We start from the raw sequence: 56,221 nt of genomic DNA on the forward strand, positions 1-56,221 counted from the left end.
CACGGACACCGCCCCGGAGATGAAGGCCCCCAGATAGGGGATGTACGCGCCCACGAAGACCAGCGCGCCCAGCCCCAGCGCGCCCGGCACGTCCAGCAGGACCAGGCCGAGGGTGATGCACACGGCGTCGATGAACGCGATCAGGGTGGTGCCGCGCATGAAGCCCTCGACGGCGGCGAAGGCGCGGCGCGCCATGGCCTCCGCCGTGTCGGCGCTCTGCCCGGGGGACAGCGAGCGCAGCGCGCGCAGCGCCCGGCCCGAGTCGCGCAGGAAGAAGAAGACGAGCAGCAGCGCCAGCACCGCCATCGCCAGGTACTCGGCGATCATGCTGACCCCGCTGATGACGTTGGAGACGGCGGTCCCGCCGAACTTCGACAGCAGGTCGCGGCCGTGCGCGGCGAGGTCCTTGAGGGAGGTGCCGGCCGCCCCGAAGTGGTCGGCGAGCGACCGGGCCGCGTTCTCCAGCGAGGAGGCGATCTGCGGTCCGCTGTCGATCAGGGCGAGGGTCACGATGTAGCCGACGCCGCCGACGACCACCAGCACGGCGGCGCAGGTGATCCCGGCCGCGAACGAGCGGTTCAGCCCGGCCCGCACCAGCCGCCGGAACAGGGGCCGCAGCAGCGCGGTCCCGAGCAGCGCGAGGAGGACCGGCGTGACCGTCGTACGGAAGGTCACGCACAGCCGCACCACGACCCACACCACGCCGGAGACGAGCAGCGCGACGGCGCACCAGGCGGCAAGGCGCCTCACGGGTTCGGGCAGCAGTCGCACCCCACCAGCGGATCACGCCCCGGGCGCGCTGTCCTGCACGGACGGCCCGCCCGGGTGACCGGTGCGGCGGGACGGCGGGACGGCGGGACGGCGGGACGGTCCGCGGGGCGGGCAGCGCGCCCCGGGGGCACCCCGCCCGTACCGCGGACCGTCCGTGCCGGTCCCGCGGACCGTGCGCGTCAGTCCTGCGGACCGTCCGCGGTCATGCCGTGCACGGCCGGGACGGTGCCGAGGCGGCCCTTCTGGAAGTCCTCGAAGGCCTGCTTCAGCTCGTCCTGGGTGTTCATGACGAACGGGCCGTAGTGGACCATGGGCTCGCGGATCGGCCGGCCGCCCAGCAGGACGACCTCCAGGTCCGGGGTGCGGGAGTCCTGCTGCTCGTCCGCGCGGACGGTCAGCGAGGAGCCCGCGCCGAAGACCGCCGTCTGCCCGGTGCGGACCGGGCGCCGGTCGGTGCCGGCGAAGCCCTGGCCCGCGAGGACGTAGGCGAGGCCGTTGAAGTCCTCGCGCCAGGGGAGCGTGACCTCGGCGCCCGGGGCGAGCGTCGCGTGGATCATGGTGATCGGGGTGTGGGTGATGCCGGGCCCGGCGTGCCCGTCCAGCTCACCGGCGATGACCCGCAGCAGCGCGCCGCCGTCGGGAGAGGTGAGCAGCTGGACCTGGCCGCCGCGGATGTCCTGGTAGCGCGGGGCCATCATCTTGTCCTCGGCGGGCAGGTTCACCCACAGCTGGAGGCCGTGGAAGAGGCCGCCGGACAGGACGAGGGACTCCGGCGGCGCCTCGATGTGCAGCAGGCCCGAGCCCGCCGTCATCCACTGGGTGTCGCCGTTGGTGATGGTGCCGCCACCGCCGTGGGAGTCCTGGTGGTCGAAGGTCCCGTCGATGATGTAGGTGACGGTCTCGAAGCCGCGGTGCGGGTGCCAGGGGGTGCCCTTGGGCTCACCGGGCGCGTACTCCACCTCGCCCATCTGGTCCATCATGATGAACGGGTCGAGATGGCGGTAGTTGATCCCGGCGAACGCCCGGCGCACCGGGAAGCCCTCGCCCTCGAAACCGCTCGGCGCGGTCGTGACGGCGAGCACGGGCCGTGCCACGGCGTCGGCGGGAGCGGTCACGCGGGGCAGCGTCAGCGGGTTCTCGACGGTCACTGCAGGCATGTCGGTACCTCCTTGTGCGCTCACTCTAGTTGAGCATTCAACTTTCTGCCAGCCACAACGGAGCCGGGCCGGGAGACATTCCCGCGGAGCGGTTCGAGGAGGCCGGGGCGATGGAGCGACAGGACGGGGGGCATGGGGGCACGTGAAGGCACGGGGGCGGACACGACGAGGCCCGGGGGCGCCCCTGGCGCACTCCCGGGCCGTGTACCGGAAGGAACGTGCTCAGCCGTACATGCGGCGCATGGCGAAGTCGACCATCTGTTCGACCGCCTTGGCGTCGAAGACCATCCGGTGCTCGCCCTCCATGTCGAGCACGAAGCCGTACCCCGTGGGCAGCAGGTCGATGACCTCGGCGCCGGTGATCACGAAGTACTTCGACTCCTTGCCCGCGTACCGGCGCAGCTCCTTGAGGGAGGTGAACATCGGGATCACCGGCTGCTGTGTGTTGTGCAGCGCCAGGAAGCCCGGGGTGTCGCCGCGCGGGCAGTACACCTTGGAGGTGGCGAAGACCTGCTGGAAGTCCTCGGCGGCCAGCTGCCCGGTGGTGAAGGCGCGCACCGCGTCGGCCAGCGACGGCGGCGACGGCTCCGGGTACAGCGGCGGCTGCTGCCCGTATCCGCCCCCGGGCATCTGCTGCTGCGGCGGAACGTAACCCTGCTGTGCGCCCGCGCCCGCGCTCTGGTCGTAGCCGTACATGGACCAAAGACTACTGAGTCACAGATGGCCCGCTCGGGGTTGCTTCTTATTACCGACGGGTAGCATCATCGGAGTTACTAGTTGGTACGTGAATGCGAGGAGTCAGTGCCTCGCCGAGTCCTCAACGGGAGCCGTCGCCATGGGGCACTACAAGTCGAATCTCCGTGACATCGAGTTCAACCTCTTCGAAGTGCTCGGGCGCGACAAGCTCTACGGCACCGGGCCGTTCGAGGAGATGGACAGCGAGACCGCGCGCAGCGTCCTGGAGGAGCTGACCCGCCTCGCCGAGAACGATCTGGCGGAGTCCTTCGCGGACGCCGACCGCAACCCGCCGGTGTTCGACCCGGAGACCAGCACCGCGCCGGTCCCGGCGAGCTTCAGGAAGAGCTACAAGGCCTTCATGGACTCGGAGTACTGGCGGCTCGGCCTGCCCGAGGAGATCGGCGGCACCACCGCCCCGCCGTCCCTGATCTGGGCGTACGCGGAGCTGATCCTCGGCGCCAACCCGGCCATCTGGATGTACTCCTCCGGCCCGGCGTTCGCCCGCATCCTCTTCGAGGAGGGCACCGAGGAGCAGAAGAAGTGGGCCCGGATCGCGGTCGAGAAGACCTGGGGCTCCACCATGGTGCTCACCGAGCCCGACGCGGGCTCCGACGTGGGCGCCGGCCGCACCAGGGCCGTCCGGCAGGAGGACGGCTCCTGGCACATCGAGGGCGTGAAGCGCTTCATCACCTCCGGTGAGCACGACATGGAGGAGAACATCCTCCACTACGTCCTCGCCCGCCCCGAGGGCGCCGGTCCGGGCACCAAGGGCCTGTCCCTCTTCCTGGTGCCGAAGTACCTGTTCGACTTCGAGACCGGCGAGCTGGGCGAGCGCAACGGCGTCTACGCCACCAACGTCGAGCACAAGATGGGCCTCAAGGCGTCCAACACCTGCGAGATGACCTTCGGCGACCGCCACCCCGCCAAGGGCTGGCTGATCGGCGACAAGCACGACGGCATCCGCCAGATGTTCCGCATCATCGAGTTCGCCCGCATGATGGTCGGCACGAAGGCGATCTCCACCCTCTCCACCGGCTACCTCAACGCGCTGGAGTACGCCAAGGAGCGCGTCCAGGGTCCCGACCTGGCGAACTTCATGGACAAGACCGCGCCCAAGGTCACCATCACGCACCACCCCGACGTGCGCCGCTCGCTGATGACGCAGAAGGCGTACGCGGAGGGCATGCGCGCCCTGGTGCTGTACACCGCCTCCGTCCAGGACACCATCGCGGTCAAGGAGGCGAACGGCGAGGACGCCAAGGCCGAGCACGCGCTGAACGACCTGCTGCTGCCCATCGTCAAGGGCTACGGCTCCGAGAAGGGCTACGAGCAGCTCGCCCAGTCCCTCCAGATCTTCGGCGGCTCGGGCTTCCTCCAGGAGTACCCGATCGAGCAGTACATCCGCGACGCCAAGATCGACACCCTCTACGAGGGCACGACCGCGATCCAGGGCCAGGACTTCTTCTTCCGGAAGATCGTCCGCAACCAGGGCGCCGCGCTGAACTCGCTCGCCGAGGACATCAAGAAGTTCCTGGCGCTGGCCACCGGCGGCGAGGAGCTGTCCGGGGCCCGCGAGCACCTGGCCAAGGCCGCCGTCGAGCTGGAAGCCGTCGTCGGTCTGCTGCTGACCGACCTGGCCGCCACCGAGCAGGACGTCAAGAACATCTACAAGGTGGGCCTGAACACCACCCGTCTGCTGCTGGCCTGCGGTGACGTGGTCGTCGGCTATCTGCTGCTCAAGGGCGCGGCGATCGCGGCGGAGAAGCTCCAGACCGCCTCCGCCAAGGACCGCGCCTTCTACACCGGCAAGATCGCGGCGGCGAAGTTCTTCGCGGCCAACGTCCTGCCCGGCGTCACGCTGGCCCGCAAGCTGGCCCAGAACGTCGACCTGGACCTGATGGAGCTGGACGAGGCCGCGTTCTAGCCCCGGCGGCACCGCACAGCACAGCACCGCACGAGGGTCCGCTCCCGCCACCGGGGGCGGACCCTCGGCGTCGTTAAGGTGAGGGCATGAGTACGAACCGGCCCTTCGACCGTGGCCACACCGACGACCTGATGTCCTTCCTCGCGGCCGCCCCGTCGCCGTACCACGCCGTGGCGAGCGCCGCGCAGCGGCTGGAGAAGGCCGGCTTCCGGCAGGTCGCCGAGACGGACGAGTGGGACGGCACCAGCGGCGGGAAGTTCGTGCTGCGCGGCGGCGCGATCGTCGCCTGGTACGTCCCCGAGGGCGCCGCCGCGCACACCCCCTTCCGCATCGTCGGCGCGCACACCGACTCGCCGAACCTGCGCGTCAAGCCGCTGCCCGACTCCGGGGCGCACGGCTGGCGCCAGATCGCCGTGGAGATCTACGGCGGCCCGCTGATGAACTCCTGGCTCGACCGCGACCTGGGCCTGGCCGGGCGGCTGACGCTGCGCGACGGCTCCACCCGCCTGGTGAACGTCGCCCGGCCGCTGCTGCGCGTCCCCCAGCTCGCCATCCACCTGGACCGCACGGTCTCCACCGAGGGACTGAAGCTGGACAAGCAGCGCCACCTCCAGCCGGTGTGGGGCCTCGGCGACGACGTCCGCGACGGCGACCTCGTCGCCTTCCTGGAGCAGGAGGCGGGCCTGGCGGCCGGCGAGGTCACCGGCTGGGACCTGATGACGCACTCCGTGGAGGCGCCCGCCTACCTGGGCCGCGACCGCGAGCTGGTGGCGGGCCCGCGCATGGACAACCTGCTCTCCGTGCACGCCGGGACGGCCGCGCTGGCCGCCGTGGCGACCGGTTCCGGCGCCGCGGACCTGCCGTACATCCCGGTGCTGGCCGCCTTCGACCACGAGGAGAACGGCTCCCAGTCCGACACCGGCGCGGACGGCCCGCTGCTCGGCGGCGTCCTGGAGCGTTCGGTGTTCGCGCGCGGCGGTGCGTACGAGGACCGGGCGCGCGCCTTCGCGGGCACCGTCTGCCTGTCCTCCGACACCGGCCACGCGGTGCACCCCAACTACGCCGAGCGGCACGACCCGACGCACCACCCGCGCGCGGGCGGCGGCCCCCTCCTCAAGGTGAACGTCAACAACCGCTACGCCACGGACGGTTCGGGCCGGGCGCTGTTCGCCGCGGCCTGCGAGAAGGCGGGCGTGCCGTTCCAGTCGTTCGTCTCCAACAACTCCATGCCGTGCGGCACCACGATCGGCCCGATCACCGCGGCCCGGCACGGCATCAGGACCGTCGACATCGGTGTCGCGATCCTCTCCATGCACAGCGCCCGCGAACTGTGCGCGGCCGACGACCCGTTCCTGCTGGCCAACGCGCTGGTGGCGTTCCTGGAGGGCTGAGGGCGCGGCCCAGGGGCGCCGCCCCCGCATGTCCATCCGGCCCCGGGGTACCCGGAGTTGACCGGAGGGGACCGGAACGGCCGGAACCACCGGATCCGAACCGGACCTGGAACCGGGCTAGGAGGCGACACTCATGGGCCTCGGCGGGTGCATCATCCTCATCGCCGTGGGAGCCATCCTCACGTTCGCGACCGACTGGCACATGCAGGGGGTCAACCTGCACCTGGTCGGCGTCATCCTGATGATCGTCGGACTGATCGGCGTCACGACGTTCAGCAGCATCGCGCGGCGCCGCCGCGTCATGGTGCCGCCCGCGACGACCGTCGTCGAGGAGGAGCGGCACCACACCACGCGTGACGGTTACAGCGACGGCTACGGTCTCTGACCGCGCCGCCGCGGGCCGGAGCCCGCACGGGCTCCGGCCGGTGTCCGGGCCGGGCAGAGGCCCGGCCCGTCAGGCGTCCAGACCGGCCAGCACGAGCGGCAGCCGGTCGGCGCCGTCCCCGGCCAGCCGGACCGGGACGCCCCAGTCCTGCTGGTGCACATGGCAGGCCGGATACGGGTTGTCCGGATCGTCGTCGCAGGAGGCGGCCATCGCGGAGACGTGCAGGACGCCCTCCTCCACGGCGGGGTTCAGCTCCAGCGTGCGGGCCAGGCCGGTGCCCGCGCCCTCGCCGTCGAGCAGCAGCTCGGGCGGGGTGGCGGAGACCAGCAGACGGGTGGAGGGACCGTAACGGGTGTCCAGCTTCTGGCCCTTCGGCGCCTGGAAGATCACGTCCAGCCGGAGGCGGCCGGGAGCGACCTCGGTGGCGGCGCGGCGGGTGCGGTGGGCGACGGCCTGCACCCGCACCGCCTCCTCGGGCAGGCGCAGCCGGGTCAGCCGGTGCCGGGCCGACTCCACCACCACGATGTCGTCGCCGTCGAGCACCGCGTCGCTGGGCTCGCGCAGATCCGTGGCGAGCGTGGTGACCTCGCCGGTGGCGGGGTCGTAGCGGCGCAGGGCGTGGTTGTAGGTGTCGGCGACGGCGACCGAGCCGTCCGGCAGGGCGGTGACCCCGAGCGGGTGCTGGAACAGCGCCTGTCCGGCGGCGCCGTCGCGGTGGCCGAAGTCGAACAGGCCGGTGCCGACGGCCGTGTGCACCGAGCCGTCGGCCTCCACCCAGCGCAGCGCGGAGGTCTCGGCGTCGGCCAGCCACAGCCGCTCGGGCGTGGCCGCGAGGCCGGACGGCTGCGCGAACCACGCCTGGTCGGCGGGTCCGTCGACCAGGCCCTCGTTGGTCGTGCCGGCGGCGACGGACACGGTGTGTCCGGCCGGGTCGTACGCCCACAGCTGGTGCACGCCCGACATGGCGATCCACACCCGCCCCTGCCACCAGGCCACGTCCCAGGGCGAGGAGAGGTCGGTCTCGCGGGCCGGTCCGGAGGTCGGTGAGCCCTGCCACCACTGGCGGCCGGTCCCGGCGAGGGTGGTGACCTCGCCGGTGGCCGGGTCCAGGCGGCGCAGCGCGTGGTTGACGGTGTCGGCGACGACGACCGAGCCGTCGTCGAGCAGGGCCAGGCCCTGCGGCTCGCTGAAGCAGGCCGTGGCGGCGTCGCCGTCGGTGAATCCGCGCGTCCCGGAGCCGATCCGGCGCAGCTCGCTCTCGCCGTCCCCGGCCAGCTCCACGATCTGGTGCCGGGTGGTGTCGCTGACCAGGAAGGTCCCGCCGGGCAGGCGCAGCGCCTTGCCGGGGAAGCGCAGGGTGGTGGGCTCGGGCTCCGGCGGTACGTAGGGTCCGTCGCCGCGCCGCAGGGTGCCCTTGGCGGTGTGCTCGGCCTCCAGCTCCTCGACCAGCCGTTCGATGGCGTGCGCATGACCCTCGCCCGCGTGCTGGGCGACGACGTAGCCCTCCGGGTCGATCACGACCAGCGTCGGCCAGGCCCGTACCGCGTACTGCTTCCAGGTGGCCAGCTGCGGGTCGTCGAGCACGGGGTGCTCCACGCCGTACCGCTCCACGGCGTCGACGACCGCCCGGTGCTCGGCCTCGTGCGCGAACTTCGGGGAGTGCACGCCGACCACGACCACCGTGTCGCGGTGTTTCTCCTCCAGCTCGCGCAGCTCGTCCAGGACGTGCAGGCAGTTGATGCAGCAGAAGGTCCAGAAGTCCAGCAGGACGATGCGTCCGCGCAGGTCGGCGAGGCTGTACTGCCGTCCGCCGGTGTTCAGCCAGCCGCCCTCGCCGGTCAGCTCGGGGGCGCGGACACGGGCGCGGCGCGGGGTCGGGGTCGGGGCCGGTTCGCTCATGCGTCAAGGGTGCCACCGGCCGGCCGCTCTCAGTCCGTCGGCCTACCGGCGGCGTCGGGCGGCCCCCGCCGGGGAAGCCGTGAGGCATGAGATTCCTCGTACGCGACCGGATCCTCGGCATCGGTGACGACTACTGGATCGAGGACGAGCACGGAGACAAGGTCTTCCTCGTCGACGGCAAGGCGATGCGGCTGCGGGACACCTTCGAGCTGAAGGACGCCCGCGGCCGGGTCCTGATCGACATCCACCAGAAGATGTTCGCGCTGCGGGACACGATGGTGATCGAGCGGGACGGGGAGGCGCTGGCGAAGATCCGCCGCAAGCGGCTGTCGCTGCTGCGCAACCACTACCGGGTGTCCCTGGCCGACGGCACCGAGCTGGACGTCAGCGGCAAGATCCTCGACCGGGAGTTCGCCGTCGAGTACGACGGGGAGCTGCTGGCCGTGATCTCCCGGCGGTGGCTGAGCGTCGTCGAGACCTACGGCGTCGACATCGTCCGCGACGACGCGGACCCGGCGCTGCTGATCTCGGTGGCGGTGTGCGTGATCCACCTGGCGGAGAAGGAACGGGACGAGGGCTGATCCGGCAGGCGGGTCCGGCGGACGGGCAGGGTGCGCGGGGTACGCGGCTCGCTCACCGGGTGCCCGCGCAGGGCGGTTCCGGGTGCGCGGGGTGCGGGGGTGCCCGGGGCACGTGGGCTCCGGCCCGGGTGCACGGCCGGGGCGCCGGGCTGGGTGCGCGGGGGTGAGTCGGCCGGACCGGGTGCGGGGCGGCAGGCGCGCGAGCCCGGGCACAGGGCGAGCCGGCGGGGCCGGTGCCCTCCGACGCTGCCGGCCCGCACGCCGGGTCGGCTCACCGCGCCGGGTGCAGGGCCGGGTCACCGGGCCGGGCCATCGGGCCGGGGTGCCCGGCGGTGAGTCCGCCGGACCGGTGCGCGGGGGACGGACCACTGGTCCAGGGGCACGGCGGACGCACCACCGGCCCGGTCACGCCGATACCGCGCCACGGGCCCCTGCCCAGGCACACCGGGGCCGGATCACCGGGCCCGGAACACGGCGGACGGGCCGCCGACCCGGGTGCGCCGAGGGCGGACCACCGCACCGGTACGCCGGAGCCGGACCGCCGGACCGGGCACGCCGGATCCGGGCCCCGGACGGGTACGCCGGAGCCGGAGCGCCGGGTGCGGGAGCCGGACCGGGGCACGTGCCCGGTCGCCGGGTCAGAGGACCCGGTCCTTGAGGGCGGGGAACTGCTCGCGGGTCCGTGCCACCTTCGCCGGGTCGAACTCGGCGCGCAGGACCTCCTCGTCCGCTCCCGCCTCCGCCAGCACCTCGCCCCAGGGATCCACCACGATCGAGTGACCGGCCTGGGGAACCCCGGCGTGGGTCCCGGCCGTTCCGCAGGCGAGTACGAACGCCTGGTTCTCCACCGCCCGCGCGCGGGCCAGCAGCGTCCAGTGCGCCCGGCGGCGCTCCGGCCAGCCCGCCGGGACGACCAGGGTCTCGGCGCCCGCGTCGACGAGGCCGCGGAACAGCTCGGGGAAACGGAGGTCGTAGCAGGTCGCCACACCGACGACCGTCTCCGGCAGCCGGACCGCCACCAGGTCCCGGCCGGCCCCCATCAGCACCGCCTCGCCCTGGTCGAAGCCGAAGCGGTGGATCTTGCGGTAGGAGGCGGCCAGGTCTCCGGACGGAGCGAAGACGAGGGAGGTGTTGTAGAGGGTGCCGTCGATGTCCCGTTCCGGCACCGAGCCGGCGTGCAGCCACACCCCCGCGTCGGCCGCGGCCGCGCCCATCGCCTCGTACGTCGGCCCCCGCAGCTGCTCCGCCGCGCCGTCGAACTCGTCGAAGGCGAAGGCCCCCGTGGTCCACAGCTCCGGCAGCACGACCAGGTCGGCCGCGGACTCCGCGCGTACCAGCGAGGCCGCGCGCCGCCGTCGTACGGCGACCGATTCGCCCTCGTCCACGGCGATCTGGATCAGAGAGGCGCGCACACTACCACCGTCCTGGCAATCGAGTTGTCCCGACGGGCCTACGATCGTCACACGAAAGCACTGCCGGGGTGCCTCACAGCAGCGTAACTTGGGGATCCCCCCTGTCTCGAAGCGGAGCGAGAGCCCGGGGGATGCCCAAGCCGCCCGCCGACCGCCACCACTCCCCACTGGCAATGCCGCCACAAACTGACCGTGTACCGACCGCCGAGGGGTCCCGTTCCGTGAGTCTGCATCCCACCCTCCAGCCCTACGCCGATGCCTGGACCCACTCCGTCGAGGCGATATCCGAGCTGGTGCAGCCGCTCGTGGAGGGCGAGTGGAACCGGCGGACCCCCTGCCCGGGATGGTCCGTCCGCGACATCGTCTCGCACGTCATCGGCATGGACTGCGAGGCGCTGGGCGACCCGCGCCCCATCCACGCGCTGCCGCGCGACCTGTTCCACGTCACCAACGAGCACCAGCGCTACATGGAGATGCAGGTCGACGTCCGCCGCCACCACACGGCGCCGGAGATGACCTCCGAGCTGGAGTACACGGTCATCCGCCGCAACCGGCAGCTGCGCAACGAGTCCCGCGACCCGGGCACCAAGGTGCGCGGCCCGCTCGGCGCGGAGATCACCCTGGAGGAGTCGATGCGCTACCGCGCCTTCGACATCTGGGTGCACGAACAGGACCTGCGCGCCGCCCTCGGCCGCCCCGGCGACCTCGACTCGCCCGGCGCGTACGTCGCCCGGGACCACCTGCTCGACGCGCTGCCGGAGGTCGTGGCGGTGCGGGCGGACGCGCCGCGCAGTTCGGCGATCGTCTTCGACGTGCACGGCCCGGTGGAGTTCCTGCGCACGATCCGCGTCGACATCCAGGGCCGCGGCACCCTGGAGACGGCGCCCGCGCTGGGCCCGGCGGCGGCCCTCTCCCTGGACTGGGAGACGTACGTCCGGCTGGCCTGCGGCCGGACCACCCCGGAGGCGGTGGCGGACCGGGTGAAGACGGAGGGCGACCCGGAGCTGACGGCGGCGATCCTGCGGAACTTCACGGTCACGCAGTAGGAACCGGCGCTCGGGCAGCACGGCGTGACGCCGGTCCCCGCCGCGGACCGGACCGGACCGGCGTCCGGTGGGCTCAGGCGGGGACGTGCACCGACTCCACCCGGCTCGCCACCAGCCGCTCCCGCTCCCGGCGGGCCGCCCGCCCGCGCAGCCGGAGGATCTGGCTGACCCCGAGCGCCTGGAGGACGAACACGGCGCAGAAGGCGACCGTGTAGTCGTCGTCCGTCGCGTCCAGCAGCACACCGATCGCGAACAGCGTCGTCATCGAGGCGATGAAACCGCCCATGTTGGTGATGCCGGAGGCGGTGCCCTGCCGCTCCGCCGGATTGGCGGGCCGGGCGAAGTCGAACCCGATCATCGAGGCGGGGCCGCACGCCCCGAGCACCGCGCAGAGCGTCACCAGCAGCCACATCGGCGCCCGTTCGCCCGGGTAGAGCAGGGTCGCCGCCCACATCGCGGCGGTCACCGCGACCGTGCCGAGCGCCAGCGGCAGCCGGGCCGCGTGGTGCCGGGCGACGATCTGGCCGTAGACCAGGCCGACGGCCATGTTCGACAGGACGACGAGCGTGAGCAGTTCACCGGCCGTGCCGCGGGACAGGCCCTGCGCCTCCACCAGGAACGGCAGGCCCCACAGCAGCAGGAACACCATCGCCGGGAACTGCGTGGTGAAGTGCACCCACATGCCCAGCCGGGTCCCCGGCTCGCGCCAGGACGCGGCGATCTGCCGGCGCACATAGGCGGCGCCCTGATGCGGCACCGGCTCCGGCTCGTGGCCCTCGGGGTGGTCCTTCAGGAAGAGGACCAGCAGCACCAGCACCACCGCACCGGCCAGCGAGCTGCCCGCGAAGGCCGCCGTCCAGCCCACCCCGTGCAGCAGCCGGGCCAGCACCAGGGTGGAGACGAGGTTGCCCGCCATGCCGACGAGCCCGGCGAGCTGCGCCACCATCGGCCCGCGCCGCGCGGGGAACCACCGGGTGCCCAGCCGCAGCACGCTGATGAAGGTCATGGCGTCGCCGCAGCCGAGCAGCGCCCGGGAGGCGAGCGCGGTGCCGTACGACGCCGAGAAGGCGAAGCCGAGCTGGCCGGCCGTGAACAGCACCACGCCGATGCCCAGCACCTTCTTGGTGCCGAGCCGGTCGACGAGCAGGCCGACGGGTATCTGCATGCCCGCGTAGACGAGCAGTTGGAGGATGGAGAAGGTGGACAGCGCGGAGGCGCCCACGTGGAAGCGGTCGGCGGCGTCCAGTCCGGCGACGCCCAGCGAGGTGCGGAAGATGACCGCGACGAAGTAGACGGCGACGCCTATGCACCACACGGCGACGGCCCGCCGGCCGCCCGGCGGATCGCCGGGGAGGGTGACGGAGGCCGTCGTACCGGCCGTGGAGCTCATCGGACCTCACCCCGCGCCAGGTGCGAGAACCAGCTGACGTGCCGGTGGACGACATCGACGGCCGCCTCGGCGTCGCCGTCGCGCAGCGCCCGCAGGATCTCCTCGTGCTCGGTGAGCGTCTTGGCGATCCGGTCGGGATGGGAGTGCATGACGGCCACCCCCATGCGCAACTGCCGGTCGCGGAGCTGGTCGTAGAGGCGGGAGAGGATCTCGTTGCCGCCGCTGCGGACGATCTCCGCGTGGAAGCAGCGGTCGGTGACGGAGGCCGCCGCGAGGTCGCCCGCCGCCGCCTGCTCCTTCTGCTGCTCCAGCAGCTCCTCCAGCCGGGCGATGAGGGCGGGCGGGGCGGGGACGGCCTTGCGCGCGGCGTGCTCCTCGACCAGCTGCCGGGTCTCGACGACGTCCGCGATCTCCTGGGCGGACACCGGCAGGACCAGCGCTCCCTTCTTCGGGTACAGCTTGAGCAGCCCCTCGACCTCCAGGCGCAGCAGCGCCTCGCGCACCGGGGTGCGGGACACCCCGACCGCCTCGGCCAGTTCGCCCTCGGTCAGGAGGGTGCCGCCCTCGTAGCTGCGGTCCAGCACCGCTTGCTTGACATGGGTGTACACGCGGTCGGCGGCGGGGGGCTGCTTCACTGCCAGGCTCATGCCGACAGCATAGATACAACACGTACGCATAAGGGATGCCGTCCAGCATGCGGACCGGCCGCCGCGATCCGCACGCTTCCCCTCGTTTTCCCCTCGTCCCGTGAACAACCAACTGTGCTACTTACGTGTCCTACAGACGCGGCCCTTCTTTTGTTGTCCCACAACTCGGCCGCACCATAGGGTTTTTCGACATAATCGGGGTATCTCACTTGAAAACCGGCATCCAGGCCACCCGACTCCGCAGAGCCGCAGCCGTCGCCCTGACCTCCGGCGCGGTGCTCGCCGCGGCAGCGCTGACCGCGGCCCCCGCGCAGGCCGTCGCCACGCCCTCCATCGCGGCCAAGGGCGGCTACGCGATGAACAACGCGAACGGCTCCTCGCTGTACACGAAGAACGCGGACACCCGGCTGTCCACCGGCTCCACCACGAAGATCATGACCGCCAAGGTCGTGCTGTCGCAGCGGGGTCTCGACCTCAACTCCAAGGTCACCATCCAGAAGGCGTACAGCGACTACGTCGTGCGCAACAACGCCTCCCAGGCCCACCTGATCGTGGGCGACAAGGTGACCGTGCGCCAGCTCCTGTACGGGCTGATGCTGCCCTCGGGCTGCGACGCCGCCTACGCGCTGGCCGACAAGTTCGGCTCGGGCAAGACCCGTGACGCCCGGGTCAAGTCCTTCATCGGCAAGATGAACAGCGCCGCCAAGGACCTGAAGCTGAAGAACACGCACTTCGACTCGTTCGACGGCATCGGCAACGGCAAGAACTACTCGACGCCGCGCGACCTGACGAAGATCGCGAGCAGCGCCATGAAGAGCTCCACGTTCCGCTCGGTCGTGGCGACCAAGTCGTACCGTGCCAAGACCGTCACCAAGACGGGCTCCACGCGCACGATGGCGACCTGGACCAACACGAACACCCTGCTCAGCAGCTACAAGGGCGCCATCGGCGTGAAGACCGGCTCCGGCCCCGAGGCCAAGTACTGCCTCGTCTTCGCCGCCACCAAGGGCAAGAAGACCGTCATCGGCACGGTCCTGGCCTCCACCTCCGTCAACCAGCGCGGAACCGACGCCACCAAGATCCTCAACTACGGCTTCGCCCGCCTGGGCTGACCCGGCCGACGAAGCGAAGGGCCCCCGCCGGCATCCGGCGGGGGCCCTTCCCCGTCCCGTCGGCCGCTCGCGTCCCGGCCCGCCCGTCATACACCTCCGGCCGCCCCACCGCGGCCGTATCGCCCATCTTCCCTCGCAATCGTGAAGATCCCGCTCCTGGCTGGCATATGCGGTTTTACCCGCTCTACCTTCCGCAGCGGAGGTGGTTCGCATGAACGAACCCAGCAGGAAGCCCCACCCGGTCCAGCGCCACGGGGCGATCGACATCAATGACTTCGTGTACGCGGCGACCGGCGACCGTGTCCGGCGTCTGACCATGCCGGACGGAAGCCACTGGTTCCCGGCGGTGGACGTGTGCAAGCGACTGGGCTACACGACGCCCCGCAAGGCGCTGCTCGACCATGTTCCGGAGGATCACCGAGACAATCTCGAGACAGTGACTGGAAGTCACTGTCTCAGCATTCCCGCAGGCAGGAGCTGGCGCCGAGACTTGCAGCTCATCGATCTCCAGGGCCTCATCCTCCTCGTCAACGCCTGCACCAAGCCGGCCTGCGCCCCCTTCAAGCAGTGGGTCGCGGAAGTGATCGAGACCGTGCAGCGCGAGGGCTCCTACACCCTGGAGGAGGCCGAGGTGCAGCCCGCGGCACCGGGATCGCCGATCGCCTACGCCATGCCGGAACAGGTCGCCGACGCCATCGTCCGGCTGGAGTCGCACAACCTCCAGGTGGACGAGGAGATTGCGAACGCACAGCGTGAATCGCTCGCCGTGCAGAAGCAGATGCTGGCCGCGCAGCAGGCGACGCTCGCCGCCCAGCAGGTCATCGCCCAGGCCATGCAGCGCATCGCGGACCGGCTGGACACCCCGGCCCTGGAGCGGCCCGCGCGGGTGACGGCCGCCGCCGGGGGGACCACGACGGAGGCCGTACTGGCCGACTGGCGGCGGCGGCTGTCCGTCACCGAGGACGTGTGGGCGGTGGCCGTGGTGATCGCTCCCGTGCTCGTCGAGGAGGGGGAGCTGCGCCGGCCGCTCGAATCGATCGCGGCGCGCACCGGGCTGCCGGTGCGGCGGGTCAACGAGTGCCTGCGGATGCTGCGCAAGCACGCCTGCATCCGGTCGCGGGGCGCGGCGAAGGACGGGGCCCCGGTGTACGTGCTGAACCGCACCTGAGTGCGGGCAGAGCGGAGGGGCCGGTCGCAAACCAGAGTTGCGGCCGACCCCTCCAGGTCGCCGAGGCTAGCGGATCAGAGCCGTCAGGCCCAACTGATCAGCCGCTTGGGGTGTTCCAGGATCGCGGCGACATCGGCCAGCACCTTGGAGCCCAGCTCGCCGTCGACCAGGCGGTGGTCGAAGGAGAGGGCGAGGGTGGTGACCTGACGGGGCTTGACCTTGCCCTTGTGGACCCAGGGCTGGAGCTTGATCGCGCCGACCGCGAGGATCGCGGACTCGCCGGGGTTGAGGATCGGCGTGCCCGTGTCGACGCCGAAGACGCCGACGTTGGTGATGGTGACCGTGCCGCCCTGCATGGCCGCCGGGGACGTCCGGCCCTCGCGGGCGGTGGCGACCAGCTCGCCCAGGGACTCGGCGAGCTGCGGGAGCGTCTTGGCGTGGGCGTCCTTGATGTTCGGCACGATCAGCCCCCGGGGGGTGGCCGCGGCGATGCCCAGGTTGACGTAGTGCTTGAGGACGATCTCCTGGGCGGCCTCGTCCCAGGACGCGTTGATGTCCGGGTGGCGCTTGATCGCGACGAGCAGCGCCTTGCTGATCAGCAGGAGGGGGTTCACCCGCAGTCCGGTGAACTCCTTGTCCTGCTTCAGCTCCTCGACGAGCTTCATGGTGCGCGTCACGTCCACGGTCACGAACTCCGTGACGTGCGGGGCGGTGAACGCGGAGCCGATCATCGCCGCCGCCGTGGCCTTGCGGACGCCCTTGACCGGGATGCGGGTCTCGCGGCCGGTGTCGTAGGAGGCGGCCGGGGCCGGGGCGGTGGCCGGGACAGCGGCCGGGGCCTGCGCCGCCGGTTCCGCCGTCGCCGCCGTCACCGGGGCCGCCGCCGCGGCGGTGGTCGTCGTGGCCGCCGCGTGCACGTCCTCGCGCGTGATGATGCCGTCCGGCCCGGAGGGGACCACGGTCGTGAGGTCCACGCCGAGGTCCTTGGCCAGCTTGCGCACCGGAGGCTTGGCCAGCGGGCGTTCCCGCACCTCGGGGGCGGGCCCGGCGCCGTGGCCGTTCAGCTCGGCCTGGACCGCCGTCGCCGCCGGGTTCGCCCCGGCGGTCTCGGCGCCCTTGCGCGGGCGGCGCTTGCTGGCGGAGGTGGAGACGCCGTAGCCGACCAGGACCGGCTGGCGGCCCTCCGGCTTCGGCTCCTGGGCGGCCGGCCGGTCCTCGGCGGCCGGGGCCGCCTGGGCGGGCACCTCGGCCTGGGGCTCGGCCGGAGCCGCGCCCGCGACGGCCACCGCGATGATGGCCGTGCCCACGTCCACCGTGGTGCCCTCGGGGAAGCGCAGCTCGCGGACCACGCCGTCGTAGGGGATGGGCAGTTCGACGGCCGCCTTGGCGGTCTCGACCTCGCACACCACCTGGCCGTCGGTGACCGTGTCGCCGGGCTGGACGTACCACTTGAGGATCTCGGCCTCGGTCAGCCCCTCGCCGACGTCCGGCATCTTGAACTCGCGTACGGACGCCACATCCGTCATCGTCGTCACGACCCTCTCCCTCAGTACGCCAGCGAGCGGTCGACGGCGTCGAGCACGCGGTCGAGGTCCGGCAGATAGGACTCCTCCAGGCGCGCCGGCGGGTACGGCGCGTGGTAGCCGCCGACCCGCAGGACGGGGGCCTCCAGGTGGTAGAAGCAGCGCTCGGTGATCCGGGCGGCGATCTCCGCGCCGGAGCCGAAGAAGACCGGGGCCTCGTGGACGACGACCAGGCGGCGGGTCTTCTCCACCGACGCCTGCACGGAGTCGAAGTCCAGCGGGGAGACCGAACGCAGGTCCAGGACCTCCAGGGACTTGCCCTCCTCGGCGGCCGCGGCGGCGGCCTCCTGGCAGAGCTTGACCATCGGGCCGTAGGCGGCCAGCGTGAGGTCGGTGCCCTCGCGGACGACCTGCGCCCTGTGCAGCGGGGCGGGGATGGCCTCGGTGTCGACCTCGGCCTTGTCCCAGTAGCGCCGCTTGGGCTCGAAGTAGATCACCGGGTCGTCGCTCTGGATGGCCTGCTGCATCATCCAGTACGCGTCCGACGCGTTGGACGGGGAGACGATCTTCAGGCCCGCCACGTGCGCGAAGAGCGCCTCGGGGGACTCCGAGTGGTGCTCGACCGCGCCGATGCCGCCGCCGTAGGGGATGCGGACCACGACCGGCATCTTGACCTTGCCCAGCGAGCGGGCGTGCATCTTCGCCAGCTGGGTGACGATCTGGTCGTAGGCCGGGAAGACGAAGCCGTCGAACTGGATCTCCACCACCGGGCGGTAGCCGCGCAGGGCCAGGCCGATCGCCGTGCCGACGATGCCGGACTCGGCCAGCGGGGTGTCGATCACGCGGCTGTCGCCGAAGTCCTTCTGGAGGCCGTCGGTCACCCGGAACACACCGCCGAGCTTGCCGACGTCCTCGCCCATGACGAGGACCTTGGGATCCGCTTCCAGGGCGCGGCGCAGCGACTCGTTGATCGCCTTGGCCAGGGCCATCTTCTCCGCCATCTCAGACCCCCTCGGCGTCCGCGAACGACGCCTGGTAGGCGGCGAACTGGGCGCGCTCCTCGTCGACGAGCGCGTGCCCGTCCGCGTACACGTTCTCGAAGATGGCGAAGTGGTCCGGGTCCGGCATGGCACGGACCGCCTCGCGCACTCGCTTGCCCAACGTCTCGCTCTCGGCGTCGAGTTCCGCGAAGAATCCCTCGTCCGCGTGGTGTGACGCCTCCAGATGGCGGCGCAGGCGCAGGATCGGGTCCTTGGCCTCCCAGGCGGCCCGCTCGTCGTCGTGGCGGTAGCGGGTGGGGTCGTCGGAGGTGGTGTGGGCGCCCATGCGGTACGTGTACGCCTCGACCAGGGTGGGGCCCTCGCCCGCGCGGGCGCGCTCCAGCGCCCACCGGGTGACCGCGAGCGTGGCCAGCACGTCGTTGCCGTCGACCCGGACGCCGGGGAAGCCGTAGCCCTGCGCGCGCTGGTAGAGCGGCACGCGGGTCTGCTTCTCGGTCGGCTCGGAGATGGCCCACTGGTTGTTCTGGCAGAAGAACACCACGGGGGCGTTGTAGACGGCGGAGAAGGTGAAGGACTCCGCCACGTCGCCCTGGCTGGAGGCGCCGTCGCCGAAGTAGGCGATCACCGCGCTGTCGGCGCCGTCCTTGGCGATACCCATGGCGTAGCCGGTGGCGTGCAGCGTCTGCGAGCCGATGACGATCGTGTACAGGTGGAAGTTGTTGCCGTTCGGGTCCCAGCCGCCGTTGTTCACGCCGCGGAACATGCCGAGCAGGTTGGTCGGGTCGACCCCGCGGCACCAGGCGACGCCGTGCTCGCGATAGGTCGGGAAGACGTAGTCGTCGTCGCGCAGGGCGCGGCCGGAGCCGATCTGGGCGGCCTCCTGGCCGAGCAGCGAGGCCCACAGACCCAGCTCGCCCTGGCGCTGGAGGGCGGTGGCCTCGGCGTCGAAGCGACGGGTGAGCACCATGTCGCGGTACAGGCCGCGCAGGTCGTCGGCGGTGATGCCGGAGACGTACTTGTCGTACTCGGCGTTCTTGACGCGCTTGCCCTCGGGCGTGAGCAGCTGCACGAGGCCGGGCTCGGCACCCTTCGCGGCTGCGGCCTTCCTGGCGGTCGTGCGGGTGGTGCCCTTGGTGCCGGTGGTGCCGGCCGCCTTGGTGCCGGACGTGCCGGCCTTGCTTCCGGCGCTGCGTCGCGATGTGCGCGCGGCAGTGCTCTCCACGGTCACGTGTGCTCCTCCGTCGGTCCGGCCCCCGGGGTTGCCGGTAGGCCAGTGCGGCTCACCTGTTTCGACCACGGGGCACGGGGTGGGTGCCACTCGGCCGGGAACAGGCGTGACAGGTGCCCCGGCGAGCGCCCTGCAACAGCCACGTTACCCAGTGCTCCACATTTCTGGGAAACCCCTCCTGACCTGCGCGTTTCCTTGGATTTCCAAGTATTTTCGCTTGGACGTCCAAGTACCTCGCCGGGCACGGGGGGCAGCCGCTGGTCACAGCCTTGCAGGGGGCCGGAACACCGGCACGTTATCCCGGTCACCCCGTAGTCGGGAAGAGTTCACGAGTGGCCGGAACCGCTCTTGACCGTCCACGCCGCCACACGGCCGAGGTGCCCAGAAATCGGGACGAAGGGAGGACGAAGGGAGAACGGCCCGGTGATCTCATGTGACCGAAAGCGACTTGCGATGACTGTCTGTGACAAGCCCCAGCTCACCGGCCCGGTCGTTGCCCTAGCATCTGCCGCGTGCAGCGCCCATGTGTACCACCCTCTGTGCCCCTCGCGCCCCCTCTGAACGCTCTGCTGCGCCGGTACGCCGCCGGTTCCGCCGTCGCCTGCGAGCCGGTCGACCAGGGGCTGCTCAACCGCGGATACCGGCTGTGCACGACCCGCGGACGGTACTTCCTCAAGCATCACTTCGACCCCGACACCGCCGACCCCGCCTCGATCGCCCGCCGGCACCGCGCCACCCAGCGCCTGGCCGACCTGGGCGTCCCGGTGGCGCCCGCGCTGGCGGGCCGGGACGGACGCACGGTCGCCGTGGTCGGCGGCCACGCCTACGCCCTGTACCCGTGGATCGACGGCAGGCACCGGCACGGCGGCCAGCTCACCACCGGCCAGTGCACCCGCCTGGGCGCGCTGCTGGGCGCCGTGCACGCCTGTCTGGAGCGCGTGATGCCCCCCAAGGCGCGCACCCGGCCCGCGCGGGGACCGCACCCGGTCGAGAGCGCCGACCCGGCCGACACCCTCAGCCTGATCGACGACCTGCTCGGCCACGTCCGCCGCCACCGGCCGCCGGACGCCTTCGACGAGCTGGCCCGGCACCGGCTCCTGGAGCGCCGCACCCTGCTGGAGCAGCACGCCGCCCGGCGCCCGCCGCCCGGCGGCCCGGTGGGCTGGGTGCACGGCGACTTCCACCCCTTCAACGTGCTCTACCGGGGGGACGCGCCCGCCGCGATCGTCGACTGGGACCGGCTCGGGGTGCAGCCGCGCGCGGAGGAGGCGGTCCGCGCCGCCGCGATCTTCTTCGTCCGGCCGGGCGGCACCCTGGACCTGTCCAAGATCACGGCCTACGCGCGCGCGTACCGGCGCGCGGCCGGGGCCACGGCCGCGGAGCTGGCCGCCGCCGTGCACCGGGTGTGGTGGGAGCGCCTCAACGACTTCTGGATGCTGCGCTGGCACTACGAGCGCGGCGACACCCGCGCCGATCCCCAGTTCCCGGCCGCCTCGGCGCTGGTGGTGTGGTGGACGAAGGAGTACGACGCGGTGTGCGGGGCGTTCGCGCAGTAGGACGGGCCCGGAGGCCGTACGGGGGCCCGGGACGGCGGGCGGACACACGTGCGCGCGTGGAGCCCCGTCGGGGTTCCACGCGCGCGTGCGGGTGCGCTCAGTCGCCCGTGTCGTCGTCCGGCGGGCCGGGAGTGCTGCCACCGTCACCGGTGCCCGGCCCGCTGGACGTCGGCGGCGAGTTGCTGCCGCCGCCGGGCGGCGTCGTCTGCACCGGCGGGCTGGAGGCCTCGTGGGAGGGCTCCTTCGAGGGCTCCTCGGTCGTGTCGTCCGTGGGCTTCTGGGACGGCGACCACGACGGCCGCTGCGAGGGCTTGTGGTTCCAGCCGGTGCCCGCCGAGCCCGACCCGGTGTCCGTGGACGAGTCCGAGGGCTGCCCGGTCGAGTCGTCGGTCGGGCTGGAGCTGGGCTGCTCGTCCTGGGTGGACTGGGTGGCCGAGGGCGAGGTGGTGGTGCCGGAGGTGCCGCCGTCGCCGCCCTTGCCGCCGGTGCTGTGCAGCGCCAGCGCCACGCCCGCCGCGATGGCGACCACCGCGAGCACGGCAAGGATCCACAGCTTGCCCCGGCCGCCCTCGCGCCGGTTGCCGTGCCCCTCGAAGCCGCCGTCGTCGCGGTTGCCGTACCCGGAGGGCAGGATCGGCTGCGGGATCTGCGTGGTCCCGGCGTGGGCCTCGCCGTGGTGCGGCATCACCGTCGTCCCGGCGAAGCCGGACGCCGGGGTGTGCCGGGCGTCGGGGGCCGCCACCGGACCGGTGTTCCAGGTGCCGGTGTGGCCGCCCTGCTCGTAGAGCATCTGGAGGGAGTACTGGACCAGGCCGCGCATCTCCTCGGCGGTCTGGAACCGGTCGTCGGGCTCCTTGGCGAGGGAGCGCATGACCAGGCCGTCGAGTTCGGGCGGGCAGGCGCCGCCCGAGGTCGAGGACGGCGGCACCGGCATGTCCTGGACGTGCTGGTAGACCACCGACAGCGGGGTCTCGCCGGTGAACGGGGGCCGCAGCGCGAGGAGTTCGTACAGCAGGCAGCCGGTGGCGTACAGGTCGGAGCGGTGGTCGACGGCCTTGCCGAGGGCCTGCTCCGGGGAGAGGTACTGCGGGGTGCCCATCACCATGCCGGTCTGCGTCATCGTCGTGGACGCCCCGTGCAGGGCGCGGGCGATGCCGAAGTCCATCACCTTCACGGCGCCGTGGTCGGTGATGATGACGTTGGCGGGCTTGATGTCGCGGTGCACGATGCCGTGCTGGTGCGAGTAGGCCAGCGCCTCCAGGACTCCGGAGACGATGATCAGCGCCTGCTCGGGGCCCGGCGCCTCGGCGTTGAGCAGCAGGTCGCGGATGGTGCGGCCCTCGACCAGCTCCATCACGATGTACGGCACGGACTGGCCGCCCACGACGTCCTCGCCGGAGTCGTACACGGCGACGATCGCGTGGTGGTTGAGGCCGGCCACGGACTGCGCCTCGCGCGTGAAGCGGGCCTTGGAGACGGGGTCCTCGGCCAGGTCCGCGCGGAGCAGCTTGACGGCGACGGTACGGCCCAGCCGTACGTCCTCGGCCGCGAACACCTCGGCCATGCCGCCCCGGCCGAGCCGGTGCGTCAGCCGGTACCGGCCGTCGCCGACCAGACCGCCGTTGCCCCACATCTCCGGCATGTCCGACATACCGCCGCCGCCAGACGCCTCGGGGTCGGACGGGCCCTGGGCGCGTTGCGTCTGGTCCATCAGTCCTCGCCGTCGTTTCTGCCCGCGGGTGCGCGGTGTTGTCACGGTCTCCGTCGGCCACGCTACAGGCTCGGCGCAAGCCGCCGGTCCGGGTTCACCGCGGGGACCGGTCCGGGACGGACCGGTCATCAAACCGCGAGCGGCCGCCGTCGTGCAAATCCCGTGTACCGGTCGTACGACCGCTGTAACGCTTGCGCGACGCTTCTTTCGCGTACGGTCACGGAACGGGCACCGAGCTTGACGTGTCGGTGCCCTGGGGCAGACTTGGCCGGGAATAACACTTTCGATCATCGAGATCCGGACATGAGGTCAGGTCACGTCCGGTCCCGGGGACCGTCGACGGACAGCCGATCGCGCGCGAGGCAGCCGCTGCCGCCGCGCGCTACATGGGGGACGCAGAAGATGAGCCAGGACGGCGCACAGGGCCGGTTCGCGGGGCGGGCGCTGGCCGGCGGCCGGTACCAGCTGCGCGACTTGCTCGGCGAGGGCGGCATGGCCTCGGTCCACCTCGCCTACGACTCCGTGCTCGACCGCCAGGTCGCGATCAAGACGCTCCACACCGAACTGGGCCGGGAACCGGCGTTCCGCGAGCGGTTCCGCCGCGAGGCCCAGGCGGTGGCCAAGCTCACGCACACCAACATCGTCTCGGTGTTCGACACCGGCGAGGACACGCTGGACTCCATGACGACGCCGTACATCGTCATGGAGTACGTCGAGGGCCGGCCGCTGGGCTCGGTGCTCGACGAGGACGTGCGCCGCCAGGGCGCGATGCCCGCCGACCAGGCGCTGAAGGTCACCGCCGATGTGCTGGCCGCCCTGGAGATCAGCCACGAGATGGGCCTGGTCCACCGGGACATCAAGCCGGGCAACGTGATGGTGACCAAGCGCGGCGTCGTCAAGGTCATGGACTTCGGCATCGCCCGCGCCATGCAGTCCGGCGTCACCTCGATGACCCAGACCGGCATGGTCGTCGGCACCCCGCAGTACCTCTCTCCCGAACAGGCCCTGGGCCGGGGCGTGGACGCGCGCTCCGACCTGTACTCGGTCGGCATCATGCTGTTCCAGCTGGTCACCGGGCGGCTGCCGTTCGACGCCGACTCGCCGCTGGCCATCGCCTACGCGCATGTGCAGGAGGAGCCGGTGGCGCCCTCCTCGGTCAACCGCGCGCTGCCCCCGGCGGTGGACGCGCTGGTCGCCCGCGCGCTGAAGAAGAATCCCAACGAGCGCTTCCCGAGCGCCGAGTCGATGCGCGACGAGTGCCTGCGCGTGGCGGCCTCCTTCCAGGCGGCCCCGCCCAGCATCGTCCCGGGTTCCCATGCGCCGAGCGGCGCGGGCGTCGGCTCCGCGGTGTTCCCACCGGTCGACACCGCGCCGCCGGTCGCCGGCCAGGTGCAGACGCCGTACCAGCCCGCCCCGGCGCCGCACCCGTACGGCACCCCGGCCCCGGGCCCCGCCCCCACGCCGTCGTACGGCTATCCGCAGCAGACGGCCGGGTACCAGACCCCGCCCGCCGCCTCGCCCTACGCCCCGCAGCAGGCGTCGACGCCCCCGCCGTACAACCTCTCCCCGCAGTCCCCGGCCTCCTCCGGCGGCTCGCCGGGCGGCCGGGGGAACAACAAGGTGGTCATCCTCGCCTCGGCGGCCGTCGCCGTGATCGCCGTCGCCGGTCTGATCGCCGCGCTGCTGCTGAACGGCGGCGGTGACGACGACAAGGCCAAGGGCGACGACACCGGCACGAGCGCGAGCCCCGGCTCCTCCTCGGCCCCCGTCGAGGGACACCGCGGCCCCGACACCTCCAAGACGATCGACGTGAGCTCCTGCAAGGAGCCGCAGGAGTCGTACAACGACCCCAAGCTGATCAAGGTGCCGAACTTCCAGTTCAAGTACATCGGCTCGGTCAAGGAGTGCCTCCAGGCGGCCGGCTGGCACCTGAAGGAGGTCAAGCAGGATGAGAACACCTACGGCCAGGGCACCGTCATGAGCCAGTTCCCCGCCGCCGACACGGACGTCGACCCGAAGAACATGCCGACGATCCAGCTCTACGTGTCGACGGGCGACCCGGCGACGTCCTGACCGGCGGGCCCGCCCGGCGAACGGACACGGAGGAGGGCCCGGCAGCCTGGCTGCCGGGCCCTCCTCCGCTCATGTGCGTGTGCGTACGGCCGGAGGCGGCCGGTGCGCGGTCACAGGTACGGGCCGCCGGAGCGGCCGCCCGTGCGCGGGTCCTCGACGACGCCCTCGTGGCCGACGCCCGGCGGCAGGGCGCGGCGCATCTGCTCCAGCTGGGCGCGGGCGGCCATCTGCTGGGCGAACAGGGTGGTCTGGATCCCGTGGAAGAGGCCCTCCAGCCAGCCCACCAGCTGCGCCTGCGCGATCCGCAGCTCCGCGTCGCTGGGGGTGCCCTCGTCGGTGAACGGCAGCGAGAGGCGCTCCAGCTCCTCGACCAGTTCCGGCGCCAGGCCGTCCTCCAGCTCCTTGACCGAGCTGGCGTGGATCTCCTTGAGCCGGGCCCGGCTGGCGTCGTCCAGCGGGGCGACCCGCACCTCTTCCAGCAGCTGTTTGATCATGCTGCCGATCCGCATGACCTTGGCGGGCTGCTCCACCTGCGCCGTGACCGGGGTCTCGTGCGAGTCGTCGTCCCCGCCGCCTCCGAGCGCCATGCCATCCTGGCCCACGACCAGGATCTGCGGATTCTCCGGCGACCGTTCGTTCCTCGGCATCTCCATACCGCCATTCTCTCGCACCCGTACCCGTCACCTCCCCGGTGCCCCCCGCGGACGGTGATCCACCGTGCCGCGTCCGGGGCGTCGGCCGGGCCGAGTCCCCGGCGCGGTCGCCCCGGCGGTCCGCACCGGGGATTCGACCCGGCGGCCGAACCCGGAATGCCGGATCGCTCCGGTGATGTGACTGTGGTGGCACTGAACCACTGATCGGCCACCGTGAGGGGGTCCCCGGGGTGACTCCATGGCTGCCGCGCACCGCGCCGGGGGCGGCGGGACGGCTGATCGTGCCGGTACCGGTCCTGCTGGCGGCGCTGGTCCTGTCCGGCGGCCCCGCCTCGGCGCACCCGCGGCCGCCCGGCCCGCCGCCCTCCGCCTCGGCGCCCGGGACGCCCGTACCCACGCCCTCCGCCACGGCGGCGCACGCCGCCCCGTCGACGGCCCCGGTGCGTCCGCCCGCCCCGAAACACCCGGCACCCGCCTCGTCCCCCGCGTCCGCCGCCCCGGTCCTCCTCCAGGCTCTCCAGGCCCTCCAGGCCGCTTCCCCGGCGGCGGCGCCCGCCCGCCGCGAGCCGTCCGGCGGGGACGACGACGAGGACGAGGGGCGGCGGCGCCCGGGACGGGCGCACCGGCACGAGGGCGGGGTGAAGGACGGTGGCCATCGCCCGCCGTGGCAGGACGGAGAGGGCCGCCCGGACGCCGCCTCGCCCGGTACGCCGACGGCCGCCCCCCGCTCGCCCGGGGCGTCCGTCGTCCCCCTGGCGTCCGCCTCCACCCGGCCGCCCGCCCCCCGCCCGCCGGGCGGTACCGCCTCCGGTCCGGTCCTGGAGATGCTGCCGCTCGGCAGCGGACTGGTCCTGATCGGGCTCGGCCTGGGGCTGGCCTTCATCGCGCTGCGGGTGCGCCGGGCGTAGGCCGTGTCCGTGGCGCACGGCCGGAGCGCGGGCCCCGGCCGTGCGCGGCCGGTCAGGAGGCGACCAGCAGCACCTTGCCGATGTGGCCGCTCTCTTCCACGATCCGGTGCGCGGTCGCGGCGTCGCGCATCGGCACCTCGCGGTCGACGACCGGACGCACATGCCCGTCCGCGATCAGCGGCCAGACGTGCTCGCGTACGGCGGCCACGATCGCCGCCTTCTCGTCGAGCGGGCGGGCCCGCAGCGAGGTCGCGCTGATCGCGCCCCGCTTGGCCAGCAGGGCGCCGATGTTCAGCTCGCCCTTGGCACCGCCCTGCATGCCGATGATCGCGAGCCGGCCGTTGACGGCGAGCGCCCGGACATTGCGGTCCAGGTACTTGGCGCCCATGTTGTCCAGGATGACGTCGGCACCGGCCCCGTCCGTGGCCCGCCGGATCTCCTCGACGAAGTCCTGCTCGCGGTAGTTGATCAGGATGTCCGCGCCCAGTTCGGCGCAGCGGTCCAGCTTCTCCCGGGTGCCGGCCGTGACGGCGACCCGCGCACCGGCGGCCTTGGCGAGCTGGATCGCCATGGTGCCGATACCGCTGGAGCCGCCGTGCACGAGCAGGGTCTCGCCGGGACGCAGATGGGCGACCATGAAGACGTTCGACCACACCGTGCAGACCACCTCGGGCAGGGCCGCCGCCTGCCGCAGGTCCACGCCCTGCGGGACGGGCAGCAGCTGTCCGGCCGGTACGGCGGTCTTCTCGGCATAGCCGCCGCCCGCGAGCAGTGCGCACACCTCGTCGCCGACCGCCCAGCCGGACACCCCGGGGCCGAGCGCGGCGATCCGTCCGGAGCACTCCAGACCGGGGTGGCCAGAGGCGCCGGGCGGCGGGTCGTAGTGGCCCTGCCGTTGCAGGATGTCGGCCCGGTTGACGGCGCCGGCCACCACCTCGACCAGCACCTCCCCCTCGGCGGGCACGGGATCCGGCACCTCGTCCCACACCAACGCCTCGGGGCCACCGGGTTCGGGAATCGTGATCGCATGCATGGGGCCGACGCTACTCCTCGCCCCGTCCCGCACCACCGGGCAGCGGCATCCGCGTGCCGCACCGCGCCGGGCGGGCGGCGCACGGGCCCGGGGACCGGGCGGTCAGTCCTGCGGCAGCGGGCGGATGTCCGGGGTGACCTGCGTGCCGGGCGTCGCCCGCACGATGGTGATCAGGCGGTCCGTCAGCTGGAGGGAGGCGGCGGCCGGGTCGTCGTACCCGAGGACCCGGTGCCCGCGGACGACGCTGACCACCAGGTCGTCGATCTCGCGCGGACTGCGGCCCGTCTCGGCCTTTATGACGGGCCGTTCGACGATGTCCAGCCCGCTGCCCTGCTGGATGAGGTCCTCCATGACCATGCCGGCGGCCGGGCTGAGCACCGAGAGGCCCAGCAGCCGTCCCGCCGCGCTCGCGCTGGTGATCACGGCGTCCGCGCCGGACTGCTTGAGCAGCGGGGCGTTCTCCTCCTCGCGCACCGCGGCGACGATCTTCGCGCTCCGGTTGAGCTGCCGGGCCGTCAGGGTCACCAGCACGGCCGTGTCGTCCCGCTGTGTGGCGATGATGATCTGCCGCGCCCGGTGGACCTCCGCCCGCTTCAGCACCTCGCTGCGTGTGGCGTCGCCGATGACGCCGGCGTACCCCTCGGCCGTGGCCACGTCGATCGCCTTGGAACTGGGGTCGACCACGACGACCTGCTGCTGCTTCAGCCCGGTCGCGCAGACGGTCTGGATCGCCGACCGCCCCTTCGTCCCGAAGCCGACGACGACGGTGTGATCGCGCAAGGTGGACCTCCAGCGGCTCTGGCGCCATTCCTCACGGGTGCGCTCGGTGAGGACTTCGAGCGTGGTGCCGACGAGGATGATCAGGAACAGCACGCGCAGCGGCGTGATGACGAGGATGTTGGTGAGCCGGGCGCTGTCGCTGACAGGTGTGATGTCGCCGTACCCGGTGGTGGAGAGCGTCACCGTCGCGTAGTACGCCGAGTCGAGGAGGTCCACGGTCTGGTCGGCGCTGTCGTGATAGCCCGCGCGGTCGACGTAGACGACCGCGACGGTCACCACCAGCACCAGCAGTGCCATGGCGAGTCGCTTCGCGACCTGGCGTATGGGGCGGTCGACGAGTTTCCTCGGGAGTTTCACCCGATGGGTCACGAGATGCTCGTCCGCCTGGCGGGCGATCGCATCATGGCCCGGAAGTTTCACGTGAAACACACTCCGATTCCGGCGGCGGCCCAGGGCAGATCGAGCAGTTCGGCCTCCTGGCCCGCACGAAGGCCGCCCGCCGGTACGACGGCCAACGCGTCGGCCGCGGCGACACCCCGCAGCATGGCAGGCCCGTTGTAGCGCAGCGGGACCGCATGGTCGCCGCGCAGTACGGAGGGTACGAGCCGGGTGTCGTGCGGATGGCCGTGCACCCCGTCCCGCAGCGGCAGCGTGTACGGCTCCGGGGCCGGGCGCGCGGCCAGGACGCGCAGCAGCGGTTCGGCGAGCGTGATCAGCCCGGAGACGGCGGCGAGCGGATTGCCGGGCAGCCCGACGAGGTGCTGGTCCTCCTTGGTGCGGGCCAGCAGCATGGGATGGCCGGGGCGTACGTCGACACCGTCCACCAGGAGGTCGGCGCCGAGGCTGTGCAGGGTGGGGCGGACATGGTCGACGGGCCCGGCGGCGGTGCCCCCGGTGGTGACGATCAGATCGGCCACGGACCGGCTGAGGGCTTTCTGTAGCGCCTTGGCGTCGTCGCCGATACGGCGCACCGCGGCCACCTCGGCGCCCAGCGCGCGCAGCCAGGACGGCAGCATCGGGCCGAGCGCGTCCCGGATCCGGCCGTCTCGGGGCAGGCCCTCGATGAGCAGTTCGTCGCCGAGCACGAACACGTCGACGCGCGGCCGGGGCACGGCGGTCAGCGTGTCGTACCCGGCCGCCGCCGCCAGGCCCAGCACGGCCGGGGTGACCAGGGTGCCGGCAGGCAGCAGGTGCTCACCGGAACGGCACTCCTGTCCACGGGGCCGGATGTCCTGGCCGTGGCTCAGCTCCCGGACCGAGTGCAGCCGGCCCTTGGCGTCGGTGCGGCCGTGCTCGGTGCGCAGCACGGCGGTGGTGTCCTGCGGGATCCGGGCACCGGTGGCGATGCGGGCCGCCGTGCCGTCGGTCAGCGGCTCGGGCTGCGCGTCCCCGGCCAGGGAGCCGCCCTCACGGACGTCCCACGGACCGGGTCCGGCGACCGCCCAGCCGTCCATCGCGGAGGTGTCGAAGGAGGGCAGATCGGTGAGGGCCGCGACGGGCTCGGCCAGGACCAGGCCCAGGGCCGCGTCCAGGGCGACCGAGACGGGGGAGCGACGGGCGATGCCCCGCGCGGCGCGTCCGGCGATCTCGCGGGCCCGGGGCCAGGACGTCGTCCGCGGGTCGGCCTGCGAGGCGTACGGCGTGCCGTACGGGAGCGGGCCGGAGCCGGTTGCGTACCCGGGGGAGGCGGCACCGTCCGCTGCGGGGGCGGGGCCGCCGCCGGGCAGACGGCCGGGGCCGAAGCCGGGGCCGGGCAGGTGGCCGCCACCGGGGAGGTCACCGCCGCCCGGGAAGTGACCCGCGCTCCCGTTCGCGAGCGCGAGCGCCTCCTCGACGTCGAGGTCCTCGGTGTCCCGGGTTCCGGCTGCCTTCCCGGCGTCCTCGCCGGTCTGCGCGCCGCGGGCCGTCATCCGGCGTCCGGGCGGGTGTCGGGCGTGGCGTCGGGGGCCGCGCCGGGCTCGCCCGGCGAGCTGTCCTCGTCCGCCCAGCGCAGCGCCAGCGCCGCGGCCTTGCGGGCCGCCTCGGCGACCGCCTCAGGACCCGCTCCGGCCTGCCGCGCCGCCGCGTAGCCGACGAGGAACGTGGTCAGGGGCGCCGCGGGCCGGGCCACGCCGTGGGCGGCGTCGCGGGCGAGGTCGAGCAATACTCCGGTGTCGACGTCCAGGTCGATGCCCAGCTCGTCCTTGACTGCGGAAATCCATTCATCCAGCACGTGCCCATGCTCCCTGATGCGTGCCCTGGCGGTGGCGATGTCGTCCCAGGTGTCGCAGTCGAACGAGGCGACATCGTCCGGAACACGGGTGAGGTCGAGCACCGCGGTCAGCCGACGCAGCGGCAGCCCGTCGAGCGCGCCGTGCTCCCGGGTGAGCCCCGCCAGCCCGCGGCGCAGCGCGGACGCGCGGTAGGCCGCCACGAGCGGCTGGTCGCGGCCGTCGGCGTCGGTGAGCAGCGCGCCGTCGGCACGGCCCGCCCGCAGGGCGGCGAGCAGCCGCCGCACCGTGTCCGGCCGCAGGAAGGGCAGGTCGGCGGAGAGGACGACGACCAGATCAGCGGTGGTACGGGACAGTCCCGCCGCGAGCGCGGCGAGCGGGCCGCCGCCGGGCGGCTCCTCGCGCGCCCAGCGCACGGGCCGCGCGGTGGGCCGGGGATCGGCCACGACGACGGTGACGGTCGCGTCGGCGCACGCGTCGAGCACCCGGTCGAGCAGGGCCCGGCCCCCGACCCGCACCCCCGGCTTGTCCACCCCGCCGAGCCGCCGCGCGGCACCCCCGGCCAGGACGACGACGTCGTGGCCGGGGGAGGCCGGGGCGCCGGGCGAAGGCCGGGCGCCTGCCCGCGACGGGGACGGGGGCAGGCTCCGGGGCCGGGGCCGGGGCGGGTCACCTACCGGGGGCAGGTCCCCGGCTGAAGGCGGTTCACCGTCCGGCGGTGGATCCCCGACCTGCGACAGATCCCCGGTCGCGGACGGGTCACCGGCCGGAGGCGAATCACCGGCTGGGGCGTCCTGGGCGCCGACGGGCTCGTGAGCGGTCACCCACCGAGTATGCGTCCCGCCCGCACAGGCCCGGAACGCGGGCGTGCGCCGGACCCGACGACCGCCCAGGGCCGGGCCGTTCGCACGGACGGGCCCCCGCCCGACCGGCCCGGTCGACCCGGGCCCGGTCGGGACAGGCCCTCACAGCGTGCGCAGCAGCACCGCCGGCTGTTCCACGCAGTCCGCCACGTAGCGCAGGAAGCCGCCCGCGGTACCGCCGTCGCACACCCGGTGGTCGAAGGTGAGCGAGAGCTGGACGACCTGCCGGACCGCCAGCTCGCCCTCGTGCACCCAGGGTCTGGGGACGATACGGCCGACCCCGAGCATGGCCGCCTCGGGGTGGTTGATGATCGGTGTGGAGCCGTCGACGCCGAAGACGCCGTAGTTGTTCAGCGTGAAGGTCCCGCCGGTCAGCTCCCCCGGCGTGAGCGTGCCGGTCCGCGCCGCCTCGGTCAGCCGGGCGAACTCGGCCGTCAGCGCCTCGGCGTCCCGCGCGTGCGCGTCCCTTACGACGGGGACGACCAGCCCGCGGTCGGTCTGCGCGGCGAAGCCCAGGTGCACATGGCCGAGCCGGACGATCTCCCGGGCCTCCGTGTCGACCCTGGAGTTCAGCTCCGGGTGGCGGGCGAGCGCGGCCGTGCAGATCCGCGCGAGGAGGGCGAGCAGGGAGATCTTCGGCGCGCCCGCGGCGTTCATGGCCGCCCGTGCGCGCAGCAGCTCCGTCGCGTCGGCGTCGACCCAGCAGGTCGCGTCGGGGATCTCCCGGCGGCTGCGGGACAGCTTGTCGGCGACGGCCCCGCGTACGCCCTTGAGCGGGACACGGGTCTCCGCACCGGTCCCGGCCGGTCCGGAGGGACCGGAAGCACCGGAAGTCCCGGCCGGTCCGGAGAGACCGGAAGTCCCGGCCGGTCCGGAAGCACCGGAAGCAAGGGAGGAACCGACGGGGGAGGCCGGACCGGCGGGCGCCGCCTCCCCCGTCCTGCGGAGCGCTTCCTCCACGTCAGCGCGCAGGATGAGCCCGTCGGGCCCGGAGCCCGGCAGCCGCCGCAGGTCCAGCCCGTGCTCGCGGGCGAGCCTGCGCACCAGCGGTGAGATCACGGGCACCGGCCCGTCGACCGGCCGCGAAGCGCCGTCCACGGCCACCGACGACTCGTCCACCACGGGTACCGAGTCCTCGGAGGCCCAGGAGCCCCCGGAGGTCTCGGAGGTCCCAAGGGCCCCGGAGGCCGTCGCCACCGCAGCGGTGGTGACGGCCGGCCCGCCGCCGGTCACCGGACGCACCCGGCGGCGGCGCGCCGGAGGCTCCGCCGTGCCGTAGCCCACCAGCACATTGCCGGAGCCGTCGCCCGCGCCCGCCGGAGCACCGGTGCCGTCGATGCCACCGGCGGTACCGGTGTCGCCGGTACCGCCCGCGGCGGCCGGTCCGGACGGCGCGGCGGATTCCCCGACCGCGACGGTGAGCAGCGGCGCCCCCACCGGAAGCTCCGCCCCCTCCTCGCCGAAGCGCGCGGTGACCACGCCTCCGTAGGGGCAGGGCACCTCGACCATGGCCTTGGCCGTCTCGACCTCGACCACCGGCTGGTCGACGGCGACGACGTCGCCCACCTCGACCAGCCAGCGGACGATCTCCGCCTCGGTGAGCCCCTCCCCGAGGTCGGGCAGCCTGAACTCCAGCACCTGTGCCATCAGCCCTCGGCCTCCCACTGGAGACGCGCGACGGCGTCCAGGATCCGGTCGACACCGGGCAGGTGGTGCCGCTCCAGCATCGGCGGCGGGTAGGGGGTGTCGAATCCGGCCACGCGCAGCACCGGCGCCTCCAGGTGGTGGAAGCAGCGCTCGGTGACACGGGCGGCGATCTCCCCGCCCGGTCCGCCGAAGGAGTGCGACTCGTGGACGACGACCGCGCGCCCGGTGCGCCGGACCGACGCGCACACCGTCTCGTCGTCGAACGGCACCAGCGAACGCAGGTCGACGACCTCCAGGTCCCAGCCCTCGGCGCGGGCCGCCTCGGCGGCTTCGAGGCAGACGGGCAGGGAGGGGCCGTAGGTGAGGAGGGTGGCGCTGCGGCCGGTGCGCCGCACCACCGCGCGCCCGATCGGCTCGACACCCGGCGGTTCCTCCGGGTTCCAGGCGTCCTTCGACCAGTACAGCCGCTTGGGTTCGAGGAAGACGACGGGGTCGTCGGAGGCGATGGCGGCGCGCAGCAGTCCGTAGGCGTCGGCGACGGTGGCGGGCGTGACGACATGGAGCCCCGGGGTCGCCATGTAGTACGCCTCGGAGGAGTCACTGTGGTGTTCGACGCCGCCGATGCCGCCGCCGTAGGGGATGCGGATGGTCAGGGGCAGCGGCAGCCGTCCGCGCGTGCGGTTGCGCATCTTGGCGACATGGCTGGCGAGCTGCTCGAACGCCGGGAAGGCGAAGGCGTCGAACTGCATCTCGACGACCGGGCGCAGTCCGTACATGGCCATGCCGACGGCGGTGCCGAGGATGCCGGCCTCGGCCAGCGGTGTGTCGGTGCAGCGTTCCTCGCCGAACTCGGCGGTGAGGCCGTCGGTGACCCGGAAGACCCCGCCGAGGGCGCCGACGTCCTCCCCCATGACATGCACCGCCGGGTCCGCGGCCATGGCGTCGCGCAGCGCGCGTGTGAGGGCCTGGGCCATGGTGGCCGGTTTGAGCGCGACGGTGGTCATCGGGCGGTGCCCTCCTCGGCCTCGGCCGCCAGCTCCGCCCGCAGCAGGGCCTGCTGCTCGCGCAGTTGCGGGGTCGGTTCGGCGTAGACGTGGGCGAACAGGTCCGCGGGGTCGAGCGCCGGGTCCTGGTTCATCCGCTCGCGCAGCCGCGCGGCCATCGCCTCGGCGTCCTCGCGGACGGCCGCGATGCCGTCCTCGTCGAGCAGTCCGCGCCCGGTCAGCTCCCGCTCCAGCAGCAGGACGGGGTCGTGGTCGCGCCAGGCCGCCACCTCGGCGTCGTCCCGGTAGCGGGTGGCGTCGTCGGCGTTGGTGTGGGCGTCGATGCGGTAGGTCACCGCCTCGACCAGGGTCGGGCCGCCGCCCGCGCGCGCGTGCCGTACGGCGTCGGCGAGGACCTCGTGGACGGCCGCCGCGTCGTTGCCGTCGACCAGGCGGCCCGGCATGCCGTAGCCGACGGCCTTGTGCGCCAGGGAGGGCGCGGCCGTCTGCTTGGCGAGCGGGACGGAGATGGCGAAGCCGTTGTTCTGCACCAGGAAGACGACCGGTGCCTGCCAGACGGCGGCGAAGTTCAGCGCCTCGTGGAAGTCGCCCTCGCTGGTGCCGCCGTCGCCGACCATGGCCAGCGCGACCACGTCGTCGCCCTTGAGCCGGGCGGCGTGGGCGAGGCCCACGGCGTGCGGGAGCTGGGTGGCCAGCGGGGTGGAGAGCGGGGCGACGCGGTGCGCGCGGGAGTCGTAGCCGGTGTGCCAGTCGCCGCGCAGCAGCGTGAGGGCCTCGACGGGGTCGACCCCTCGGGACACGACGGCGAGCGTGTCGCGGTAGCTGGGAAAGAGCCAGTCGTCGCCTTGGAGGACGAGCGCGGCCGCGACCTCGCACGCCTCCTGGCCGGTGCTGGACGGGTAGACGGCGAGGCGGCCCTGCTTGGTGAGGGCGGTGGCCTGCGCGTTGAACCTGCGACCGCGCACCAGGTGCGCGTACAGACGGCGCAGCAGCTCGGGGTCGGCCTGCGCGGCCGCCTCGGTGCCCAGGACGCGATGGGGCTCCGCGTCCGGCAGCAGCGGCGCGGGGTCGGTTCGGGGCTGCCAGGCGGGCGGCGGCGATGGCCGGTACGCACCCCGCTGCTCCATGACCGTCATGACGGGCACCTCCTCGTGGGAGCGGCTACGGGAGGCGCGTCGGCTGTGACTCGCCCCACCTACCGATTGTTCGGTCGTCGGCACATTTTGGCTACATGCGGCCCCAGGCTGTGGACAAACGGTTCTCCACAGCTTGCTATGGATGCAGTACGTCCATGGCGGAGAGGTGGGGGGACATGGCATCTGAACAAATGGCCGAGAACGCCGGGCGCACGGAGGACGGCGGCGAGTCCGCCCCGCCGCCCGCGCGTCCGCTGGACGCCATCGACCAGGACATCCTGCGGATGCTCCAGGCGGACGGCCGCGCCTCGATACGGTCGGTCGCCGAACGGGTCCACGTCTCGCGCGCCAACGCCTACGCCCGTATCAACCGCCTCGTCGAGGACGGGGTCATCCGCGGCTTCGGCGCCCGCGTCGACCACGAGCGCGCCGGGCACGGCACGTCCGCCTACATCACGCTGACGATCGTGCAGAACTCCTGGCGCACGGTGCGCGAGCAGTTGCGGCGGCTGCCCGGTGCCTCGCACATCGCCCTGGTGGGCGGGGACTTCGACGTCCTGCTGCTGGTGCACACCCCCGACAACCGGGCCCTGCGCGAAGTGGTCTTCACCCGGATCCAGGCCATCCCGGAGGTGCTCAGCACCCGCACCCTGCTGGTGTTCGAGGAGGAGGACCTGGAACCGCAGGGGTGACCACAGGTACCGCGCCCGTACAGCCGCTCACGCAGCCGCGCCGGCCGTTCAGCCCGGCTTGCGCAGCCCGCCGAAGACCAGCCGCACCACGGCGTCGGCCACGTCCTGCTCGCTCGCCCCGCCGCCGTCCGGGCGGTACCACTCCACGATCGAGTTGATCATCCCGAAGACCAGCCGGGTCGCCAGCCGCACCTCCACGTCGGTGCGCACATCGCCCTCGGCGGCCGCCGCCTTCAGCAGCTCGGCCACCCGGTGGTCGAAGGTGCGCCGCCGCTCCAGCGCCCAGCGCTCGGTCCCGGTGTTGCCGCGCACCCTCAGCAGCAGCGTCACATAGGGCAGTTCGGCGGTGAGCACCTCGACCATGCGGCGTACGACGTACTCCAGGCGCTCGGCGGCGCCGCCCACGCGCGCGTGCTCCTCGTCGAGGATCCCGAAGAGCCCGTCGAGCGCCCGGGTGACCGCCCGGCGCAGCAGTTCCTCCTTGCCGGCGACATGGTGGTAGATCGACGACTTGGAGATGCCCGCGGCCTTGGACAGGTGCTCCATGGAGGTGCCGTCGTAGCCGCGCTCGTTGAAGACCCGCACGGCCACCGACAGCAGCGTCTGGGGGGTGTACGTGTCGCGTCGGGCCGTGGTCATGAGGCGGCCTCCCGCTTGTCGGTGGCGTACGCGTGGCGGTACAGCGCGAGGGACGGGGCGTAGCGTCCGGACGGGTCGCGCAGATGCAGGTCGTCCAGGAGCCCGTAGGCCCAGGTGCGGCCGAGGCGGCGGCTCCATTCGAAGGGGCCCAGGGGGTAGTTGACGCCCAGGCACATCGCCGTGTCGATGTCCTCCTCGGTGGCCACTCCCTTGGCGACGGCGTCGTGCGCCAGATCGATGATCCGTGCGACCGTGCGCGCCACGATCATGCCGGGGACGTCCCCGATGACGCTGACGGCCTTGCCGAGCGCCTGGAAGAGGCCGATGGCCTCGGACAGCGTCCGCGGGGAGGTGTCCTGGGAGGCGGACAGGGCGATCCGGGTGGCGCGGCGGTAGTCGAGGGCGAGGTCGAAGTAGACGACGTCGCGGAACTCCACGGAGCTCTGCCCGTCGGCGAGGACGAGCTGTCCGCCGCTCGGCAGCACCAGGCGGGTACCGTGGTCCTCGTCCTCCTCGCGGACCTGGATGCCCGCCTCGCGGACGAGGGTGAGCACGTCCGCCGCCGGTCCCATGTCGCCCTCGGCGACGACGTACGCGGGCGGCTGCGCGGGCTCGGCGGTGTGCGGTTCGGGCCGCTCGGCGTCCTCCCCGTACTCGTACCAGCCGTGGCCGCTCTTGCGGCCGAGCCGGCCCGACTCCACCAGGCGCCGCTGGGCCAGCGAGGGGGTGAAGCGCACGTCCTGGAAGAAGGACCGCCACACGGAGTGCGTGACGGACTCGTTGACGTCCTGGCCGATGAGATCGGTCAGTTCGAAGGCGCCCATCCTGAACCCGCCGGACTCGCGCAGCACGGCGTCGATGGTGGCGGGGTCGGCCGCCTGCCCCTCGTGGACGGCGAACGCCTCGGCGTAGAAGGGGCGGGCGATGCGGTTGACGATGAAGCCGGGGGTGTCGGCGCAGGCGACCGGGGTCTTGCCCCAGGCGCGGGCCGTCTCGTACGCGCGCGTGGCCGAGGTGACGTCGGTGGCGAAGCCGGAGACCACCTCGACCAGCGGCATCAGCGGCGCCGGGTTGAAGAAGTGCAGGCCGACGAAGCGGCCGGGGCTGCGCAGCACACCGCCGACGGCGGTGACCGACAGGGACGAGGTGTTGGTGGCGATCAGGCAGTCGTCGGCGACGATGCCCTCCAGCTCCGTCAGCAGGGCCCGCTTGGCGTCCAGGTCCTCCAGGACGGCCTCGACGACGAGGGCGCAGTCGGCCAGCTCGGCGAGGCCTTCCGCGGGCGCGAGCCGGGCGCGGGCCGCGTCCCGTTCGGCGCCGGTGAGCCGGTCCTTCTCGACGAGCCGGTCGAGCCGGGCGCCGATCGCGGCGGCCGCCTCGGCGGCCCTCCCGGGCAGAGCGTCGTACAGACGTACGACATGGCCCGCGACCAGCGCGACCTGGGCTATGCCCTGGCCCATGGTGCCGGTGCCGACGACGGCCACGGGGCTGCTGAGGTCGAGTGCTGTCATGTGCGCGATCCTCCCGCACGGCGTTTTCACGGACGCGGCGGACCCCCCTGGCCCGACTTTTCCACAGATGCGGCGGACCCCCTTGTCCCGACCGATCGTTCGGTTACTCTAACCCTGACCGGCCGTCCACGCCCATGGTTCCGCCAGGTCATGAGCTCGACGAAGAGTCCTCCGGACAAGGAGTTGGTCCCGCATGGCCGCCGCACCGACCGCGCACGAGCTGATCGCCCGCCACCGGCCCACTCTCGACCAGGCACTGGAGGCGATCCGCACGCGCGCGTACTGGTCGCCCCACCCCGAGCACCCCAAGGCCTACGGGGAGCACGGCAGCCTGGACGCCGCGGCGGGCAAGGCCGCCTTCGACGCCCTCCTGGGCACCCGCCTCGACCTCGGCCAGCCCGGCACCGACGACTGGGTGGGCGGCGAGATCTCGCCGTACGGCATCGAGCTGGGCGTGACGTATCCGCACGCGGACCTCGACGTGCTGCTGCCCGCCATGCGCGCCGGACAGCGGGCCTGGCGCGAGGCGGGTGCGGAGCTGCGGGCCGCGGTCTGCCTGGAGATCCTGCACCGGATCAGCGACCGGACGCACGAGTTCGCGCACGCGGTCATGCACACCTCCGGCCAGGCCTTCATGATGGCGTTCCAGGCGGGCGGCCCGCACGCCCAGGACCGCGGCCTGGAAGCGGTTGCGTACGCGTACGCGGAGCAGACCCGCACCCCGGACACCGCGGAGTGGAGCAAGCCGCAGGGCAAGCGCGACCCGCTCGCCCTCACCAAGACGTTCACCCCGGTCCCCCGCGGCACCGCCCTGGTCATCGGCTGCAACACCTTCCCGACGTGGAACGGCTACCCGGGCCTGTTCGCCTCCCTGGCCACCGGCAACGCGGTCCTGGTCAAGCCGCACCCGCGCGCGGTGCTGCCGCTCGCCCTCACCGTGCGCGTCGCCCGCGAGGTGCTGGCCGAGGCCGGCTTCGACGCGAACCTGGTGACGCTGGCCGCCGAGCGGCCCGGCGAGGGCATCGCCAAGGCCCTCGCCACCCGCCCCGAGATCCGGATCATCGACTACACCGGCTCCACGGCCTTCGGCGACTGGCTGGAGGCCAACGCCCGCCAGGCCAAGGTGTACACGGAGAAGGCCGGGGTCAACACGGTCGTCCTGGAGTCGACCGGCGACTACAAGGGCATGCTCGCCAACCTGGCCTTCTCGCTGTCCCTGTACAGCGGCCAGATGTGCACCACCCCGCAGAACCTGCTGATCCCCCGGGACGGCATCCGCACCGACCAGGGCCCCAAGTCCTTCGACGAGGTGGCCGCCGACCTCGCCAAGGCGGTGGACGCCCTGCTCGGCGACGACGCGCGGGCGAACGCCCTGCTCGGCGCCATCGTCAATCCGGACGTCAAGGCCCGGCTGGAGGCCGCCGCGGCGCTCGGCGAGGTCGCCCTCGCCTCCCGCGAGATCGCCAACCCCGACTTCCCCGACGCCGTGGTGCGCACCCCGGTGATCGTGAAGCTGGACGGCGCCAAGCCGGAGGCCGAGGCCGCCTACCTGAGCGAGTGCTTCGGACCGGTCTCCTTCGCGGTCGCCGTCGACTCGGCCGCCGACGCGGTGGAGCTGCTGCGGCGCACCGTCCGCGAGAAGGGCGCGATGACGGTGGGCGCCCACACGACCGACGACGAGGTCGAGCGGGCGATCGAAGAGGTGTGCCTGGAGGAGGCGGCCCAGCTGTCGCTGAACCTCACCGGCGGGGTGTACGTCAACCAGACCGCGGCCTTCTCCGACTTCCACGGCTCGGGCGGCAACCCCGCGGCCAACGCGGCTCTCACGGACGGCGCGTTCGTGGCCGACCGCTTCCGGGTGGTGGAGGTCCGCCGCGACGCCTGACCCCGGGCAACCGCCGAGGGCCCCGGCCGCTCCGGGGTCCTCAGGCCGCGGGCGCGCCCCCGGTGAGGCTCCAGTGGTACAGCGTCATGGCCACACTGGTGGCCAGGTTGTAGCTGGAGACCTGGGGGCGCATCGGCAGCGCCACGAGCTGGTCGGTGCGCTCCCGCAGCGCGGCGCTCAGCCCGCTGCGTTCGGAGCCGAAGGCGAGGACCGCGTCGTCCGGCAGCTTCAGCCCGCGGATGTCCTCGCCCTCCGGGTCGAGCGCGAACAGCGGCCCGCCCGGCAGCGTCTGCACGCTCAGCCGCTCCACGACGGTCGCGAAGTGCAGCCCCGCCCCGCCGCGCACCACCGTCGGGTGCCAGGGGTCCAGGGTGCCCGTGGTGACCACCCCGGTCACACCGAACCCGGCCGCCAGCCGGATCACCGCGCCCGCGTTGCCCAGGTTGCGCGGCTCGTCCAGGACCACGACGGGCGCGCTGCGGGGCGTGTGCGCCAGCGCCCGCAGCCCCGCCTCGCGAGAGGGCCGTACGGCCAGCGCCGCCACGGCCGTGGGATGCGGCCGCGGCACCAGCGAGGTGTACGTCCCGTGCGGCACCTCGGTCAGCAGGGCGTCCAGCGCGTCCCGCACGTCCGGGGCCAGCTCCTGTGCGAGGGCGAGCGCCGCCCGCCGGTCGGCGGCGACCGCCACCGGCACCACGGCCCCGAAACGCACGGCGTGCTTGAGGGCGTGGAAGCCGTCCAGGAGCACGGCGCCACCGGCGAGCCGGTGCCAGGCGGACACGGCGGCCACGGGGTCGTTCATGCGGGGAAGCCTACGCCCGCGCGCTCACCGTCCTCCGCGGCGCCGGACGGCTCGGCCACCGGGCGGCGCTCCGGGCGCCGTGGCAGCCGGGCACGCGCGCGTGCCGCCGCGCCGCCCAGCCTCCGCAGGAACGCCGTCGGCAGGAACACCGCGTCCGCCGCGATCATCGCCAGCGAGAAGAACGGCAGCCCCAGCACGACCGCGATCACGGCGTGCTCGGTCATCATCGCCACCAGCAGGACGTTCTTCACCCGCCGGTTGAACAGTGTGAAGGGGAAGGCGACCTGCACGATCACCGTCCCGTAGGTGACGACGGTCATCATCGTGCCGCTGGCGGACAGCAGATCCGCCAGCGCCGGCCAGGGCGAGAAGTAGTCCAGGTGGAGCGGGTAGTAGACGGCGGTGCCGTCCTGCCAGCGCGAGCCCTGGATCTTGTACCACCCGGCCGTCGAGTAGATCAGGCACGCCTCGGCCATGATCACGAACAGCGCGGCGTTGTGCGTGAAGTCGGCGACGACGTCGAGCAGGACCCGCGGCTCGGCCGACCGCGCCCGCCGTCCGACCAGCCAGTACAGCCCCTGCGCCGCCCACACGCACCACAGCAGGGCGGGCACCAGCCACTCGCCCTGGACCCGGCCCGCCGCGGTGACCGCGATCAGCGCCGCGCCGAGCACGCTCCACAGGACGGGCCCGATCCGGTCGGCCACCCGCTCCCCACGCGCGCGTGCCGCCCCGGTCCGTCCGGCCCGCCGCGCGTCCAGCGACCACACCTGCCCGCACCGGGTGAAGACCAGGTAGATCGCCATCAGGTGCAGGACGTTGTCCCCGCCGTCGCCCATGAAGACGCTGCGGTTCTGGAGCGAGAGCACACCGAGCATGAACAGCACGGACATGGTGCGGGTGCGCCAGCCCAGCAACAGCAGCAGGCTGGAGAGCACGGCGAGCAGATAGACGGCCTCGAACCAGAACTGGCCCCGGAACCACATCAGGGCCGTGAAGGCGCCGTTGCTCTCGGTCAGCTGCCGGCCGAGGTCCCAGTTCCACGGTCCGTCGGGCCCGTACAGCTCCTGCCGGTTCGGCAGCTCGCGCAGCAGGAACAGCAGCCAGGTCCCGGCGAAGCCGATGCGTATCACGGCCGTCTGGTAGGGACCGAGGGCGGCTTCGGTGACCCGGGTGATGCCCCGGGAGACGGAGCGCGGGAAACCGTTCACTTCACACCTCCGCCGGCCTCGCCGGCCGGGACCGTCCACCAGGGCAGTGTGCGGTACGAGACCGAGTTCGACGCCTTCTCCCCGCTCCACGCGGGCGGGGCCACCACGGACGTGCGGACCCGCAGCTGGATGCGTTCGACGGTCCCGCCCGGACCGGCCACCCGGTCGCGGTCCAGGCGCATCACCACGATGCGGCGCACGTACTGCTCCGACAGCGTGCCGCGCAGTCCGATCGCGCGGTTCTGCCGGTCGTGGGAGGCGGCGTAGAAGTCGAAGGCGCGGCGCAGCTCGTTCTGCTGCGTGTGGCTGGGCAGCAGGTTGCCGTCGATGGCCCGGCCGTCCTGCGCGGACAGGTCGTACCAGCTGGTGGTGCGGCTGGTGCCGTCCGCGCCGAGGGTCTCGGCCCGCGCCTGCACGGCGACGTTCTGCTGGAGCGGGTTCGGCGCGAACAGCTTCCAGTTCTGCTCGAACTCCGGGTAGATCCACTGGTCGACGGCCTTGCCGTGCTGCTTCGTCACCGTGTTCGAAGGGGCGACATGCAGGAAGACCATCCCGACGTGCACGCAGGCGACCACCACCACGGCGGCCAGCGCCAGCACCGCACCCACCTGGTACGGCAGGGACAGCCCGGCCACCCGGCCGGGCGGATCGCCGTCGTCGGCGCCTTCCGCGGCGGCATCCGGATCCGGGGAGGCCGGGGGCGCGGAGGCGGCCGGGGAGCCCGGAGAACCCGGGAAGGAAGCGGCCGGGGAGCCCGGGAAGGGAGGGGAAGGAGCGGAGCCAGGAGAGACACCGGGAGAGACAGGAGAGAGGAGGGGAGGGAACGGGGGGACGGCCGAGCCGTGCACGCCCGTCCGCGGACGCGGCACGGAGGATCCGTCCGGCCCGTCCGGACCGTTCGCCTCATCCGGACCGTCCGATCCGCCCGGCCTGTCCGGGCCGTCCGGCGTATCCGGCCTCTCGGACGTGTCCGGCCCCTCCGGTGTGCCGGGTCCGTCCGGGCCCGGCCTCGCGGAGCCGACCGTCCGGTCCGGTCCGCCCGGGGCGTTCGCATCCCCGTCGTACGCTTCCATTCCGCCCCGTTCCCGATTCCGGTCCTGTCCCGGCTCCACGACCGGCCGCCGTCACCCGCCCGGCCCACAGGGGGCCGCCCGGCGCCGCCGCGGCCCCCTGCCCGTGTCGCCCGCTCCCGGGCGCCGCACGGAACGGTACCCAGGGCCACCCGCACGGCACAGACCCCGGTCCCGCGGGCCGCCCGGCCCGGCCGGCATTCGTGCCGCTCTGTCACCCTTCGCCCGCTCGGCGCCCCGGGCCGCGCACCCCGTCGACCCCGGCACCGAGGACCGCTCGCGCTCCGGCGGCGACCGAGCCGTCGCCCGCCCGGCCGGTCCGACCCGTCCGCGACCCGAGCCGCAGCCTGCCCGAGCCGCCCGAGGCCCGCCCGCGACCTGTCCACGGCCTTTCCGTGGCCTTTCCGCGGTCTGTCCACAGGAAGCGCCCGCAGTTGTCCACAGCGGTTGACACCCTACGGCGGCGGACCGCACCATGGAATTCACCGAACCGAACGATCGGTCGGGAGAATCCCGAGAGCCGAGGTCGAGGGGGACCGCATGGCGACAGCAGCCGCGCAGCAGACGGCCGGCGTCCTGGCGAGCGACACAGCGGGCGCCGCGGCGGAAGCCGACGCCCTCCAGCGCGCGTTCGACGCCGCGGTGGCCGCCGACGAGCGCATCGAACCGCGGGACTGGATGCCCGACGCCTACCGCGCGTCGCTGGTCCGGCAGATCGCCCAGCACGCGCATTCAGAGATCATCGGCATGCAGCCGGAGGCCAACTGGATCACCCGCGCGCCGTCCCTGCGCCGCAAGGCCATCCTCATGGCCAAGGTCCAGGACGAGGCGGGCCACGGCCTGTATCTGTACAGCGCGGCCGAGACCCTGGGCGTCAGCCGCGAGGAGCTGCTCGACAAGCTGCACAGCGGTCGGCAGAAGTACTCCTCGATCTTCAACTACCCCACCCTCACCTGGGCGGACGTCGGCGCGGTCGGCTGGCTGGTGGACGGCGCGGCGATCACCAACCAGGTCCCGCTGTGCCGCTGCTCCTACGGCCCGTACGGCCGCGCGATGGTCCGCGTCTGCAAGGAGGAGTCCTTCCACCAGCGCCAGGGGTACGAGCTGCTGCTCACCCTGAGCCGGGGCACGCCCGAGCAGCACGCGATGGCGCAGGACGCCGTGGACCGCTGGTGGTGGCCGTCCCTGATGATGTTCGGCCCGCCCGACGACGCCTCCCAGCACTCCGCCCGGTCGATGGCGTGGAAGATCAAGCGCCACTCCAACGACGAGCTGCGCCAGCGCTTCGTCGACATCTGCGTCCCGCAGGCCGAGGCCCTCGGGCTCACCCTGCCCGACCCCGACCTGAAGTGGAACGAGGAGCGGGGCCACCACGACTTCGGCGCCATCGACTGGGCCGAGTTCCAGGGCGTCCTCAAGGGCAACGGCCCGTGCAACGAACAGCGCATCACCCAGCGCCGACGGGCCCACGACGAGGGTGCCTGGGTGAGGGAGGCGGCCGCCGCCCACGCCGCCAAGCACACCGCCACGACAGGAGCGGGACAGGAATGACAAGCACCGACTGGCCCCTGTGGGAGGTCTTCGTGCGCTCCCGGCGCGGCCTCTCCCACACCCACGCGGGCAGCCTGCACGCCCCGGACGCGGAGCTGGCCCTGCGCAACGCACGCGACCTGTACACCCGGCGCGGCGAGGGCGTCTCGATCTGGGTCGTGCCGTCCGCCGCGATCACCGCCTCCTCACCGGACGAGAAGGACCCGTTCTTCGAACCGGCCGCCGACAAGCCCTACCGGCACCCGACGTTCTACGAGATCCCGGAAGGGGTGCAGCACCTGTGACGGCCACGGCCCCCGCCCCCGCCACCACCGCCGCCCTGGCCCTGGGTGACGACGCCCTGGTGCTCTCCCACCGCCTGGGAGAGTGGGTCGGTCACGCGCCCGTCCTGGAGGAGGAGGTCGCCCTCTCCAACATCGCCCTGGACCTGCTGGGCCAGGCCCGCGTCCTGCTGTCGATGGCCGGTGACGAGGACGAGCTGGCGTATCTGCGCGAGGAGCGCGCCTTCACCCAGCTCCAGCTCGTCGAGCAGCCCAACGGCGACTTCGCGCACACCATCGCCCGCCAGCTCTACTTCTCCACCTACCAGCACCTCCTGTACGCCGAACTGGCGACGGGCTCAGGGGTGTTCGCCCCGCTCGCCGGCAAGGCCGTCAAGGAGGTCGCCTACCACCGCGACCACGCCGAGCAGTGGACGCTGCGGCTCGGCGACGGCACCGACGTCAGCCATGAGCGCATGCGGCGCGCCTGCACCGCGCTGTGGCGGTTCACCGGCGAGATGTTCCAGCCGGTGGAGGGCCTGGACGTCGACCTGTCCGCCCTGGAGGCCGCCTGGCTGGAGTCCGTCACCGCCGTGCTCGACCGGGCCACGCTGGAGCTGCCCGAGGGCCCGCGCGCCGGGGCGTGGTCGGCGGGCGCGGGCCGCCAGGGCCTGCACACCGAGCCGTTCGGGCCGATGCTCGCCGAGATGCAGCATCTGCACCGCAGCCACCCGGGGGCGACATGGTGACCACCACGACCCCGCTGGAGACGGAACTGCTGCGCCTGGCGGGCTCGGTGCCCGACCCCGAGCTGCCCGTGCTCACCCTGGCGGAGCTGGGCGTGGTCCGCGCGCTCCACCTGCACGGCACGGACGCGGTGGAGGTCGAGCTGACCCCCACCTACACCGGCTGCCCGGCGATCGAGGCCATGTCGCTGGACATCGAGCGGGTGCTGCGCGAACACGGCGTGCGGGAGGTCACCGTGCGCACCGTCCTCGCCCCGGCCTGGTCGACGGACGACATCACCGCCGAAGGCCGCCGCAAACTGCGGGAGTTCGGCATAGCGCCCCCGCGCGTCCGCACCCCCTCCACCCCCGTCCCGCTGGAGCTGGGCCCGACCCGCACCCGCCCCGCCCCGGCCGGTGCACAGGGGACGCCCGCGGACCCCGTCCCCTGCCCGCACTGCGGATCGGCCGACACCGAACTGCTCAGCAGGTTCTCGTCGACCGCGTGCAAGGCGCTGCGCCGCTGCCTGTCCTGCCGGGAACCGTTCGACCACTTCAAGGAGGTGTGATGGCCCGCTTCCACCCCTTGCCCGTGACGGCGGTCGAGCGGCTCACCGACGACTCGGTGGCCCTCACCTTCGCGGTGCCGCCCGAGCTGCGCGAGGAGTACCGGCACGCGGCGGGCCAGCACCTCGCGCTGCGCAGGTCGGCCGACGGCACCGAGGTCCGGCGGACGTACTCGATCTGCTCCCCGGCCCCCGGACCCGGCGGCGAGGGACCGCGGACCCTGCGGGTCGGCGTGCGGCTGGTGGAGGGCGGCGCCTTCTCCACGTACGCCCTGAAGGAGATCGACATCGGGGACGAGCTGGAGGTGATGACCCCGGCGGGCCGCTTCACCCTGGAGCCCGCGCCCGGCCTGTACGCGGCCATCGTCGGCGGCAGCGGCATCACACCGGTGCTGTCCATCGCCGCCACCCTGCTGGCCGGCGCCCCCGAGGCCCGTTTCTGTCTGATACGCAGCGACCGCACGACGGCGTCGACGATGTTCCTGGAGGAGGTCGCCGACCTGAAGGACCGCTACCCCGAGCGGTTGCAGCTGGTGACGGTGCTCTCCCGGGAGGAGCAGCAGGCGGGGCTGCCCTCCGGGCGGCTGGACCGGGCGCGGCTCGGCGAGCTGTTGCCCGCGCTGCTGCCGGTGTCCGAGGTGGCGGGCTGGTTCCTGTGCGGGCCCTTCGGGCTGGTGCAGGGCGCCGAGCAGGCACTGCGCGCCCTGGGCGTGCCCCGGGCCAGGGTCCACGAGGAGATCTTCCATGTGGACGCCGGTACGGAGCCTGGTCCCGCGTCCGCCGCGGCGGCGCCCGCGCACAGCACGGTCACCGTCCGGCTCGACGGCCGCGGCGGCACCTGGCCGGTCCAGGAGGGGGAGACCCTGCTGGAGACGGTGCTGCGCAACCGGCCCGACGCGCCGTACGCCTGCAAGGGCGGCGTGTGCGGGACCTGCCGGGCGTTCCTGGTCACGGGCGAGGTGCGGATGGACCGCAACTTCGCGCTGGAACCGGAGGAGACGGACGCGGGATACGTCCTGGCCTGCCAGTCGCACCCGGCGACGGAACAGGTGGAGCTGGACTTCGACCGCTGACGCCCACGGCCGGGCGGCCCGCCACCGGACGCCCCGCCTCCCGGCCGGCCCGCCCCGGGCACCGCCCCCCCCTGGGCGCCCGGCGGCCCGCACCCGACAGGACACGCCGCCGCCATCGGAGGACCGGGCCAGGCCGCTGTCAGAGGACCGGGCCGAGCCTCTGTCAGAGGATGTGGCCGGGCTGTCCCTCGTCGGTCACCACGGGGCGGCCCGCGGCGGCCCACACCTGCATGCCGCCGTCGACGTTCACCGCGTCGACGCCCTGCTGGACCAGATACATCGTCACCTGGGCCGAGCGGCCACCGGAACGGCAGATCACATGGACCCGCCCGTCCTGCGGGGCCGCCTCGGTCAGCTCGCCGTAGCGGGCGACGAAGTCACCGATGGGGATGTGCAGCGCCCCCTCGGCATGCCCCGCCTGCCATTCGTCGTCCTCGCGGACGTCCAGCAGAAAGTCGCCGTCCTTGAGGTCCGTGACCTCGACCGTGGGTACACCCGCTCCGAAACGCATGGATCCGACGCTACCCGACACTCCCCCGGGGCAGTCGCCGCGAGGGGTTCGCGGGCGGGAACCCCGGTCACTTCCGGCCGCCGGACGGGCGCAGGGCCCGCCGGACGGGCTCAGGCGTCGGCGTCGCCCTGCAACACCGCGAGCTGGGACTCGCGCTCCGCCAGGTCGGTGCGCAGTTGTGCGGCGATCTCGTCGAGCAGGCTGTCGGGGTCGTCCGGGGCGAGCCGGAGCATCCCGGCGATCGCGCCGTCCTCCAGCTCCTTGGCGACCAGGGTGAGCATCTCCTTGCGCCGGGCGAGCCACTCCAGCCGCTCGTACAGCTCCTCGGCGCGGCTGGGGGCCTGTTCCGCGGGGAGCGGCCCGGCGGCCCACTCCTCGGCCAGCTCGCGCAGCTCCTTCTCGTCGCCCCGGGCGTAGGCGGCGTTGACCCGGGTGAGGAACTCCTCGCGCCGTTTGCGCTCGCCGTCCTCCTGGACCAGGTCGGGGTGGGCCTTGCGCACCAGTTCGCGGTAGAGCCCGCGGGCCTCCTCGCTCGGCCGTACCCGCTGCGGAGGGCGCACCGCCTGGCCGGTGAGCATCGCCGCGGCCTCCGGGAAGAGCCCGTCGCCGTCCATCCAGCCGTGCAGCAGTTCCTCGACGCCGGGGATCGGCGCCACCCGGGCCCGCGCCTCCTGCGCCGCGCGCAGGTCCTCGGGGTCGCCGGTGCGCGCCGCGCGGGCCTCGGCGATCAGCGCGTCCAGTTCGTCGAGGCGGGCGTAGAGCGGGCCGAGGCGCTGGTGGTGCAGCCGGGAGAAGTTCTCGATCTCGACCCGGAAGGTCTCCACCGCGATCTCGTACTCGATGAGTGCCTGCTCGGCGGCGCGCACGGCCCGCTCCAGCCGCTCCTCGGGCCGCGGCGCGGCGCTCTCGGACGTCGCCCGGTCCGCTCCGGCGACACCACCCTGCTCAGCTTCCGGGGTCGTCACCCGACCAGCGTAGGCCACGGCGACCGGCACCCCGCCCGGGACCGGGGCAGCAGCCCCGCGGACCGCGCCCCTGCACCCGCATCTCCCACCCGTCCCGCGGCTCCCCCACACGCGTCCCCGCGGCTCCTACACACCCATCTCCGCGGCGACCCGGCCCGCCCGGACCGCCGCGACGAGGTCCGCGTGGTCCGCCTCGGTGCGGTCCGCGTAGGCGACGGCGAACGCGGCGACCGCCTCGTCCAGTTCCTGGTTCTTGCCGCAGTAACCGGCGATCAGCCGGGGATCGGCGCTGTGTGCGTGGGCGCGGGCCAGCAGCGCGCCGGTCATCCGGCCGTAGTCGTCGATCTGGTCGGCGGGCAGCGCGGCCGGGTCGACGCTGCCCTTGCGGTTGCGGAACTGCCGTACCTGGTAAGGCCGTCCGTCCACCGTCGTCCAGCCCAGCAGGATGTCGCTGACCACCTGCATGCGCTTCTGCCCGAGCACCACCCGGCGTCCCTCGTGCTCCGCCCCCGGCGCCGGGACCGGCACCGCGAACCCCGCGGTCTCCAGATGCGGCAGCAGCGCCGACGGCCTGGCCTCCTTCACCTGGAGCACCAGCGGCTCACCGCGGTGGTCCAGCAGCAGCACCACGTACGACCGGGTGCCGACGCTGCCGGTGCCGACGACCCGGAAGGCCACGTCGTGCACCGCGTGCCGGGCCAGCAGCGGAAGACGGTCCTCGGAGAGAGTGGTCAGATACTGCTCCAGCGAGGCCGCCACCGCGCGGGCCTTCGCGTCCGGCACCCGCCGCAGCACCGGAGGGGCGTCCACGAAGCGGCGTCCGCCGTCCTCGGTGCGCTCGGTCGACTTGGCCGCGAACCGCCCGCTGGTGTTGGCGCGCGCCTTCTCCGAGACGCGTTCGAGGGTGCCGAGCAGGTCGTGGGCGTCGGTGTGGGAGACGAGTTCCTCGTCGGCGATGGCGTTCCAGGCGTCCAGCACCGGCAGCCGGGCCAGCAGCCGCATGGTCCGCCGGTAGGCGCCCACCGCGTCCCGCGCGGCCTCGCGGCAGTCGTCCTCGTCGCAGCCCGCCTCCCGGCCCGCCAGCACCAGGGAGGCCGCGAGCCGCTTGAGGTCCCACTCCCAGGGGCCGCGCACCGTCTCGTCGAAGTCGTTCAGGTCGATGACCAGGCCGCCGCGGGCGTCGCCGTAGAGACCGAAGTTGGCCGCGTGGGCGTCTCCGCAGAGCTGGGCGGCGACACCGGTCACGGGGGTGCGGGCGAGGTCGTACGCCATCAGGCCCGCCGAACCGCGCAGGAAGGCGAACGGGGTCGCCGCCATCCGCCCCACCCGGATCGGTATCAGCTCGGGTATCCGGCCGTGGTTGGACTCCTCGACGGCGCCGACCGCGTCGGGCCGCCCCGCGTCCGGCGTGAACCCGGCGTGCGCGGAGCGCGGGACCCGCCCGCGCAGCGCCTTGCCCTCCGCCTTGGGCGACCCCGCGCCGGGCCACCGCGCGAACCCGGGCACCGACGGCACCCGTCCGGCACGCTCCCCGCGCCCGCCGCCCGCCGCACCCGCGTCCGTCCCCGCACCGACCTCGGTGACCTCGGCCATCAAGAACCGCCCCTCCCCGCCCAGTCCACGCTGTGTCCGCACCACGGCGGACCCCCCGCCGCGACGCGCCCCGACGCTACAGCGCCCCGCACCCCGCGTACACCGACCCGCCACCACCGCCGGACCCGGCCCGCTCACCGCCCCGGCCCACTTCGCGCACCACCTCGCACGCCGTCCCGGGGGGCACTTCGCACACGACTTCACGCACCGGACCCCACCGGATCGCATACCACAGCACACACCATCTCGTACGCCGTCTCATACAGGACTTTGTACGGGATATCGCACAGGGTGTCGTACAGGACATCGCACAGGACGTCGTACATAACGCCGTGCAGGGGGCCGGACGGTATCTGCACGCCCGTCACCAGCGCGATTACAGTCGTCCGCGATCACCACCGGAGCGCGTCCGCCCGACATCAGCCTGCCCCGCGCGGCGGGCGCGCTCCGTGTCATGCACGTCCCGTCCTTCTTCCCCCACCGAGGAGACCGAGGAACCCGCCATGACACCAAACGCTCCGGACGGCCCCGGCTCCGGCTCCGGCTCCAGCCCCGATGCCGACTCCGCGGCCGGCCGCGGGATCAGCCGCAAGAGCCTGCTGAAGGCGGCCGTCGCCGCCGGTGCCGCCATCCCGCTGCTCACGGGCACGGTGGCCCTCGCCCGGGACGCCGTGGGCCAGGGACGCGCCCTGCCCGCCACCCCCGACTGCGACGACGGCGACGGCCCGACCCACGACCAGATCGAGGGCCCGTACTTCAAGCCGAACTCGCCGCTGCGCACCAATCTGGTGACCTCGGGCATCAGCGGCACCCCGCTGACGGTCAGCGGCTATGTCTTCGGCCGCAACTGCGTCCCGATATCCGGCGTCCTGCTGGACTTCTGGCAGGCGGACAACGCCGGGAACTACGACATGTCCGGCTTCACGCTGCGCGGGCACCAGTTCTCGGACGCCAAGGGCGCCTTCTCCCTGACCACGATCGTGCCGGGGCTCTACCCGGGCCGCACGCGGCACATCCACGTCAAGGTGCAGGCCCCCAACCAGCCCGTGCTCACCACCCAGCTGTACTTCCCCGGTGAGCCCCGCAACAACACGGACACCCTCTACGACCCCGCGCTGCTGATGAACGTACGCGGCGCCGGCAGCGGCAAGGAGGGCACCTTCGACTTCGTCCTGAACGTCAACGGAACCCCCGGTGGCCCCAGCGACCCGCCGCCGACCGACCCGCCGAGCGGCACCTGGGCCACCGGGCACTCCTACACGGCGGGCGACCGGGTCACCTACAACGGCACCAGCTACACCTGCGTCCAGGCGCACACCTCCATGGCCGGCTGGGAGCCCCCGAACGTCCCCGCCCTGTGGCGCGCGGGCTGACCCGCACCCCTCAAGAACGGCTCAGGACGGTTCGGGACCGCGCAGGCGCGGGACCGCACCAGCGCGGCACCACCGCGCGGAACGCCCGGCCGGGCTCCCCGGCCGGGCGTTCACCTGATTCTGCCGAGGCTTCTGAGCCGACCGCGCTCCCGCGCCCTGCCGTGGATCCTGCGGATTCCGCCGCGCGTCGTGTTGAGCTTCCTGGAGATCTCCGCGATCAGCTGCATGGACTCACCGAACTGCTCGAAGAGACCGGAGGAGGCCGGGGCCCACGCCCCATCCGGAGTGCGGCGCTCCCCGACCGCGCCGCACAGGGCGGCCAGGTCCGTCATCAGACGGTGGAACTGGGCCACGTCCTCCTCGGAGAAGTCGGAATCGGTGAGCTGACCCGCACGCCGTGCGACTGGGACGCGCATACCGGGAATCTCCAGGGGTTCGTCGAAGTGAACGCGGACGGCCGAGCACCCGTGGCGGCCGGGCGGTGCGGGCGGTGCTACGGGTACCGCGAGTGCTACGGGTACCGCGAGTACTGCGGGTACCGCGAGTNCTGCGGGTACCGCGAGTACTGCGGGTACCGCGGGTGCGGCCCTTCGCCCCGCGACCGATCGTGCTCCGCGGAGCCCCGTTCGTCAACGATCCTTCTCAGCTGTTCACCGTTCGTTGAGTACCGTCGGCAGCGATCGCCGAGTCCGCGATAAACGATCATTGATGCCGGTGCAGCCGGGCGGTACAGTGCCATGGGCACGCCAATATGATCGGTTTCGCACCCTGGAGCATCCCGGTGGATCCTGTCCCGCCTCTGCCCGTGACGCTCGAACGCCTCCGGTCGCTCGTCCAGGAGCGCGACGCGGCACACCCGGACCCGCTCGACCCCGAAGCGCTGGCCGCCGGGACAGCCCTGCCGGAAGCCACCGTCCGCACACTGCTCGACGGCGGTGAACCGCCCGCCGACACCGTCAACGAGCGGGTGCGCACCCGTATCAAGGCCCTCGCGGACGCCCGTTTGCAGCGGACCGGCACCCGTATGTCGGACCTGGCCGGGGACATCTCGCGGCAGTTGGGTGTCTCCGCGTTCTGGGCGCGGCAGGTCTGCTCCGGCGAGAAGGTCCCCAGTGTGGAACTGCTGCACGGACTGGTGGGGTTCTTCGGTGTCGAGGGCGGTGAGGCGTTCTTCACGGCCCCGGCGCCCGAGGCGCTCAACCGCGCGCTGCTGCCCGTGCTCACCGCGCTGCGACCCGCGCGGAGCGCGGCCGGTCCGTCGGCCGGTCCGTCGGCCGATCCGCTGTCCGATCCGCTGTCCGATCCGCTGGACGATCCGCCGGCCGGAGCGCTGTCGCGGTACGGCGACGTGCGCGGCGTCGCCCTCCGGCAGGCGCACGGCCTGCCACCGGAGCGGTGGCACGTGCTCAACGCGACGCTGAAGGCGCTGCTGGAACTCGACGACGCCGAGGGGCAGCGGTGAGCGCGGGCGCGCGGGCCATGAGGCGGCTCAGCGCCCGTCTGCTGTCGGCCCTGGAACTGCCCGACAGCGAGGCCGGTGTCGTCCCGGCCATCGGCGCGGCCCTCGAACGGGTCCGGGGGCGTCCGGTCCGGCTGCACGCGGTGCCCTTCCCGCCCGGTATCGCCAGCGGGTTATGGATAGACCGCGCCTCCCACGACGTGATCGCCTATGAGCGGCACACCGACCTGGAACACCAGTTGGTGATCATCGGGCACGAGATCTGGCACATGTTCGAGGAGCACGACGGCGCCCCCACCGCGCACGGTCCCGCCGCCTCGCGCGCCGCCGAGCAGCAGGTGCCGGACGCCGTGCGGGCCCTGGTGGCGGCGGTCTGCGCGGACGACCCGTCCGGGGAGCCGCCCGGAACCCGGACGGACCTCCGGCTGCACGTCGCCCTCCGGGCCGAGCGCACCCGGACCCCCCAGAACAGCCAGAACAGCCAGAACACCCGCAGCACACGCAGCACACGCAGCACACGCAGCACACGCAGCACCCGAACCGCCGAGAACGCCGAGAACGCCGAGAACACCGCCGCGGGACGGCACGAGGAAGAGGCCGAGTACTTCGGCTACCGGTTCGCCACCGGAGTGCGCGAGGCCCTGACCCAGGCGCGTACCGCCGCGGACCCCGCGCACCTCGCCGGCCGCATCCAGGTCTCCATGGCGCACCGCATCCGCCGCTCCTGACCCGGCAGCGCCCACGCCGCCCGCCGACACCTCCAGGAGAGCCCCCCGCCGTGCACCTCGCCGCGAGCCACGGACCAGGATCCGGACCCGGACCCGGTCCCGACAACACCGTCTTCTACGTCTGCGGTGTGTCCCTGCTGCTCATCTGCCTGCTGAAGGTCCCCGCGCTGCTGCGCCGCCGCAACGACCTGCTGCTGGGCGCCGTGGTCCTGCTGCTCTTCGACGGCGCGCTGGTCTTCTTCTTCGCGGCACCCGACTCCCTGGCCGCGCTCAACCGGGCCACCGGGATCGCCAACTTCGCCGCCCCGGTGGCGTATTCGGCGATCGTCACCTTCGCCGGGGCGAGCCTGCTGCTGATCACGAACTGGCGGCCGGCCCCGCCGGAGCAGACACGGCGCGCCTCCCGGGTGTGCATCGCGGTCTATCTGCTCGTCGTCGCCGCCATCAACGTCCTGTTCTGGCTGGGGCACGCCCCGGTGGAGCAGCTCACCCTCTTCGACGGCTACTACGCCCGCACCCCCTTCATCCGGGAGATGATCCTGACCTACCTCGTGGCACACGGCGTGGGCACCCTGGCCACCAGCGTCCTGTGCTGGCGCTGGTCGACGGAGGTCCAGGGCTCCCTGCGCGCGGGGCTGCGCCTGCTGGCCCCCGGCTATCTGCTCCACGTGGGCTACGACGTCGTCAAGCTGGTCGCGATCGCCGGACTGTGGTCGGGGCACCGGTGGGACTTCCTCATCGACCGGGTGGCTCCGCAGACCGCGGCGCCGTCCGCGGCGCTCGTCGTCTGCGGCTTCCTGCTCCCGCTGGCCGGGCCGCGGCTGGCCCACACCACCGGCTCGCTGCGGCAGTTGCGCGACCTGTCCCCGCTCTGGCGCGAACTGCGCCAGGTGCCCACCCCCGGCGCGATCCGCACCTCCCTGCCCTGGTGGTCCTCGCCGGCCGTACGGCTCACCCGGCAGAAGACCCGCATCTACGACGCGTTGCTCGCCCTGGCCCCGTACTGCGACGCCGGCGTGCGCGAGCGCGCCCTGCGCGCCGCGCTCGGCCGCGGCGAGGACCGGGCCGCCGCGGACGCCACCGCGGACGCGGCGATGGTCGTCGTGGCCCGGACGCGGCAGCACGGCGCGGGACCGGAGCCGGGGCCGGACACGGCGCCGTGCCCGGCCCCCTGGCGTCCGCATGACCTGGTCCCGCTGTCCCGGGCGCTCTCGTCGCCCGTCGTGGCGGGCCTTCGAGAGCACCCCGGCATCCCCGCAGAAAGCAGCTCCCATGACTGACCGCCTCAGAACATCCACCCGTGCCGTCGTCATCGGGGGCAGTCTCGCGGGCATGCTCGCCGCGGCCGCCGTCAAGGACGGCGTCGACACCGTCGAGATCATCGAGGCCCACGCGCTGCCGAGCGGCCCGGAGCCGCGTGCCGGTGTCCCCCAGGCCGCCCACATCCATCCCCTGCTCTCGGGCGGCGCGGACGCGATCGAGGCCCTGCTGCCGGGCACGATCGGCCAGTTGGTGGCCTCCGGTGCGCACCGGGTGCCCATGACGACGGACATGGTCTACCTCTCCCCCGAGGGCTGGTACCGGCGCTGGCGCAGGAACACCCAGTACCTGGTGGCCGCCAGCCGCGATCTGACCGACTCCGTCGTCCGCGAGCGGGTCCTCAAGGACCCGCGGGTCACGGTCCGCCCGCACTGCCGGGCCACCGGCCTGCTCGGCGACGCCGGCCGGGTCACCGGAGTCCGCCTCCGCGGCGCCGACGGCACGGAGACGGAACTGGCCGCCGACCTCGTCGTCGACGCCTCGGGCCGCTCGACCCGCACCCCGCACTGGCTGGCCGGACTCGGCATCACCGGCCTGGCCGAGGACCGCATCGACTCCGGCCTGGCGTACGCCAGCAGGATCTACCGCGCCCCGTTCTCCACCAGCGGCTGGCCGGTGGTCAACATCGTGGCCGATCCCCGGCGGCCGGGCGGGGCGGGCAGCATCGTCCCCATCGAGGGGGACCGCTGGCACGTCAGCCTCTCCGGCCCTCCGGGCGCCCAGCCCGGCAACGACCCCGCCGAGTTCGAGGCGTTCGCGCGCGGTCTGCGCCACCCGCTCATCGCGGACCTCCTGGCCGGCGCCGAACCGCTCACGGACGTCACCGTCACCCACAGCACGGTCAACCGGCGTCACTACTACGAGCGCCTGGACGCCTGGCCCGAGGGCCTGGTCGCGCTCGGCGACTCCGTGGCCGGTTTCAACCCCGTCTACGGCCACGGCATGTCGGCGGCGGCCCAGGGCGCCCTCGCCCTGCACCGGCTCACGTCCGGCGGACTCTCCGACGGCCTGTCCCGGCGGGCGCAGCGTGCCGTCGCCCGGCCCGTCGGCCTCGCGTGGTCCCTGGCCGTCGGGCAGGACATCCACCGTCCGGATGTGCGCGGCAAGCGGCCGAGTCCCGCGGACCGGCTGCTGCACCGCTACGTGAGCCGACTCTCCCGGACCGCGGGCGGCAGCTTCCGGGTCGCCACGGCCCTGACCGAGGTCCTCACCCTCCAGGCCGCGCCGACCGTCCTGCTCCGCCCGGACGTCCTCCTCGCGGCCGCGGCAGGGCCCCTGCGTCCGCCGGTGGACGGCCCGATGTTCACCGAGGGGGAACTCCGGCTGCTGCGCGAGGCGGG

General features: G+C 73.2%; 50 protein-coding genes (2 of these 50 running past the window's edge). 22 read left to right on the plus strand and 28 right to left on the minus strand.

From position 1 onward, the window contains the following. From B086_RS0124680 to B086_RS0124690, 3 genes are all read right to left on the minus strand, one after another. On the minus strand, positions 1-771 hold the 5' portion of the coding sequence (locus tag B086_RS0124680) for an AI-2E family transporter (RefSeq protein WP_018569111.1). Its footprint begins 255 nt before the window's first position; only the first 771 of its 1,026 coding nucleotides appear in the window; it begins with the start codon at positions 769-771; its stop codon lies off the left edge, out of view. A 179-nt stretch (positions 772-950) separates the two neighbouring features. After that, the gene (locus B086_RS0124685; RefSeq protein ID WP_078531181.1) at positions 951-1,928 is read right to left on the minus strand and encodes a pirin family protein; all 978 of its coding nucleotides are present in this window, start codon (positions 1,926-1,928) and stop codon (positions 951-953) included. 222 nt (positions 1,929-2,150) lie between these two features. Further along, positions 2,151-2,624, minus strand: coding sequence for an SseB family protein (locus tag B086_RS0124690; protein ID WP_018569113.1), 474 nt, complete (start codon positions 2,622-2,624; stop codon positions 2,151-2,153). A gap of 139 nt (positions 2,625-2,763) precedes the next feature. On the opposite strand from B086_RS0124690, the gene B086_RS0124695 reads away from it, so the two are divergent. The 3 genes from B086_RS0124695 (at position 2,764) to B086_RS0124705 (ending at position 6,366) form a co-directional block, all read left to right on the plus strand. After that, complete coding sequence (locus B086_RS0124695; protein ID WP_018569114.1) at positions 2,764-4,590, plus strand: acyl-CoA dehydrogenase; 1,827 nt, start codon at positions 2,764-2,766, stop codon at positions 4,588-4,590. Positions 4,591-4,676: 86 nt separating this feature from the next. Then, entirely contained in the window at positions 4,677-5,981 is a 1,305-nt protein-coding gene (locus B086_RS0124700) for a M18 family aminopeptidase (protein ID WP_018569115.1), read from the plus strand. A 133-nt stretch (positions 5,982-6,114) separates the two neighbouring features. Continuing rightward, positions 6,115-6,366 carry a DUF6458 family protein gene (locus tag B086_RS0124705; protein WP_018569116.1) on the plus strand — a complete coding sequence of 84 codons (252 nt, stop codon included), beginning with the start codon at positions 6,115-6,117 and terminating at the stop codon, positions 6,364-6,366. Positions 6,367-6,435: 69 nt separating this feature from the next. Here the strand turns inward: B086_RS0124705 and B086_RS0124710 are convergent, their stop codons facing one another. Then, on the minus strand, positions 6,436-8,265 hold the full coding sequence (locus B086_RS0124710; RefSeq protein WP_018569117.1) for an NHL domain-containing thioredoxin family protein: 1,830 nt from the start codon (positions 8,263-8,265) through the stop codon (positions 6,436-6,438). Positions 8,266-8,351: 86 nt separating this feature from the next. Between B086_RS0124710 and B086_RS0124715 the strand changes: the two genes are divergently transcribed. Continuing rightward, positions 8,352-8,846: an LURP-one-related/scramblase family protein gene (locus B086_RS0124715; RefSeq protein WP_018569118.1), complete on the plus strand. Its 495-nt coding sequence runs from the start codon at positions 8,352-8,354 to the stop codon at positions 8,844-8,846. A gap of 638 nt (positions 8,847-9,484) precedes the next feature. On the opposite strand, the gene B086_RS0124720 is transcribed toward B086_RS0124715, so the two are convergent. Next, a complete protein-coding gene (locus B086_RS0124720) occupies positions 9,485-10,258 on the minus strand; it encodes a carbon-nitrogen family hydrolase (RefSeq protein ID WP_018569119.1) in 774 nt (257 codons plus the stop codon). 221 nt (positions 10,259-10,479) lie between these two features. Between B086_RS0124720 and B086_RS0124725 the strand changes: the two genes are divergently transcribed. Continuing rightward, a complete protein-coding gene (locus tag B086_RS0124725) occupies positions 10,480-11,304 on the plus strand; it encodes a maleylpyruvate isomerase family mycothiol-dependent enzyme (RefSeq protein WP_018569120.1) in 825 nt (274 codons plus the stop codon). 73 nt (positions 11,305-11,377) lie between these two features. Here the strand turns inward: B086_RS0124725 and B086_RS0124730 are convergent, their stop codons facing one another. Beyond that, positions 11,378-12,694 carry an MFS transporter gene (locus tag B086_RS0124730; RefSeq protein WP_018569121.1) on the minus strand — a complete coding sequence of 439 codons (1,317 nt, stop codon included), beginning with the start codon at positions 12,692-12,694 and terminating at the stop codon, positions 11,378-11,380. Further along, positions 12,691-13,341 carry a GntR family transcriptional regulator gene (locus B086_RS0124735; RefSeq protein ID WP_026252741.1) on the minus strand — a complete coding sequence of 217 codons (651 nt, stop codon included), beginning with the start codon at positions 13,339-13,341 and terminating at the stop codon, positions 12,691-12,693. The genes B086_RS0124730 and B086_RS0124735 overlap by 4 nt, the downstream gene beginning before the upstream one ends. A 209-nt stretch (positions 13,342-13,550) precedes the next feature. Between B086_RS0124735 and B086_RS0124740 the strand changes: the two genes are divergently transcribed. Further along, positions 13,551-14,453, plus strand: a complete 903-nt coding sequence (locus B086_RS0124740) for a D-alanyl-D-alanine carboxypeptidase family protein (protein ID WP_018569123.1) — start codon at positions 13,551-13,553, stop codon at positions 14,451-14,453. A gap of 211 nt (positions 14,454-14,664) precedes the next feature. After that, a complete protein-coding gene (locus B086_RS0124745) occupies positions 14,665-15,621 on the plus strand; it encodes a Bro-N domain-containing protein (RefSeq protein ID WP_026252742.1) in 957 nt (318 codons plus the stop codon). 83 nt (positions 15,622-15,704) lie between these two features. Here the strand turns inward: B086_RS0124745 and B086_RS0124750 are convergent, their stop codons facing one another. Genes B086_RS0124750 through pdhA (B086_RS0124760) form a run of 3 tightly spaced genes read right to left on the minus strand, consistent with a single transcriptional unit; the run spans position 15,705 to position 19,373 of the window. Continuing rightward, positions 15,705-17,156, minus strand: coding sequence for a dihydrolipoamide acetyltransferase family protein (locus B086_RS0124750; protein WP_026252743.1), 1,452 nt, complete (start codon positions 17,154-17,156; stop codon positions 15,705-15,707). A gap of 11 nt (positions 17,157-17,167) precedes the next feature. After that, positions 17,168-18,145, minus strand: coding sequence for an alpha-ketoacid dehydrogenase subunit beta (locus B086_RS0124755; protein ID WP_018569126.1), 978 nt, complete (start codon positions 18,143-18,145; stop codon positions 17,168-17,170). A 1-nt stretch (position 18,146) separates the two neighbouring features. Further along, positions 18,147-19,373, minus strand: a complete 1,227-nt coding sequence (gene pdhA / locus B086_RS0124760) for a pyruvate dehydrogenase (acetyl-transferring) E1 component subunit alpha (RefSeq protein WP_018569127.1) — start codon at positions 19,371-19,373, stop codon at positions 18,147-18,149. A 539-nt stretch (positions 19,374-19,912) separates the two neighbouring features. Between pdhA (B086_RS0124760) and B086_RS0124765 the strand changes: the two genes are divergently transcribed. Continuing rightward, entirely contained in the window at positions 19,913-20,929 is a 1,017-nt protein-coding gene (locus B086_RS0124765; protein WP_018569128.1) for a phosphotransferase, read from the plus strand. A gap of 97 nt (positions 20,930-21,026) precedes the next feature. Here B086_RS0124765 and B086_RS0124770 read toward each other — a convergent pair whose 3' ends face one another. Then, positions 21,027-22,640, minus strand: coding sequence for a protein kinase domain-containing protein (locus B086_RS0124770; protein ID WP_018569129.1), 1,614 nt, complete (start codon positions 22,638-22,640; stop codon positions 21,027-21,029). Positions 22,641-23,042: 402 nt separating this feature from the next. Between B086_RS0124770 and B086_RS0124775 the strand changes: the two genes are divergently transcribed. Beyond that, the gene (locus B086_RS0124775) at positions 23,043-24,713 is read left to right on the plus strand and encodes a protein kinase domain-containing protein (RefSeq protein ID WP_018569130.1); all 1,671 of its coding nucleotides are present in this window, start codon (positions 23,043-23,045) and stop codon (positions 24,711-24,713) included. A gap of 110 nt (positions 24,714-24,823) precedes the next feature. Here the strand turns inward: B086_RS0124775 and B086_RS0124780 are convergent, their stop codons facing one another. Continuing rightward, the gene (locus B086_RS0124780; RefSeq protein ID WP_018569131.1) at positions 24,824-25,366 is read right to left on the minus strand and encodes a bacterial proteasome activator family protein; all 543 of its coding nucleotides are present in this window, start codon (positions 25,364-25,366) and stop codon (positions 24,824-24,826) included. A 230-nt stretch (positions 25,367-25,596) separates the two neighbouring features. Here B086_RS0124780 and B086_RS40675 point away from each other — a divergent pair, with 230 nt between their 5' ends. Then, entirely contained in the window at positions 25,597-26,274 is a 678-nt protein-coding gene (locus B086_RS40675) for a hypothetical protein (RefSeq protein ID WP_051115902.1), read from the plus strand. 52 nt (positions 26,275-26,326) lie between these two features. Here the strand turns inward: B086_RS40675 and B086_RS0124790 are convergent, their stop codons facing one another. The 7 genes from B086_RS0124790 to pdhA (B086_RS0124820) form a co-directional block, all read right to left on the minus strand. After that, positions 26,327-27,307 carry an NAD(P)H-quinone oxidoreductase gene (locus B086_RS0124790; protein WP_018569132.1) on the minus strand — a complete coding sequence of 327 codons (981 nt, stop codon included), beginning with the start codon at positions 27,305-27,307 and terminating at the stop codon, positions 26,327-26,329. 102 nt (positions 27,308-27,409) lie between these two features. Beyond that, on the minus strand, positions 27,410-28,507 hold the full coding sequence (locus B086_RS0124795; RefSeq protein ID WP_026252744.1) for a potassium channel family protein: 1,098 nt from the start codon (positions 28,505-28,507) through the stop codon (positions 27,410-27,412). Then, the gene (locus tag B086_RS0124800; RefSeq protein ID WP_018569134.1) at positions 28,504-29,997 is read right to left on the minus strand and encodes a molybdopterin molybdotransferase MoeA; all 1,494 of its coding nucleotides are present in this window, start codon (positions 29,995-29,997) and stop codon (positions 28,504-28,506) included. Before B086_RS0124800 ends, B086_RS0124795 begins: the two co-directional genes overlap by 4 nt. Continuing rightward, positions 29,994-30,863, minus strand: coding sequence for an NTP transferase domain-containing protein (locus tag B086_RS0124805; RefSeq protein ID WP_026252745.1), 870 nt, complete (start codon positions 30,861-30,863; stop codon positions 29,994-29,996). Before B086_RS0124805 ends, B086_RS0124800 begins: the two co-directional genes overlap by 4 nt. A gap of 399 nt (positions 30,864-31,262) precedes the next feature. Beyond that, entirely contained in the window at positions 31,263-32,807 is a 1,545-nt protein-coding gene (locus B086_RS0124810) for a dihydrolipoamide acetyltransferase family protein (RefSeq protein WP_018569136.1), read from the minus strand. Next, entirely contained in the window at positions 32,807-33,811 is a 1,005-nt protein-coding gene (locus tag B086_RS0124815; protein ID WP_018569137.1) for an alpha-ketoacid dehydrogenase subunit beta, read from the minus strand. Before B086_RS0124815 ends, B086_RS0124810 begins: the two co-directional genes overlap by 1 nt. Continuing rightward, entirely contained in the window at positions 33,808-34,947 is a 1,140-nt protein-coding gene (gene pdhA, locus B086_RS0124820) for a pyruvate dehydrogenase (acetyl-transferring) E1 component subunit alpha (RefSeq protein ID WP_018569138.1), read from the minus strand. Before pdhA (B086_RS0124820) ends, B086_RS0124815 begins: the two co-directional genes overlap by 4 nt. Positions 34,948-35,123: 176 nt before the next feature. Here pdhA (B086_RS0124820) and B086_RS0124825 point away from each other — a divergent pair, with 176 nt between their 5' ends. Beyond that, positions 35,124-35,639: an Lrp/AsnC family transcriptional regulator gene (locus tag B086_RS0124825; RefSeq protein ID WP_420712567.1), complete on the plus strand. Its 516-nt coding sequence runs from the start codon at positions 35,124-35,126 to the stop codon at positions 35,637-35,639. 48 nt (positions 35,640-35,687) lie between these two features. Here the strand turns inward: B086_RS0124825 and B086_RS0124830 are convergent, their stop codons facing one another. Continuing rightward, positions 35,688-36,278, minus strand: a complete 591-nt coding sequence (locus tag B086_RS0124830; RefSeq protein ID WP_018569140.1) for a TetR/AcrR family transcriptional regulator — start codon at positions 36,276-36,278, stop codon at positions 35,688-35,690. Beyond that, positions 36,275-37,789 (minus strand): 3-hydroxyacyl-CoA dehydrogenase, encoded by a 1,515-nt coding sequence (locus B086_RS0124835; RefSeq protein ID WP_018569141.1) that lies wholly within the window; start codon positions 37,787-37,789, stop codon positions 36,275-36,277. Before B086_RS0124835 ends, B086_RS0124830 begins: the two co-directional genes overlap by 4 nt. A gap of 193 nt (positions 37,790-37,982) precedes the next feature. Between B086_RS0124835 and paaN the strand changes: the two genes are divergently transcribed. After that, positions 37,983-39,674: a phenylacetic acid degradation protein PaaN gene (paaN, locus tag B086_RS0124840; protein ID WP_018569142.1), complete on the plus strand. Its 1,692-nt coding sequence runs from the start codon at positions 37,983-37,985 to the stop codon at positions 39,672-39,674. A gap of 40 nt (positions 39,675-39,714) precedes the next feature. Here the strand turns inward: paaN and B086_RS0124845 are convergent, their stop codons facing one another. From B086_RS0124845 to B086_RS46125, 3 genes are read right to left on the minus strand one after another with little or no spacing between them, the layout of a single operon-like run. Beyond that, the gene (locus B086_RS0124845) at positions 39,715-40,476 is read right to left on the minus strand and encodes a TrmH family RNA methyltransferase (protein WP_018569143.1); all 762 of its coding nucleotides are present in this window, start codon (positions 40,474-40,476) and stop codon (positions 39,715-39,717) included. Then, a complete protein-coding gene (locus B086_RS0124850; RefSeq protein ID WP_018569144.1) occupies positions 40,473-41,687 on the minus strand; it encodes an HTTM domain-containing protein in 1,215 nt (404 codons plus the stop codon). The genes B086_RS0124845 and B086_RS0124850 overlap by 4 nt, the downstream gene beginning before the upstream one ends. Continuing rightward, on the minus strand, positions 41,684-42,322 hold the full coding sequence (locus B086_RS46125; RefSeq protein ID WP_018569145.1) for a DUF5819 family protein: 639 nt from the start codon (positions 42,320-42,322) through the stop codon (positions 41,684-41,686). Before B086_RS46125 ends, B086_RS0124850 begins: the two co-directional genes overlap by 4 nt. A 975-nt stretch (positions 42,323-43,297) precedes the next feature. Between B086_RS46125 and paaA the strand changes: the two genes are divergently transcribed. Genes paaA through B086_RS0124880 form a run of 5 tightly spaced genes read left to right on the plus strand, consistent with a single transcriptional unit; the run spans position 43,298 to position 46,932 of the window. Then, positions 43,298-44,308 (plus strand): 1,2-phenylacetyl-CoA epoxidase subunit PaaA, encoded by a 1,011-nt coding sequence (paaA, locus tag B086_RS0124860; protein WP_018569146.1) that lies wholly within the window; start codon positions 43,298-43,300, stop codon positions 44,306-44,308. Continuing rightward, complete coding sequence (gene paaB / locus B086_RS0124865) at positions 44,305-44,592, plus strand: 1,2-phenylacetyl-CoA epoxidase subunit PaaB (protein WP_018569147.1); 288 nt, start codon at positions 44,305-44,307, stop codon at positions 44,590-44,592. The genes paaA and paaB overlap by 4 nt, the downstream gene beginning before the upstream one ends. After that, a complete protein-coding gene (gene paaC, locus B086_RS0124870) occupies positions 44,589-45,317 on the plus strand; it encodes a 1,2-phenylacetyl-CoA epoxidase subunit PaaC (RefSeq protein ID WP_018569148.1) in 729 nt (242 codons plus the stop codon). The genes paaB and paaC overlap by 4 nt, the downstream gene beginning before the upstream one ends. Beyond that, positions 45,314-45,862, plus strand: a complete 549-nt coding sequence (paaD, locus tag B086_RS0124875; RefSeq protein WP_026252746.1) for a 1,2-phenylacetyl-CoA epoxidase subunit PaaD — start codon at positions 45,314-45,316, stop codon at positions 45,860-45,862. Before paaC ends, paaD begins: the two co-directional genes overlap by 4 nt. After that, on the plus strand, positions 45,862-46,932 hold the full coding sequence (locus B086_RS0124880; RefSeq protein WP_018569150.1) for a 2Fe-2S iron-sulfur cluster-binding protein: 1,071 nt from the start codon (positions 45,862-45,864) through the stop codon (positions 46,930-46,932). Before paaD ends, B086_RS0124880 begins: the two co-directional genes overlap by 1 nt. A gap of 163 nt (positions 46,933-47,095) precedes the next feature. Here B086_RS0124880 and B086_RS0124885 read toward each other — a convergent pair whose 3' ends face one another. From B086_RS0124885 to B086_RS0124895, 3 genes are all read right to left on the minus strand, one after another. Then, positions 47,096-47,443 carry a rhodanese-like domain-containing protein gene (locus B086_RS0124885; protein WP_018569151.1) on the minus strand — a complete coding sequence of 116 codons (348 nt, stop codon included), beginning with the start codon at positions 47,441-47,443 and terminating at the stop codon, positions 47,096-47,098. Between the two features lie 110 nt (positions 47,444-47,553). Beyond that, positions 47,554-48,408 carry a hypothetical protein gene (locus tag B086_RS0124890; RefSeq protein ID WP_018569152.1) on the minus strand — a complete coding sequence of 285 codons (855 nt, stop codon included), beginning with the start codon at positions 48,406-48,408 and terminating at the stop codon, positions 47,554-47,556. 126 nt (positions 48,409-48,534) lie between these two features. Beyond that, a complete protein-coding gene (locus B086_RS0124895; RefSeq protein ID WP_018569153.1) occupies positions 48,535-50,001 on the minus strand; it encodes a DUF2252 domain-containing protein in 1,467 nt (488 codons plus the stop codon). A gap of 503 nt (positions 50,002-50,504) precedes the next feature. Here B086_RS0124895 and B086_RS0124905 point away from each other — a divergent pair. Next, positions 50,505-51,374, plus strand: a complete 870-nt coding sequence (locus B086_RS0124905; RefSeq protein WP_018569155.1) for a carbohydrate-binding protein — start codon at positions 50,505-50,507, stop codon at positions 51,372-51,374. 110 nt (positions 51,375-51,484) lie between these two features. On the opposite strand, the gene B086_RS0124910 is transcribed toward B086_RS0124905, so the two are convergent. Further along, on the minus strand, positions 51,485-51,790 hold the full coding sequence (locus B086_RS0124910) for a hypothetical protein (protein WP_018569156.1): 306 nt from the start codon (positions 51,788-51,790) through the stop codon (positions 51,485-51,487). A gap of 389 nt (positions 51,791-52,179) precedes the next feature. Between B086_RS0124910 and B086_RS40685 the strand changes: the two genes are divergently transcribed. The 4 genes in view from B086_RS40685 to B086_RS0124930 are tightly spaced (at most 50 nt apart) and all read left to right on the plus strand, a layout consistent with a single transcriptional unit that may run on beyond the window. Next, positions 52,180-52,836, plus strand: a complete 657-nt coding sequence (locus B086_RS40685) for a hypothetical protein (protein ID WP_018569157.1) — start codon at positions 52,180-52,182, stop codon at positions 52,834-52,836. Continuing rightward, a complete protein-coding gene (locus B086_RS43735; protein ID WP_018569158.1) occupies positions 52,833-53,561 on the plus strand; it encodes a hypothetical protein in 729 nt (242 codons plus the stop codon). The genes B086_RS40685 and B086_RS43735 overlap by 4 nt, the downstream gene beginning before the upstream one ends. Positions 53,562-53,611: 50 nt before the next feature. Then, a complete protein-coding gene (locus B086_RS40695; protein ID WP_018569159.1) occupies positions 53,612-54,841 on the plus strand; it encodes an MAB_1171c family putative transporter in 1,230 nt (409 codons plus the stop codon). After that, positions 54,834-56,221: the 5' portion of an NAD(P)/FAD-dependent oxidoreductase gene (locus tag B086_RS0124930; RefSeq protein ID WP_037873835.1), read on the plus strand. 22 nt of this gene lie beyond the right edge of the window; the window shows 1,388 of its 1,410 coding nt (coding positions 1-1,388); its start codon is at positions 54,834-54,836; its stop codon lies off the right edge, out of view. Before B086_RS40695 ends, B086_RS0124930 begins: the two co-directional genes overlap by 8 nt.

The sequence above is a fragment of the Streptomyces sp. PsTaAH-124 genome (assembly GCF_000373685.1).
GTDB lineage: Bacteria > Actinomycetota > Actinomycetes > Streptomycetales > Streptomycetaceae > Streptomyces > Streptomyces andamanensis.

Bases quoted from the DNA above. Each gene is read 5' to 3' on its own strand.
- pdhA (WP_018569138.1), bottom strand. From the start codon at position 34,947: ATGACGGTCATGGAGCAGCGGGGTGCGTACCGGCCATCGCCGCCGCCC.
- B086_RS0124685 (WP_078531181.1), bottom strand. From the start codon at position 1,928: ATGCCTGCAGTGACCGTCGAGAACCCGCTGACGCTGCCCCGCGTGACC.
- B086_RS0124745 (WP_026252742.1), top strand. From the start codon at position 14,665: ATGAACGAACCCAGCAGGAAGCCCCACCCGGTCCAGCGCCACGGGGCG.
- B086_RS0124880 (WP_018569150.1), top strand. From the start codon at position 45,862: ATGGCCCGCTTCCACCCCTTGCCCGTGACGGCGGTCGAGCGGCTCACC.
- B086_RS0124770 (WP_018569129.1), bottom strand. From the start codon at position 22,640: ATGGACCAGACGCAACGCGCCCAGGGCCCGTCCGACCCCGAGGCGTCT.
- B086_RS0124705 (WP_018569116.1), top strand. From the start codon at position 6,115: ATGGGCCTCGGCGGGTGCATCATCCTCATCGCCGTGGGAGCCATCCTC.
- paaA (WP_018569146.1), top strand. From the start codon at position 43,298: ATGGCGACAGCAGCCGCGCAGCAGACGGCCGGCGTCCTGGCGAGCGAC.
- B086_RS0124695 (WP_018569114.1), top strand. From the start codon at position 2,764: ATGGGGCACTACAAGTCGAATCTCCGTGACATCGAGTTCAACCTCTTC.
- B086_RS0124690 (WP_018569113.1), bottom strand. From the start codon at position 2,624: ATGTACGGCTACGACCAGAGCGCGGGCGCGGGCGCACAGCAGGGTTAC.
- B086_RS0124845 (WP_018569143.1), bottom strand. From the start codon at position 40,476: ATGAACGACCCCGTGGCCGCCGTGTCCGCCTGGCACCGGCTCGCCGGT.
- B086_RS0124825 (WP_420712567.1), top strand. From the start codon at position 35,124: ATGGCATCTGAACAAATGGCCGAGAACGCCGGGCGCACGGAGGACGGC.
- B086_RS0124700 (WP_018569115.1), top strand. From the start codon at position 4,677: ATGAGTACGAACCGGCCCTTCGACCGTGGCCACACCGACGACCTGATG.
- B086_RS0124810 (WP_018569136.1), bottom strand. From the start codon at position 32,807: ATGGCACAGGTGCTGGAGTTCAGGCTGCCCGACCTCGGGGAGGGGCTC.
- B086_RS0124755 (WP_018569126.1), bottom strand. From the start codon at position 18,145: ATGGCGGAGAAGATGGCCCTGGCCAAGGCGATCAACGAGTCGCTGCGC.
- B086_RS0124715 (WP_018569118.1), top strand. From the start codon at position 8,352: ATGAGATTCCTCGTACGCGACCGGATCCTCGGCATCGGTGACGACTAC.
- B086_RS0124710 (WP_018569117.1), bottom strand. From the start codon at position 8,265: ATGAGCGAACCGGCCCCGACCCCGACCCCGCGCCGCGCCCGTGTCCGC.
- B086_RS0124895 (WP_018569153.1), bottom strand. From the start codon at position 50,001: ATGGCCGAGGTCACCGAGGTCGGTGCGGGGACGGACGCGGGTGCGGCG.
- B086_RS0124835 (WP_018569141.1), bottom strand. From the start codon at position 37,789: ATGACAGCACTCGACCTCAGCAGCCCCGTGGCCGTCGTCGGCACCGGC.
- B086_RS0124790 (WP_018569132.1), bottom strand. From the start codon at position 27,307: ATGCATGCGATCACGATTCCCGAACCCGGTGGCCCCGAGGCGTTGGTG.
- B086_RS0124780 (WP_018569131.1), bottom strand. From the start codon at position 25,366: ATGGAGATGCCGAGGAACGAACGGTCGCCGGAGAATCCGCAGATCCTG.
- B086_RS0124905 (WP_018569155.1), top strand. From the start codon at position 50,505: ATGACACCAAACGCTCCGGACGGCCCCGGCTCCGGCTCCGGCTCCAGC.
- paaN (WP_018569142.1), top strand. From the start codon at position 37,983: ATGGCCGCCGCACCGACCGCGCACGAGCTGATCGCCCGCCACCGGCCC.
- B086_RS0124735 (WP_026252741.1), bottom strand. From the start codon at position 13,341: ATGAGCCTGGCAGTGAAGCAGCCCCCCGCCGCCGACCGCGTGTACACC.
- B086_RS0124775 (WP_018569130.1), top strand. From the start codon at position 23,043: ATGAGCCAGGACGGCGCACAGGGCCGGTTCGCGGGGCGGGCGCTGGCC.
- B086_RS0124885 (WP_018569151.1), bottom strand. From the start codon at position 47,443: ATGCGTTTCGGAGCGGGTGTACCCACGGTCGAGGTCACGGACCTCAAG.
- B086_RS0124730 (WP_018569121.1), bottom strand. From the start codon at position 12,694: ATGAGCTCCACGGCCGGTACGACGGCCTCCGTCACCCTCCCCGGCGAT.
- B086_RS0124910 (WP_018569156.1), bottom strand. From the start codon at position 51,790: ATGCGCGTCCCAGTCGCACGGCGTGCGGGTCAGCTCACCGATTCCGAC.
- B086_RS0124815 (WP_018569137.1), bottom strand. From the start codon at position 33,811: ATGACCACCGTCGCGCTCAAACCGGCCACCATGGCCCAGGCCCTCACA.
- B086_RS0124800 (WP_018569134.1), bottom strand. From the start codon at position 29,997: ATGACGGCCCGCGGCGCGCAGACCGGCGAGGACGCCGGGAAGGCAGCC.
- paaB (WP_018569147.1), top strand. From the start codon at position 44,305: ATGACAAGCACCGACTGGCCCCTGTGGGAGGTCTTCGTGCGCTCCCGG.
- B086_RS0124830 (WP_018569140.1), bottom strand. From the start codon at position 36,278: ATGACCACGGCCCGACGCGACACGTACACCCCCCAGACGCTGCTGTCG.